Source organism: Phocaeicola faecium (assembly GCF_014837055.1).
Lineage (GTDB): Bacteria > Bacteroidota > Bacteroidia > Bacteroidales > Bacteroidaceae > Phocaeicola > Phocaeicola gallinarum.
Window position 1 is genome coordinate 925,970 of sequence record NZ_JACSPQ010000001.1, and the last position, 57,671, is coordinate 983,640.

Below are 57,671 nucleotides of genomic sequence, written 5' to 3' on the forward strand. Positions count from 1 at the left end.
CCAGCTTCCGCTTCTATTTTGCAATTTCCTTTTTATATTTGTCTTTACATATTCTTAAGCCCTTAACTTCTTATTGATTTTCGTGCATTTTAAAGAATATCCATTCAATGGAATAGATATTCAATAAAAAAATTAGCGTACCTTTGCGGGGCTAAAAATAATGATAAATGAAACATTACAACGCTTATTTATTCGATTTCGATTACACGCTGGCTGACTCCTCACGGGGAATTGTGATGTGTTTTCGTCGTGTGTTGGAACGCCACCACTATTCGCAAGTAACCGACAATGAGATAAAACGGACTATCGGAAAGACACTTGAAAATTCTTTTTCTATCCTGACGGGGGTTACGGATACCGATACGCTTGCGGCATATAAAAAGGAGTATGTGAAAGAAGCGGATGTGTATATGACGGCAAATACGTTCCTTTTTCCGGAAACTGCAGAGGTGCTGAACGGCTTGAAGAAACGCGGAGCTAAGATAGGTATTATTTCTACCAAATTCCGTTACCGCATCATGGAGTTGTTAAGCAAACATTTTCCGACTGACTTTTTCGACATTATCGTAGGTGGCGAGGATGTGAAAGCTGCCAAGCCTTCGCCCGAAGGGTTGATCTTTGCCATGCAGCGGTTGGGATGTTCGAAAGAAGAGACATTATACATTGGTGACAGTACCGTGGATGCGGAAACGGCACAGGCGGGAGGTACTGATTTTGCCGGTATTCTTCACGGAGCTACCACACGCGAAGAGTTGGAAGCGTATCCGCACACTGTCGTGGCCGACAGCCTGCGTATTTTAATCTGATACTCCCCTATCGCTGGGGTTTCAGTTTTACGATTTCCCCCAATTCGGGCAACAGCACAGACATATCGCGGCGTTTGGCTTCGGCGGCAAACACATGAGGTGGGTCGAACAAAGGCTCGTCCGACAAGTCAAACGTCCCGTAATGCATCGGTATCGTGATGTACGCATTCATCTCGGAGGAAGCCGTCAATGCATCGTAAGGCGAAATATGATTGGGTTTCATAAACCACCGGGGTTTATAGGCACCGATACCTATCATGCAATAATCAATATGGGGAAATAACTCCGGAAGTTCCTGAAAATGGCGGGCATAGCCTGTGTCTCCGCTATTGTAGATGGTTATGCCGTCTGCCTGAATCATAAAGGCTCCCCATAAACGTTCGCCGCCATCGCTTACGCCGCGCTTACTCCAATGTTGCGCCGGCAAAAATGTCAACGTTACTCCGTCGTTCTGATATTGCTGATACCATGCCGCTTCGATTGTTTTCAGTTGAGGGAACCAGCTTTGTATCAGTTCGCCCGTACCTAATCCGCAAAACAGTTTCATCTGCGGATTATCGGCAACCAAACGCGCTACGCTCGGTTTGTCAAGATGGTCGAAATGGTCATGACTGATAAGCAAGTAATCGATATGCTGAAAAATCGAAGGATTGGCCGGCAGCATACTTCTGCGCTTGACAAAAGGAATGTTTCCGTACACCGGGTCAATCATAAACCGCTTGCCACCCAACTGGAGGAAAAAAGAGTTATGCCCCAACCAGATTAGCGAATTGCCTACCACTCCGTCAAGCGAACGCAAGAAGTTTACTTTCGGATTCCATTTTATCGTGCGTTTTTCTTTGCGCTGCGGATTAGGAGAGAGACGCCACTTAAGCACACTTCCCATCCCCGGCCGCCAACGGTGCTGCCGGTTAAAAAATTTACCATTAGCCACCGGGTTTCCTCGCCAACGGGGATTCACCGTAGCCAGATGATTATTTCGCCGGAATGTGATTCGCTCTCCCATATACTCTCCTTCTTCGGTGTTTACAATCGCTTACATCATGCCATATAAGCGGTATTATTTTTCCAATAAATCTTTCAGAAAGGCATCGAGTTCTTCGTCTAAGCCTTTCAGCAACTCTCCGCTTAATAACAAGGTATCCTCATCGTCGATAAGCAGCAAGTCGGCAACCGTCTCTTTTTCGTCGTCGACCAATACAAAAGAGTATGGCTTTAACAGATTGAGATTATCAAAAATCCCCTCTTCTTTTAATGCCGTAAGTTCAGAATGTAACAATCCTTCTACTTCGGTGTAAAAATCATTACTGTCATCGTCCACCCATTCGTCAATAATTGTACGTGCCAGTTCTTCATCATCGTCATTAAAAATAACTAACTCGCCCGTTTCTTGTTTGGGTTGCAAGTGGATGTCGGTAATCGTTGAATTTTCCTCTTTCGCACCATATCTTGCCACGGCTTCTTTTACACAAGAAGCTATCGCCGCGTGCGACTGTTCGCTAATTTTCATAGGCATTCATTATTTATACCTCAAATGTACAAAAAAATTCAGTCATGCAAACGATATTGTTCTTTTTTGTGCAGCGCAGGCAGAAAAAAGACGAATAGCCTTTCTCTTACCGGAGAAGTCTTAAAAACGCCCCATCTGCAAGTTTAATTTGGGCAAATCGAGTTTTTTCTTTTGTAATGCTTCTTCATAATAAGCTATAACCTGCCTATCTTCCGAGCCAGAACCTACCAGTTGTTTTGCTTTGCCTAACCACTCGATGGCTTGGTCTATATCGCCTTCCATTTCGAACGACAGGGCGATATTGAACGCGGCTTTCATCTTCGCGCTTCCTTTCTTCCGATTATCATAAAGCTGTTGCCACAGTCTGCGCGCTTCTTTCCAGTCGTTCTCACGCAAACAGATTACGGCATCACGCATTTCAACGCTGCCTCCCGTGTAATACAGGCGTGTAACCTGTCCCCAGTGAGGAATCAGATAAGGCACTAACGTTGTCATGGCGTCCATCGTCCCGTCGGTTACAATCCGCTTGTCCGACAAATCGGGCGTGATGTCCCAGTACAGACTGTCGGTTTTACTTACCACAGCCATCGGTTTACTACGCGAAGGAATGTAAATTTTTATCAACGGAGTGGTTTTCAGTTCCACAGCCTCGAAAGGCATCGGCAATTCGGGATAAAAGACTTCACGTCTGTTGGTCTGCAACAACACACGTTCCACCGAAAAAATCATATCTGCTCCTAACGACGAAGCAAGTGATTCTACCTCGGCTTGCGTGAGTGCGGAATAATCGGACGGAAGCTCGTCTTTTGCCCGCAGAGCCGAATCGCAAATTATCACCTGATTAAAATAACGGCTATCCGCCAGCGCTTCTGCCAAAGTTTCGGCTGCCACTTTTCCGTCGCCCTCCAGCAAGCCAATGGTCAGCAAATCGTCTTTAGGGGTAGGGATTTCTGCCATATTGTTGACTACAGCTACGTTTTTCACCTGATCCGGATAAGTGATGTCTGCCGGATAAAGCTGATCAAAAGTAAAACTCTGCATAGAGCCACAAGCTGTAAAAACACTGGTCGCTGCTAACAGTAACAGCGGGAAAATATGCTTCTTCATAATTATGCTTCTTTATTATAAGATAGAGAGACAAAAATACGATTTTCCACGAAAAGAATACGTTAAAAATTGAGAACTGCCTCTGAAAAAACAAATTTAAATATAAATCGGTTACACAGATGCCTGTTTTCGTAACATTTAACTCGGTCATGCAAGCCTAAAAAACGCTACCCATAGGACTGCTGTGTCTTACGAATAGAACAGGGAGGTTTATCCGCATGAACCGGTCAACACTACCCGTAGCGTTTTTTTTCGGAACAAACCGCCATAAAAAAAGAGGATGGACACCGAGCGGTTCGTTGTCCATCCTCCTATATCAGCTAAAATCAATAATGATTTCAGGAAAGTGTTCTGAAACAGTTTTTAAGTTTAAGAGCCTGTTTATGCGTTCTTACCGTGACAGTTTTTATACTTCAGTCCGCTGCCGCAAGGACAAGGGTCGTTACGTCCAACGGTTTTTTCAGAACGAATCGGTTCCTGTTTCTGTTTTTCGCGCGTATCTTGCTGTGCGGCCGCCTGCTGATTCGGGTCGTTCAAATCTTGCTTTTCTTCCTTGTACTGCTGGCGGGGAGCGGGCTGTTCGGGAGCAGCCTCACGCACCTGACGAGGTTCTTGCACCGGTATTTGTCCGCGCATCAATACAGAAACGGTATTGTTGTTAATCTTGTCTACCATGTTACGGAACAGGTTGACAGACTCTAACTTGAATATCAACAGCGGGTCTTTCTGTTCGTAGCTAGCGTTCTGAACAGAATGTTTCAGTTCATCCAACTCGCGCAGGTTTTCTTTCCAAGCGTCGTCGATAGTATGAAGCAAGATTGCTTTTTCGAACGCCTTAACGATTTCTTTCGATTCGGTTTCGTATGCAGCCTTCAGGTTGACAGAGATGTTATACATACGCTTGCCATCGGTAATCGGTATCATGATGTTTTCGTACAAGTTTCCTTGCGTTTCGTACACCTGTTTGATAACCGGATTAGCTATCTGCGCCATGCGTTCGGTTTTACGCTTAAACAGCGCCATTGCTTCTTGGAATGTTTTTTCTGCCAAATCGTCTTTCTTAGCCGAATGGAATTCTTCTTCGGTGAACGGAGTTTCCATTGCGAGCGTATGGAAGATTTCGCGCTGGGCATCCTCATAGGTAGGTTGCTCAAGAGCGTTGGCACAACGGTTCCATATCATTTCCACGATATCCATGCCGATACGTTCACCCATCAGTGCGTGACGGCGTTTGGTATAAATAACCGTACGCTGTTTGTTCATCACGTCATCGTATTCCAACAAACGTTTACGGATACCGAAGTTGTTTTCTTCCACCTTCTTCTGTGCACGTTCGATGGAGTTGGATATCATCTTATGTTCAATCATCTCTCCTTCTTTGAATCCGAGCTTATCCATCACGCTGGCAATGCGGTCGGAAGAGAACAGACGCATCAAATCGTCTTCCAGTGATACGAAGAACACAGATGAACCGGGGTCACCCTGACGTCCGGCACGACCACGCAACTGGCGGTCGACACGGCGCGACTCGTGACGTTCCGTACCGATAATAGCCAAACCTCCGGCAGCTTTTACTTCAGGGCTCAGCTTGATATCCGTACCACGACCCGCCATGTTGGTAGCGATAGTCACCGTACTGCTCTGACCTGCTTTTGCCACGATTTCGGCTTCTTTCTGGTGGAGTTTCGCATTCAATACGTTATGCGGAATCTTACGCAGGGTAAGCATCTTGCTCAACATTTCGGAGATTTCGACCGAAGTAGTACCAACCAGTACCGGACGGCCTGCCTGTACCATCTTTTCGATTTCCTCGATTACAGCTTTATATTTTTCGCGTTTGGTTTTGTAGACACGGTCGTTCATGTCGATACGGGCTATCGGACGGTTAGTCGGGATAACCACCACATCGAGTTTATAAATGTCCCAGAACTCTCCGGCTTCCGTTTCTGCCGTACCGGTCATACCAGACAACTTATGATACATACGGAAGTAGTTCTGAAGGGTAATCGTAGCAAACGTTTGTGTAGCAGCTTCTACCTTCACGCCTTCTTTTGCTTCCACTGCCTGATGCAATCCATCGCTCCAGCGGCGTCCGTCCATGATACGGCCCGTCTGCTCGTCGACAATCTTAACCTGTCCGTCCATCACCACATAATCGGTATCTTTTTCGAACATGGTATATGCCTTCAGCAGCTGGTTAATCGTATGCACACGTTCCGACTTGATGGCGTAGTTAGTCAGCAATTCGTCTTTCTTAGCCAAACGTTCTTCTTCGCTCAAATCCTTACGGTTTTCCAGTTCAGAGAGTTGGGCAGTAATATCGGGCAGCACAAACAGCGTCGGGTCTTGCGAATTACCGGTAATCAAGTCGATACCCTTATCGGTAAGTTCCACGCTCTTCAGTTTTTCATCGATAACGAAGAAAAGCGGTTCTACGGCTTCGGGCATACGCTTGTTGTTCTGCTCCATGTAGATTTCTTCAGTCTTGAGCATACCCGCCTTAATACCCGGTTCGCTAAGGAACTTGATAAGGGGTTTGTTTTTAGGCAATGCCTTGTGGCTGCGGAACAATGCCAAGAAACCGGCTTCCACGTCTTCTTTCTTATCAGAAGCAATCAGGCGTTTTGCATCGGCAAGATACTGTGTTGCCAAACGGTGCTGAGCCTCAACCAAGCGTTCTACCAGCGGACGCAACACTTCAAACAGTTGCTGGTCGCCTTTAGGTACGGGACCTGAAATAATCAGCGGAGTACGGGCATCGTCAATCAACACCGAGTCCACCTCATCGACTATGGCGTAGTTATGCTTGCGCTGTACCAAATCGCGCGGGCTGACTGCCATATTGTCACGCAGGTAATCGAAGCCGAATTCGTTATTAGTTCCAAAGGTAATATCAGCCATGTATGCCTGACGGCGTGCTTCCGAGTTAGGCTGATGCTTGTCAATACAATCCACACGCAAACCGTGGAACATATAAAGCGGTCCCATCCATTCCGAGTCACGTTTCGCCAAGTAATCGTTGACGGTTACCACATGCACACCGTTTCCGGTCAGGGCATTCAGGAATACGGGAAGCGTAGCCACCAATGTCTTACCTTCACCGGTTGCCATTTCTGCGATTTTCCCCTGATGCAGAACCACACCACCGAACAACTGCACATCGTAATGCACCATGTTCCATACCGTATCGTTTCCGCCTGCTTTCCAGTGGTTTTTCCAGATGGCTTTATCGCCTTCTATGCTTACGAAGTCTTTTCCCTGAGCCGCCAGTTCACGGTCGAAATCGGTTGCTGTTACTTCGATGGTTTCATTTTGCGAGAAACGGCGTGCCGTATCTTTCACAATCGAGAAGGCTACCGGCAATACGTCGTTCAGCGCTTTCTCATATTTGTCGAGCACGTCTTTCTCCAACTTGTCTATCTGAGAGAAGATACCTTCGCGCTGTTCCAAGTCGGTAGACTCAATGGTAGCTTTCAGTTCTTCTATTTTTTTTGTTTCCTCGGCAGCAGAATCTTTAATATACTTCTTTAATTCTTCTGTCTTTGCACGCAGTTCGTCATTGCTAAGTTTCTCTATTTCCGGATAAGCCTGCTTTATTTTTTCTACCCACGGCTGAATTTCTTTCATATCACGGGTGGCTTTATTTCCGAACAGCTTGCTTATAAATTCATTAAATCCCATTTGTATTTATTGTTTTTGTTTTACTTAATTAATTTATTTCCTCTTATTTCCGAATGTCGAGCAGCGGTGCTGCTTCGCTGGCGTTGGGCGCCCGGATGCGCATGTAGTGGGCTACCGTGGGAGCGATGGTTGCCATTTTTACCGGAGCATACAATATCTCCGGCTTTACGTTATAGCCCATGAAAATAAGCGGAACAGAAGCGTAAGCCTCGCGAACCACCTGCGATATCTGCGGATAATCGTTGATAACCGTCCATCCGGGCATTACTTCGATGTAGAGGTCGCCCGAACAATCGCGGCTGAACGAATTGCGTATCTTGTCAATCTTCGGAGTCCATGCCCCCAACAGCAGGCGCTGCGAGGTATAAGCATCGCGAACACCGCTCATCTGGACGACAAACTCCGCCGAACGGTTCATTATCTCCGTCAGATTCAGCTTTTTGTCTTCTATCAGTTTATGGTTAAGGTAAATTTGCCTGTCGTAATAAGTTTCCACGTACTGCCCGTTGCCGTAAATTGCCATCAGATACATGTTCAGCAGGGCGGCACAACGCTTGATGTGGAATTCTCCTCCCGGAATCCGGTACTGCGAAGGGTCGGCAGACTCGGTATCGGTATAGCCCGTAGAGGTGACAAAAAACAGCGTGTTTGCCAAACCTACCTTGCGGTCTATCATATCGAGAAGGTCGCCCAGACTGTTGTCAAGCCGCACGTAAGCGTCTTGAATCTCCATTGCATATTCCGAATTGGGCTTATGGTCGTAATTCCCGGCGTAGTAAGAAAGTGTCAATAAGTCGGGCACGTTGTCTTTTCCCATCGGAGTAGCCGTCAGACAAGCATTTACCAGCCGATTGACTTCATCGTTTACATACGGGCTGGTTTTAAACTTCCGGTACTTTTCCGCCCGCTCGTCGAAGAAGTTATGTTTAAACGTTACCTGCTTGCTGTTCGAGGTAACATAGCGGTAGGCGGTAACTACGTGATAAGGCTGCCACTCCAGCGTACCGATACGGAAATCCAACCCCTCGCGGTCGTTATAATCCGTCACCCATTGGGGAAACGTACCGTAATAGGTGGTTCCGCTCCATTTGCCGGTATCGTCGTTAATCCAAAATACTCCTTTTGCAGCGTGTCCTGCGGCAAGAATCGCCATTTCGCGTGTGGGAGCTATTGAGTAAACTTCCGCTTCTCCCCCACTTGCCACCATCAGCTCGTCGGACAGCGTAGATACTTGCAGGCGTTTCGGCGAAGAATATTCCTGAGTATAAACGCCCATGAAATCGCGGTCTTCCACGCACTCCACAAGGCGCAGCGAGTTGCGATCCATCCATCGGGTTCCCACCACCCCATTATAATAAGGTGTAGTACCTGTATACACGGATGCCGTCGCCGATGAACGGTCAATGTTTATAAAGTCGTATTCTGCATTACAGTAAACGCGCCCTTCTTTCATCAGCCGCTTAAAGCCGCGCTCGCCGTAAAGCGCGGAAAACGCTTCGATGTAATCGGCACGCAACTGGTCGATGGTCAGCCCCACCACCAGCCTCGGTGCGCCCGGAGCGGTTTGCGCCTGAAGCCCCGTAATAACAAATACCGTAATTAAAGATGTCAGTATGCGTTCTTTCATTCTTTTTTATTCCAAACTAAAACATGGCTCGCTGTATTTACCAGCAAACTGAGTGCCAAAGGTAATACTGTTAAATTAAATTCTTGCGGCGAAAAGGGGAATATAGCTATAAAAAGTGTTAAATAGACGATATTCACCACGTGGTACCTGTCTTTTTTGCGTTTTATGTCGCAATAAACCATCCGGGGGAGGTATAAAAGCGGGAGGGGATTGAATAGTATCAAAAGCCAGTTTGAGCCGACCGTAGGGTGTGACGACACGAAGAAAAGGTAAGCCACGATACATCCTGCCAATCCTTGTGCGCCGTACAGCAGAATATCCCATCCCCAAAGAATCCGTTTCCGCCGCCACTGCCACCAAGCCACCAAAGCGTTTAACGCCAAAAACAGCGAAGCACCCATCAGAGGGGTCAGGGGGAAACCCGGCACGGATTCCGGCTCTACGTCGACTATCTTTGTCTCTTTAGCCACTAACGGACGCTTGGTTCCGTCTTCATTTACGATGTATGCCTCCGATGCGAAATAGCGCATGTAGAAGGGGGCGAACATCTGCAAGCGATTGTCAATCGGGCGGTCGGCTTCCGCTCCCAAACAAAGGTCGATGCCGAACTCATCCCACGGGGATTGCGCCGTAAACTCATGGACGATGCTGCGGAAAGACTTTTCCGGCAAGCCTTCGGGATAAACCACTTTGCCGCGTATGCTTTTTTCTATTTGATCGCGTGCGCGCGTGGTACAATTATCATAAAAATAATTATAACGGTAGATGCGGTTTTCGGGGCGGTAGTTTTCTTCTAAAAGCCCCAACAGGGTCTCTTTTTCGGCGGCGGTCAGGTTCAGCTCCTGCTGGTACACCGCCGAACCTCGCAGGGCATATTCCGTTTCAAAGTATGTATAAGGCGTAATGCCCAACTGGTAGTCGGTCTCTCCCTTCACGAAGCGGTAAACAAAATTGGGGGTATTGAAGCTGAACATGCCGTAATTGAACACCACGTCTGTTCCGCGCGTAAGGTTCTGATAGCGCAGCGCCGTATGCCCGAAAAGTTCATAAATCTCGCTTCCGGGCGCACACGTAAGCAGGCTGAAGCGGATGCTGTCGCGCTGTTGGGCACGGAGCGGCGCCAGCGTTACGAATACCGCCAGTAAACCGATGATGAGTTTTATCGTGTTCCGAACAATCATATTATTCATTTCATTGCTTTGAGCGCACAAAAGTACGAATAAAAAGTGATAAACAGAAAAATGTAGCAAAGTTATTGGCAGATAGGCGTTTTAGGAAGATGGCTTGAAAAAATGAAAGACAGAAAAAGCAATGAAAAAGCCAAGTTAGGACATCGCACCGTTACCAATTCGTGACCATGCCCAAAACAGGTTATGACGAGGTTGGAAGAATATAGAAAACACTAACTTCCAGTGAGTTACTAACAACTCACGCAAGAAAATGCGGCGTGAACGAGAATTGCAGTATTCCTCAATGATTTGCGTAGCGACGAAGGATTCTTCACGAACTAAATTTGAAACCAAAAAAATTTTAGAACGATGAAGAGTACATTTTCAGTTATCTTCTACCTGAAAAGACAGGCAGTGAAGAAAGACGGTACAGTACCGGTTATGGGACGTATCACAGTGGACGGAACGCAGACGCAATTCAGCAGCAAACTTTCGGTCGATCCCAAATTGTGGGACACGAAAGGCGGACGTGTCACGGGAAGAAGTTCAGCCGCACTTGAAACAAACCGCCTGCTTGACAAGATGCGTGTGAGCATCAACAGGCATTATCAGGAAATCATGGAGCGTGACAATTTTGTGACGGCTGAAAAAGTGAAGAATGCCTTTCTCGGACTGGAACACCGCTGCCATACACTGATGCAGGTGTTCCGCCAGCACAACGAGGATTATGCAAAACAGGTGGAAGCCGGCATGAAAGCCAAAGCCACGCTTTCAAAATATCTGGTCGTTTACAAGCACCTGCAAGAGTTCCTGAATATTCGCTACCATGTGAAGGATATTGCCCTGAAGGAACTTACTCCGGCATTTCATTGTCCGTACTGGCTTACAAGGAATGTCCTCAGTATGTCGGAGAAGTCAAACCGCCATCCTTGCAATGGTATCGCACTTTTGAAATAGGTATTGCCGTTTACCTTTTCGGTTATCCAATTCTTTTCCTCTCTGTTCAGTACCTCGCCATTGTTCACTTTCATACGAAGTCTGTAAACCTTGCACTCATGTAGGCTTTCCAATGTCGGAACTTCCCACTTCACGAATTTTGTTGCTACTGCTGCTTCCATATCCATTTGTTTTTATTTTTAATGCGGATTCGAGAGCTGAGGGAGTTGAGTTTCCAACCTTATATGCCTCCCGTTTATCCGACATTTTTTTTAATGCGTCTTTCTGTCGCTTTGGTCGTTTTCGTTTCGGGTGCTTCAAAAAAGGTAGGGAGTGGGTAGAGCAAGGGTTTTCAAAGAAAAAATACTACCCGTAGGGCTGGAGATTTTTTCTAAAAACCATTGAGCATCCCAATCCCGGATTTACCTTTGCACCCAGAACGGGAACGATCCACCTGATGCGACTGCCTGAAAGACCATCAAAATGGAGGTAAACGGATGTGGAGGCATATTGGATATGAAATGTTCCGGGAAAAGAAAGGAAATGTCAAAAAAAAGGATACGGCGAAAACGTGAAACTGGCAAACATTCCAAGAAAGTATGTTGCAACCGTGTGGCTAAACCTGTTTAGTTATGCGGTTGCAATTTTCTTTCCGGTTTGCCGTCATGGGTAATGGCACTTTTCATTTATGGAAGGTGTGGTTACCCATGACTTCCGTTTTCGATTAGAGGAACCGACAAAAAAAAAGAAAATCAACAGGTGACAGCCGTAAAAGCACCGCTTGTGGCATAAGCAAAAAAAGAAAGGGGCCTTGCATCATCAGTCTGAACATGGTTCAGGCGTGACGCAAAGCCCTTTTCTATGCTTATGCAATAGTAGGAACATGGTCGTCAATTTATTGATGATGATGTTCCTACGAATAAATTCGCTTTTACGGAAAAACTTGCCTGTGGAGCTTAAAAAGCTGGATTTTTATTTCAATATATGCCATTAAAGTGCTACTTTTGCATACGAAGAGTTCTTTGAAGGTTACGCAACGCGCAGAAGAATAAAACAGCAGATAACTAACTAATTCGTAACCTATTACTACTATGAGTTGGTAACTGCAACTCATTTTCAATCACTTAGACCTTTTTCGTAATTTCGTTTGGCGACATTAATATAGTGATAATCATTGAATCATCAAACTCTTTAGCCTTTTTTTATTACATTATTTGAGTACTTGCGAAACTTGAGTTATTTAATATATGAAAATAAATTTAAAATATATCTTATTAGTCATATCTTTTGTGTTGTCTATTTCTGCTTTATATGCCGAATCGTTTGACGGTATGTTTAGTGTTCGTCACATCGGGCGCACTGATGGATTGAGTAGCGAAAGAGTATTCTCGATAGTTGAGGATAATGACAATGTGATGTGGATTTCAACCAGAACTGGAGTGGACAGATATAATGGTCGTACAGTAAAGAATTATTCATTGTCTGCCAATTATTATTATGGTGATTTGGCAGGGAGAATAATCAGGCTTTATTTTGATAATAAACTGGGACTTTTGGCATACGATCATACCGGGAGAATATATAAATATCAACCGAATACGGACAGCTTTGAGTTGTATTTGTTTTTGGGCGAGTATATTGAGGGGGAAATTATTCTTAATAAAATATTTTCAGATGAAAATGGAACGCTTTGGTTTGGATTGAGTAGAGGATTATATTCAAAAAAGTCAGACGGTGCTTTATGTTGCGTTTTAGAAGACAATTATATAAATGATATAGCATGTTTGTGTGATTCTTTATTTGTTGGTACATCGAATGGAGTTTTTCGTTTATCATGTAGGGAAGATTCTGTTTCAAATCAACTTGTTGAAGATAAAAATGTACAAACTCTTTATTTCGATAAGTCTGAAAATAAGTTGTGGATTGGTACTTTCAACAGCGGATTGTGGACTCTGGATCTCGGAAATTATTCATTACATCGTATAAAAGGTCAACATCTGTCTTTTTTTAATCCTATTCGCGCCATTACTCCTTATGACAATAACAGAATACTTGTTGGAATAGACGGTGGTGGAGTATATTTTGTGGACAAACATACCTCAGAAACAAAGTTGTTTGTAAATACAGAGGATAGTGGGGAGTTCTTTTTACGTGGCAATGGAATCTATGCCGTAACCAAAGACTTTCAGGATAATATATGGATAGGCAGTTACACTGGTGGAGTGTCTGTGGCTATTTCTTTGAAGTATCCTATCAATATAATGACACATGAACGGGGAAATCCGCAGTCGTTGGTAAATAATAATGTGAATGATATAGAGGAGAATATAAATTATGATTTGTGGTTTGCCACGGATGATGGTATAAGTATTAGGAATAAGTCAGATCATCGTTGGAAACATATATTAAAATCTATTGTAATAGTAGATTTATGTAGTTCAGGCGATGGAAATATCTGGGCTGGAACTTATGGAGACGGTTTGTATCTGATAGATAAAGACGGGCGTGTGTTAAAACATCTTGTTCAAAAGCCGGGAGGTCTTACTACGAATTATATTTTTTCGGTGAAGGAGGACAAGGACGGAGATCTTTGGATTGGGGGACTTGACGGAAATTTAATTATAGCCGACAAACAAGGAAAACGTAAAAATGAGTTTGATATAAACTGGGTTCATTCCATAGAAGAAGTTGATTCTTTGAGAATGGCCGTTGCTACAGTAAATGGTTTTTGTATTGTAGAAAAATATACATCTCAGTTCAGACGTTATGCCACAACCTCTGAGTTCAATGATAAGAATGTCAGTGCTTATATCATTTCAATGTTGTTTAATGGTGACGGTACTGTATGGCTTGGCACTGAAGGAGGTGGTCTGAATCTGTATGATATGAATTCAGGTGATGTAAAGATCATTACCACTAAAGAAGGCTTGCTGTCCGATGACATATATAGCTTGCAACGTGATAATAAAGGTCGTATTTGGGCAAGCACAGGTAAAGGTCTTGCCGTTGTAAATGGCCTGAAGGTTTCAAATCTGAATTATATTCATGATACAGATAAGACATATAATAAATCGGCATGTATCAAACTTTCTGATGGTAGGTTTGCTTATGGAAGTACTTATGGGGCTATTTTTATAACTCCTGGCGCGATGGCTGTTGAGGAATACGATGCACCTGTAAGGATAACAGATTTAAAATTGGAGTATATCTCTCCTGAGAAGGAAATACAGATGCGTCCGTCCATTTATGCTATGCTCATGGATAAGAAAGTTGATCTTGATTACAGTTATAATTCATTTTCTGTTACTTTTGAGTCAATAAATTATCGTTTTCAGCATGATATAGCTTATCAGTATATTCTTGAAGGATATGAAAAATCATGGAGTGCGGTGTATTCGAATGGAACTGTCAGATATACTAATGTATCGCCGGGAATGTACACATTAAAAGTCAGAAGTTTGAGAAAAAGTAATGGAGAAATCATTTCAGAAGCTTCGCTTTCAATAAACATTGATCAGCCGTGGTGGAATTCATGGTATGCATGGATAATATATTTGTCATTAGTTTTCGGTATATTTTATTTCATACTTAGATATAAGAGTAATCAGCTTCAAAAAAGACATAATGAGGACAAAATAAAGTTCTTTGTAGAGACAGCACACGATATACGGACTCCTGTAACACTTATCATGGCTCCTTTGGAAGACCTTAGTAAGAAAAAAGACCTTTCGGATGATGTAAGTTACTTGTTGGAAACTGCGCGTAATAATACACGTAAACTACATGCGCTTGTAAGTCAATTGCTTGAGTTTGAGAGAATAGATACAAATAAGAAAAATGTAACTCTTAAACCTGTAAATATCAACGATTTGTTAGTGAAGGAATGTGTAAGCTTCCAGTCATATTGTGATAAGAAACAATTGCATATAAAGATATCTTTGCCTGAACATGATGTGTTTGCAATGGCAGATGAGCAGATGATGGAAATGTTGCTTGACAATCTTATTTCGAATGCTTGCAAATATACCTTGGCAAATGGGACAATCAGCCTGTCACTTTTATCTGATAAAAAGAATGTAGTTATAGAGGTTCAAGACACAGGTATTGGCATTCCGGCTGATGCCGGCAGACAGCTGTTCAAGAATGTTTATCGTGCTGTTAATGCAAGACAGACAAACGAACCCGGCACAGGATTCGGGCTGTTGCAGGTACAGCGTTTGGTGAATATGATGCATGGCAAAATTTCATACAAATCTGAAGTAAACAAGGGCAGTACGTTCTATGTTACGTTACGCAATGCTGATATTGATTCTTCTTTTGATAATAATGTTATACATAAACAGATATCTCCGGTTATAGAAAATAGAACTGAGTATATTGGTGATGATTCTGAAAATATTAAAGAATCTTTGGATACATTGCTTATAGTCGAGGATAATGATGAACTACGCTGTTATTTAAAGAAGATTTTTGAACGTGATTATCGGGTTATAGATGTATCTGATGGAAGTAAGGCTTTGGAATGTTTGGCAGAAGAATATCCGGATCTTATTCTGTCGGATGTTATGATGCCTGGTATCCAGGGTGACGAGCTTTGTCGTATAGTAAAGGATAATCCTCAGACATCCGGTATCCCGTTTATATTACTTACGGCAAAAGTAACCCATGATGCCATGGTTACCGGTCTGAAAAGTGGAGCGGACGACTATATTCCTAAACCTTTCAGTGCAGAAATTTTAAGATTGAAGGTTCATAGTATTCTCGAAACCAGAAATCATCTTCGTGAATATGTTCTGAAAAATGTGGTGGCGCAAATAGAGAAAAATGAAACTGTTGGCACTGATACTTTGAACAATGATGATGAAATACGGCAAACAGACGAGGGCAATGTTCAGAATGATACAGTACCGGTATCAGAGGATGATTTGAATTTTATTAAGCATGCAACACAACTCGTCATGGATAATATGGATGATGAAGAATTTAATATTAACCAATTGTGCCAGGAAATGGCTATGAGCCGTACCTTGTTCTACAACCGTTTGAAATCACTTACAGGAAAGGCACCGCAGGACTTCATACGTCTGATTCGCCTTCAGAGGGCGGCAGAACTGTTGAAACAAGGAAAGCCTGTGGCAGATGTAGCCGCTGAAACCGGATTTGTGAATTCTAAATATTTCAGTATATTGTTCAAGAAACAATTTGGTATATCACCAAGCAAGTTTCTGGAGCAAAACTAATAGATAGTTCTATATTTATATTACGGGCTGACAAATCAATAATGTCTTATTTATGAACATTTATTGATTTGTCAGCCCGGTTTTTATATGTTTTCTTGGTTAAAAAGCAAAAATGATAGATCTCAACCCTTTTCTGTCAGCATTCAAACCCTGAAAAACAGGATTATACCCAATTTTGCCAACAGCTTGGAAGCTGAATGTAATCTTTAGTTAACAGTAAAAGAGAAAGTGAAAATACATAATGTTTAACCAAAAAACTATCGCTAATGAAAACAGTAATTTTATTTCTATTATTCTTTTTGGGAGTAAATCTGCAATCGTGTTCGACAAATAATGAACCGGTAAAGCCTGATAATCCGGAAGAGGAAATCAAAGATGATAATGAAGGACAGGAGGAGGAACCTGAGCTGCCTGATGAGCAACCAGGAGAAGAAGATGAACCCTCGAAACAGTGGAAACTTGTGTTTACAGAAGATTTCAACACATTTGATAATTCTGTTTGGACAAAAGAGACTCATGAGCCTGGGTGGGTGAACAATGAACTTCAGGAATATATTGAAGAGTGTGTAAGTGTCGGGAAAGACGGTGACAAGACAGTGCTTGTTTTGACTGCCAAGAGAGAAGGAGATAAATTTTATTCTGGTCGTGTAAACAGCAAAGGCAAGAAAAGTTTTCAGTATGGGAAAGTGGAATCAAGTATAAAACTTCCCAAAACGGCTAATGGATTATGGCCGGCATTCTGGATGATGGGAGACAACGACAAGGAATGGCCTGCTTGTGGTGAAATCGATATTATGGAGATGGGAGAAAAAGCCGGTATAGCCAATAATACAACAGAAGCATACATAAATTCGGCAATTCATTATGGTCCTGATGTTGAAGGACATGAGCAGATTTTCCAGACTAAGACTATGGAAAAAAGTCTTCAGGATGGCAACTATCATGTATATTCTCTGGAGTGGAATGAAAATGAACTTATTGTAAAGGTTGATGATATACTGATCAAAACTTTTAATATCGGACCGGACAGTGGTCGTTTTGAATACTTTAACGATAAATTTTATTTCTTGTTCAATTTGGCTGTAGGTGGTGACTTTCCCGGTATAACAGATCCGGCACAAATTACAGCATTGAAAGATGGAGAAAAAGCCCAGATGTTCATCGATTGGGTGAAAATATATAATTAATCTTAATACTATTACTTATTAAAAACTTATGAGAAGATTAAACTACAAGTACACATTGTATTGCGGTACATTGTTTCTATCCCTTTTTGGAGGAATGCCGCAGTTGAATGCTGGGGTTACGGAAAATAATCTTTCAGTAATGCAACAAAGCCGACAAGTGTCAGGTAATGTCAAAGATGCTATGGGAGCTATAATCGGTGCTTCTATTGTTGAAAAAGGTACTACCAACGGAACCATTACCGATATGGATGGTAATTTTGTCTTGAATGTGCAACAGGGTGCTACACTGGTTATAAGTTTTGTAGGCTACAAAACAAAAGAAGTAAAAGTTGGTACTGCACCACTGGATATCACCCTAGAGGAAGACAGCAAGGTTTTGAGTGAGGTCGTTGTTACCGCATTGGGTATCAAACGTGAACGTAAGGCACTTGGTTATGGTGTTGATGAAGTTAAGGGAGAGGCTTTGACAAAAGCTAAGGAGACTAATGTGATTAACTCTATGGCTGGTCGTGTTCCAGGTCTGGTTGTCAGTCAGACTGCAGGTGGTCCTTCAGGCTCTACACGTGTGCTTTTGCGTGGTAATACAGAAATGACAGGAAACAACCAACCTCTGTATGTCATTGATGGAGTACCTTTGGATAATACAAACTATGGCAGTGCCGGTACGGAAGGAGGTTATGACTTGGGTGACGGTATTTCAAGCATTAACCCTGATGATATAGAGAATATGTCTGTTCTTAAAGGTCCTGCTGCTTCAGCGTTGTATGGGAGCCGTGCCAGTCACGGTGTAATTCTTATCACAACAAAGAAGGCTAGCGGTAAGGATGGTGAACGTATGAGTGTTGAGTATAATGGTACAATGACATTTGAAACTCAACTTGCTAAATGGAACGAAGTTCAGCAAATATATGGTATGGGTAGTGATGGCACTTACAGTATAAATGCTGTTGCAAACACAAATAAGAGTTGGGGACCAAAAGCCGACGGTTCAAATATGCTGGATTATTTTGATGGTGTTTCGCGTCCGTATTTGATAATTCCTGATAATGTATCAGGTTTTTTCCGTACAGGTTTGACTGCAACAAATACATTGACTTTAAGCTCAAGTCATGGAAAGTCGGGAGTACGTTTCACTTACACCGATATGCGTAATAAAGATATAGTTCCTAATACCAATATGAGCCGTAACATATTCAATTTGCGTGCCAATACGAGTATGGGAAAAGTAGATCTGGATTTCAGTACAAACTATACACGCGAATCGGTAAAGAACCGTCCGGCTCTTGGCGACAGCAAAGGTAATGTCGGTAAAAACCTTATGACTCTTGCCACTACATACGATCAGGAATGGCTGAAAACATATCAGGATGCAAATGGTGAATACTCTAATTGGAATGGTTTGGATCCATATAATGTAAACCCTTACTGGGATGTTTACAAAAACTCGAACCAATCTGATAAAGACCAGTTCCGTTTCAATGGTAAGGCAATATGGAACGTTGCTGACCATTTTAAGCTTCAAGGTACTGTCGGAGCTGAATTCAACTGGTTTAAGTTTGAGGATTTCAAGGCTCCTACTACTCCTGGCTATGAAGCAGGCAGATTGCAGATAAGCAATTTCAGAAACCGTATGTACAACTTCGAAATGTTGGCTCTATATAACAACTCCTGGGGGGATTTCGATTTCAATGCGACATTGGGTGCCAACTTGTATAAAGTGAATAATGAGACTACAATCACTACAGCTCAGGATATGAAGATACGTGAAACTGTGGCGCTCATGAGCTTTAATGAAACAAGTGTGGAACAGAATTATTACAGAAAGCAGATAAATTCTATTTATGGTGCAGTAAATGTAGGATGGAGACACCTGATATATCTTGATGCTACATTGCGCGGAGACCGTTCTTCCACATTGCCTTTGAATAACAATACATATATCTATCCTTCATTCTCAGGTAGCTTTGTATTCTCTGAACTTATCAAGAATCACAATCTTCTGCCTTACGGTAAACTACGTGTTTCTTGGGCGCAGGTTGGTAGCGATACAGATCCTTATCAGTTGGGACTGGTATATACGAAATCTAAATTTACTTATCCAGGATATACTTTAGGTTCTATCAGTAACAGTACTATCCCTAATCGTGACCTAAAGCCTACAAGAACCAATTCATACGAAATGGGATTGGAATTGAAATTCCTGAATAACCGTATTGGTTTGGATTTTACTTATTATAATCAGACTAGTAAAAACCAGATTATGGCGATGGCGAGTTCATGGGCTTCCGGTTATACATATCGTATGATTAACGCTGGAGAAATCCAGAATAACGGTATTGAAATAGCTTTGAACACTCGTCCTATCCAGACAAAGGACTTTTCATGGGACTTGAACATCAACTTCTCCAAGAACAATAACAAGGTTAAGGAGTTGGTTGACGGTATTGATTTGTTCGAGCTGGAAAAGGCTACATGGCAGGATGTTCAGGTAGCAGCTGTAGTAGGAGAAAATTTTGGTTCTATCATTGGTCCTGATTTCAAACGCAATGAAAATGGTGATATCTTGATTGATCCAAGCACCGGTTTGCCACAATACGACAATAGCAATCATATTTTGGGTAACGCTTCATGGGATTGGACAGGTGGTGTAGTAACGAACTTCACATACAAGAATGTTTCACTTGCTGCTGTATTCGATATTAAGGTTGGCGCCGATTTGTATTCAATGTCTGCCCGTGCCGCATACGAATCCGGTAAAGCATTGGAAACATTGGAAGGACGCGAAGAATGGTATAAATCAGAAGAACAGCGTAAGGCTCTTGGTATCAGCGAAGCAAACTGGACACCTACAGGCGGTTTCATTGCCCCAGGTGTAATAGACAATGGTGACGGAACATATCGTCCTAACGATATTTACGTAAATCCTGAGGATTATTGGATGAATATCAGCCGTTATGCACCGTCAATGTTCGTTTATGATAACTCGTATATCAAATGTCGTGAAATCACATTGAGCTATTCGTTACCAAAGACATGGTTGAAGAATAAGGTTCAAGGATTGACAGTGTCTTTCGTTGCACGTAATCCGTTTATCGTTTGGAAAAATATTCCTAATATCGATCCTGATTCGAACTATAACAATACTACAGGTATGGGTATGGAATATGGCTCATTGCCTTCACGTAAAAGCTATGGTTTCAATGTCAACGTTAAGTTCTAATTAATCCTAAATCATTTCAAAAAGAAATACACAATGAAACGTTACAAATCATATATAAAAACAGCAATGTGCATGGCATTAGCACTTGCTTTTACAGCTTGCAGTGATGAATACATGAATGACATGAATACAGACCCGTCGAAAGCTGAAAATATTGACCCAAATTCACAGTTGACTTTTGCCGAACTACAGACATACGGCGACCTTGGAATGATAGAAATATACCGAAGCTATATAGGTGCCTTTACGCAGCAGCTTATGGGATGTTGGAATACAACAAACTACGGAGGTCAGCACAAAATTGACAATAACGAAATGAATCGTTTTTGGACAAATCTTTATACTACAGGAATCAAGAATCTTGTAGATGCTGAGGTAAAGACAGAAGGTGACGAGAACAAAGTGAACATACATGCCGCTGCTGTGATTTACAAAGTATATCTTATGTCTATCATAACAGATACATACGGTGATGCTCCATACTCAGAGGCAGCCAGAGGTTTTATCAGTGGTATAACAAGTCCACGTTATGATACACAAGAGGAAATCTACAACAGTTTCTTTACAGAACTGACTGAAGCCGCTGCCGCTTTAGACGATAAGAAAGATGAAATCACAGGTGATGTGATATTTAATGGAGATATAAGAAAATGGAAAAAGCTAGCAAATTCTCTTCGTATGCGTTATGCTATGCGTATATCTGATGTTTCTCCACAGAAGGCGCAGGAAGAGTTTGAAAAGGCATTTACAGATCCTGCCGGCTATATGACAAGTGCTGATGATGACGCATTGATTGAATATATGGAGCTTACATTCAATTTTGGTCAGGAAGCATATACAGATTACAGACGTAACGCTTTGTCACAGTTGTATTTTGGTAATGACCCTGCAAATAATCAGACTTATATCTGTTCTACTTTCTTCAATACTTTGAAGGACAATGACGACCCTCGTACTTTTGCACTTACCCGTTGTTATTTCGACAAGGGTCTGACTCAGTCAAATCCTAATAACCGTATTGATCTGACAGACGAAATGCTGGAACTGGGTGCACAGTTCAACCCTTCTAAACCGGGTGAATTCTGGTATGAACCATGGCCGGATAATGGATATTGGAGTGAAATTATAGCGGACCTTAAAGAAAGGTATCCTGACAATACGAATTACTCAAATCCATGGTTACAGGATGCTACCCGTCCTAAATTGGCCCAGAATTTCCTTAAATCTGACAACCCGGGTGTTGTGATGACATACGCTGAGGTTGAGTTCCTATTGGCCGAGGCTAAGCTTAAAGGATGGAACGTAGGTGCTACATCTGTTGAGCAGCATTACGAAAATGGAGTTAAGGCTTCGATGGCATTTCTAGTTGATAACTATGATTGCGAAATTGACGATCAGGATATAAACGATTATATAGCAAATCACCCTATTTCTGCTCTTAGTGACGAAGGCAAGAAAGAAGCAATAAATACTCAGGCTTGGATTCTTCACTTCCATAATCTGTCAGAATGTTGGGCTAACATACGTCGTTCAGGATATCCAAAGCTGAAATCTCCTGCAGAATATGGTTATGCGGCAGACAAGCTTACTGGTGGATACGACATTCCTGTACGTTTGTGCTATCCTATACTTGAGTCTTCTTACAACAAGGAAGGTTATCAGGAAGCTTTGGACCGTATGGGTGGAACTAACAGTTGGAATATTCCTGTATGGTGGGATAAAGAATAAAAATTTAGTACACTAAACAATTTAAATTTCGTATTAAAATGAAAAATATATATTGGATATTATTTATATTGCTCGGTGCAGGTTTCTCTTTTACATCTTGTAGTGAAGAAGAGCCATTTTCTACTGCAACAGCAGATGACGAGCCTCGTATTATAGCCCCTACGTTTCCGGAGCGTGACGCTAATGGTGGACTGGGAACTATTTCTGAAATAGACAGGGATGTATTGTTCTCAATAACGGTAACAACTACGCCTGCTGATTTCACTTCTGTGGTTTGGACTCTTGACGGTGAAGAAGTCGGAACAGAAAAGACGCTCGAGATGAATCTTAATGCCGGTGTTTATCATCTTAGGGTTGATGTCTCAACTCCTGTAGGAAAAACAACTTTCCGTGAAGGACTTGTAAAAATAAAAGCTTTGGCTGAAGATCCTCAGAGTGAAGAAGTAATATCTGAACGTATTGTCGCAACTGGAGGATGGGCACGTCTTAGTGGAACAAATCTTGAAAAGGTTGCAAAAGTAGCATTAAAGCAGATAAACATTGCCGAGTCTAAAACTAATCAGGAAGTGGAAATCTCTGATATAACATACGTGGAATCAGATGGTTATATTGAATTTAAAATTCCTTCAGAATTGTCTGACGGTGAGTATCGTGTGGTATTTATTGATGTGGAAGGCAATAGATACGGTGCTAATACAATGGATGTTACTTCCCGGCCGTTGATAACTGCAGGACCTGAAAACAAGCGTCCTGATGCTGAGTGGACTATTACCGGTTTGAATCTTGACAAGGTTGTTTCGTTGTCATTGGGTGGAAATACAATCACTACATTCGTTGAACAGTATTCAACTCGTCTTACATTCATTTCACCTGCAATTGCAGACGGAGATTATGTATTGACAGGTATATCCAAATTCGGAGAAAATGTTAGTTTCTTTATTGATGGTGAGATAAAGACAGAACTTGCAGTTACGGTAAAAGACTCTCCATTGGAAGTTGAATTATGGAAGGGTCATCACTATGTATCATGGGATTTACCTGAAGGTAATCCAAACAGATTGTTTGATGCGGTGCAGAATGATGTGAAGAATTTGCCTGTAGGAACAAAATTAAAGGTATATTACTCAATTAAATCTGATGATAGCTATCATAAAATCAGATTCTCTTCCGGATGGTGGACAGAACTTCCCGGGTACCCTGAGTTTGATGTTTATGCGGACGGTGTTAGTGACATAATTATGTCACAAGAGATACTTGACTTGTTGAATTCGCAAGATGGATTCCTTTGTGTAGGTTTCGGATATTACGTTGATAGAATTACTTACGAAGAATAATTTATTTACCAAGAAAAAAATTAATAAATATGAATTTAAGAAAAGTATTATTTGTATCGTCAATAATAGGAAATGCTGCCTGCTTCGTACAGGCGGCAACTCCTGTCAGTTTGACGAAAGATACAGAAATAGAGAAGAAGGTTGAAGCTACATTAGCGGGAATGACCTTGGAAGAAAAGGTCGGACAGATGACAGAACTGTCAATAGATGTTCTTGGCAATGTGGTGGGCGGAGAGTTCAAACTGGATAAGGAAAAAGTAAAAAATGCAATTGGAAAGTACAAGGTCGGATCTGTACTGAATGCTCCCGGACCGGTTGCTCAAAGCCGTGAGAAATGGAAAGAAATCATCGGTTATATTCAGGAAGTATCTATGAAGGAAATAGGTATTCCTTGTATTTACGGCTTGGATCAGACTCATGGTACTACTTATACCCTTGGTGGAACGCTTTTCCCGCAGAATATCAATCTTGGTGCATCCTTTAATCCTGAACTGACATACGAGTCGGCCGTTATAACTGCATACGAGACACGAGCAAGCAACTGTCCTTGGACTTATTCACCAACGGTGGATATGGCAAGAGATCCTCGCTGGTCGCGTGTTTGGGAAAATTATGGGGAGGACTGTCTGGTTAATGCCATAATGGGCAGTGAGGCTGTTCGTGGTTTTCAGGGAGATGACCCTAATCATGTTTCAGAAGACCGTGTAGCTGCTTCTGTCAAGCATTACCTTGGTTACAGCATGTCCCGTACTGGTAAAGACCGTACTCCTGCATATATATCAGAATCTGATTTAAGAGAGAAGTGTTTTGCTCCGTTTAAGGCTTGCGTAGAAACTGGTGCGCTGACAATAATGGTAAACAGTGCTTCCATTAATGGTGTGCCTGTGCATGCCAACAGGCAGTTACTCACAGAATGGCTTAAAGAAGATCTGGAATGGGACGGAATGTTGATTACCGATTGGGCGGATATTAATAACCTATATACTCGTGAAAGAATAGCAGCCAACAAAAAGGAAGCTATTGAAATTGCCATCAATGCGGGTATCGATATGGCTATGGAACCTTACAATCTTGATTTCTGTACACTGTTGAAGGAATTGGTAGAAGAGGGAAGAGTGCCGATGAGTCGTATTGATGATGCCGTACGTCGTATTCTCCGTCTGAAATACCGTTTGGGACTTTTTGAAAAACCTAATACTGACTATAAGGATTATCCTAAATTCGGCAGTAAGGAACATGCCGCAATCGCACTTAGAGCAGCCGAAGAATCGGAAGTATTGCTGAAAAACAATAATAACATATTACCATTGGCAAAAGGTAAGAAAATCCTCGTGACAGGTCCTAATGCAAATTCAATGAGATGCCTTAACGGCGGATGGAGTTATACATGGCAAGGACATCTTGCCGACCGTTTTGCAGGTGAGTATAATACCATCTACGAAGCTGTAAGCAACAAGTTTGGCACTGATTTGGTAACCCTAGAACAAGGAGTTACATACGTTGCCGAAGGAGCGTATTACGAAGAAAGCACTCCTGAAATAGAAAAAGCTGTGGCTGCAGCAAAGAATGTAGATGTAATCATCGCATGTATAGGCGAAAATTCATATTGCGAGACTCCTGGAAATCTGGCAGACCTTGCAATCTCTGAAAACCAGCGTAACCTTGTTAAAGCTCTTGCTACGACAGGCAAGCCTATTGTTCTTGTAATAAATGGCGGTCGTCCACGTGTTATAAGTGACATTGAACCTTTGGCAGACGGTGTAATTAATATCTTGTTGCCTGGTAATTATGGTGGAGATGCATTGGCAAATATCCTTGCTGGTGATGCAAATCCAAGTGCTAAGATGCCATATACATATCCAAGAAACCAAGCTGAACTTACTACATACGATTATCGTGTAAGCGAGGAAATGGATAAGATGGAAGGTGCATACGATTATGATGCTGTAATTTCTGTTCAATGGCCTTTCGGTTACGGTTTGAGTTATACTACTTTTGATTACAGGAATCTGCGTGTGAATAAAGATACTTTTACTGAAAACGAAAAACTGGAATTTACAATAGACGTTACAAATACTGGAAAGATTGCAGGTAAAGAAGTTGTAATGTTGTTCAGCAGCGATTTGGTAGCATCGCTCACACCAGAGAATCGCAGGCTGCGCGCATTCAAGAAAGTGGAATTACAGCCAGGTGAGACCAAAACTGTAACATTGACTATCAAAGGAAGTGATCTTGCTTTTGTAGGTGCTGACGGAAAATGGATACTTGAGAAAGGTGATTTCCGTATGCAGGTAGGAAATCAAGTCTTGAATATTAAATGTTCTGATACACATAAATGGGAAACTGCTAATATCTGTGTTAATAAATAGCATTGTCTGATTGCTTTTAACGAGCCTGGTCATTTTGAAATTGTAGATTCCAAAACGAAGTGCAACGTTTTGGTCTTTAAAAGTAGTAGATTCAAGGAGGAAAGTGTTAACTTTGTCTCGTGAATCAAAGAGGAGGCGAGCTCTACTGAGGAGCAACTCGACCAAGCAATAGATTCATGTACCACACTGAAATAGTGTAAAGGAGCGAGGCTGTCTGATTTCAGCCCCGCTTTCATTATTTTAGGAGGTATGTATGGCTAAGAAAACCTTTCCCTGTGGCAATGCAAAAAAACAAAAAGGGAGACCGAAGTCTCCCCAAGATTAATTAACTTTGTATTGCTTATGTACAATCAATTAACCCTTGCGCAAAGGTACACAATTTCTACCATGCGCCAAAATGGTTTTTCATTAAAAGCCATAGCAGACGAATTAAACCGTATTGAAGAGGAAGCAGCCATATCCTCCGGTAATCCTCTTCCCGAAAAGAAACGTTCAGCATCCACCATTTCACGTGAGTTGAAGCGTAATAGGACAAAGACCGGTAGATATAATCCCAAACAGGCTGATGAAATGGCCCGTGAAAAGAGGGAGCGAATAGTACGCAACACAGCAATAAAACCTGGGGTGCTGGAGCTTGCCATAAAGTTACTCAAAGGGAAAGGATGGTCTCCGGAACAAATTTCAGGACATCTGAAAAAAGAGGGGAAACGCATATCTAAGGAACGTATCTATCAGGAAATCAGAAGAAAGCCTGAGCAAGGGTTTTCAAAGAAAAAATACTACCCGCAGGGCTGGAGATTTTTTCTAAAAACCATTGAGCATCCCAATCCCGGATTTACCTTTGCACCCAGAACGGGAACGATCCACCTGATGCGACTGCCTGAAAGACCATCAAAATGGAGGTAAACGGATGTGGAGGCATATTGGATATGAAATGTTCCGGGAAAAGAAAGGAAATGTCAAAAAAAAGGATACGGCGAAAACGTGAAACTGGCAAACATTCCAAGAAAGTATGTTGCAACCGTGTGGCTAAACCTGTTTAGTTATGCGGTTGCAATTTTCTTTCCGGTTTGCCGTCATGGGTAATGGCACTTTTCATTTATGGAAGGTGTGGTTACCCATGACTTCCGTTTTCGATTAGAGGAACCGACAAAAAAAAAGAAAATCAACAGGTGACAGCCGTAAAAGCACCGCTTGTGGCATAAGCAAAAAAAGAAAGGGGCCTTGCATCATCAGTCTGAACATGGTTCAGGCGTGACGCAAAGCCCTTTTCTATGCTTATGCAATAGTAGGAACATGGTCGTCGATTTATTGACGATGGTGTTCCTACGCCTTAAATCGCTTTTACGGAAAAACTTGTCTGTGGAGCTTAAAAAGCTGGATTTTTATTTCAATATATGCCATTAATATGCTACTTTTGCATACGAAGAGTTCTTTGAAGGTTACGCAACGCATAGAAGAATAAAACAGTAGATAACTAACTAATTCGTAACCTATTACTACTATGAGTTGGTAACTGCAACTCATTTTCATTCACTTAGACCTTTTTCGTATTTTCGAGAGACAAAAATACAGCTATTTATCCTATCGCCGAAACAAATGGAGATTTATTTTCCGCACACCCGTTTTTTGACATGCTGAGGACAGATTCGGTATGCCGGAATTTGGGGTAAAAATGCTACCGCATGTGTTCACTTACTCATCCGCATAAGTTACCTTACGCTACCGCATAAACCGGTCAACGTATGCGGTTGCGTTTCGGGCGCATATTTCTGCCGTTTTTTTCTTGATTTTTTTGTAAGAAAAGCCGACATTCCTAATTCTTTTCAGAATCACTGCCGACTTTTGTGATAGAAAAACAAACAAAGTATTTAATAACCCTTTAAATTATAGCCTTATGAAAAAGTTAGCATTATTAGTAGTAGGTGTTTTGGTTTCCATGCAAGTGATGTTTGCCGACAGCGAAAAGCCGATTGCGTTTGAACAGCTTCCGCAGGCAGCGCAAACTTTCGTAAAAAAGAACTTCCCGGATGCAAAGGTGGCATTTGTGAAACAGGAGACCGATTTCCTGAAAAAATCGTATGACCTTGTATTTATCAACGGCGACAAATTAGAATTTGACAGCGACGGAAACTGGAAAGAAATGAAATGCCGCACGCTTACCGTACCTGCTTCTGCCATCCCCGCCGGAATCAACAAGTTTGTTACAGAAAATTATCCCGATGCAAAAGTGGTACACATCGAAAAAGACCGTTACGAATACGAAGTGAAACTGTCTAACTTCTGGGAAATCAAGTTCGACCTCAAATGCAATGTTATCGACTTAGACCGAGACAACGATTAGTTTCTTAACCACTGTTTGATTAAACCGACGTAAGCCATCGGCTGTTCCGCCTACCGGAGCAGCCGATTTTTGCATATTCCGCAAAGCCACGCACTGCCGCAAACATTCCCTGCTTTTGCTTTGAAATGTTTACAAATTTTCTTAACTTGCGACTGGAATCCTAAAATACATACGTTATGAAGAAAATCTATTTTTTAATCCTATCGGCGTTTGTCGGTTTCCTCTTTATGCAAAGCTGCAAAGAAGACGAAACTATAGACGGTTGTGAATTTATAAACTACACTTTTTATGTTGAATTTGTAAACAGCGAAGGAAATCCTGTTGTTACTAAAGCAATGGAACCAACAGACTTCTCAATAAAATGTATCAAACCGCTACAAGAATATAAAAATTTCTGGTATACAACTGTTTTTCAAGGGGAAGACAGGCGTTACTATACTCGATTTAACCATTCAATAGAAGAACATTTAGACGATAACCGCAACTTCAAATTCGAGGTAAGCTGTGAGCTGTGGAAAGAACCCGTTGTTTTCGATACCGCATGGATTCTGGAAGAGGGAGAAGACTACAAAGAAACCCAACTGAAAACCATCACCGTTAATGATGTAGAACTTGAAGCCACTCCTGCCGAAGAATACGCGAAAGAAGACAGAAATCCGCTATTCAGCCACCAGCCTACCATAAGATTGGTAAGAGTGGTGGTAGACAAGCAACCGTAAGCCCCCACTTTGTAGGCGTCCGTCATTCAGTCGGCGAACGCCTACAAACGCAAATACAACCCGCCTCCCTCACCCCCTCTGCAAGAAAAATTCATCTGTTTCTCCCTATATTCAATATACTTTTACTATTTTTGGACGCACAAACGAATTATTAATTATCAAAAATAGTAAACCTGCAAAATGAAAGAAGAACTTGAAAAACCGACGGGACTGCCCGATAATGCGTTCCGTCCGCTTAAACCGGGAGAGAAATACGAACCGCTGATGTCGCCCGGTAAAACTTATCCCGAAGTAACGTTGTGGTCGGTTACGTGGGGCATCATCATGGCGGTTATCTTTTCTGCCGCCGCTGCTTATTTAGGATTGAAGGTAGGACAGGTGTTCGAAGCCGCCATCCCTATCGCCATCATCGCGGTAGGCGTATCGAGCGCAACTAAACGCAAAGGCGCATTGGGCGAAAACGTAATGATTCAGTCCATCGGAGCTTGTTCGGGAGTTATCGTAGCGGGAGCCATCTTTACCTTGCCCGCCCTTTATATTCTTCAAGAGAAATATCCCGAAATGACGGTTAACTTCATGCAGATGTTCATCAGTTCGCTGCTGGGTGGCGTATTGGGCATCTTGTTCCTCATACCGTTCCGCAAATATTTCGTTAAAGAGAAACACGGCGAATATCCTTTCCCCGAAGCTACGGCAAGCACACAGGTATTGGTATCGGGCGAGAAAGGTGGCGACCAAGCGAAGCCATTGCTGCTGGCGGGACTCATCGGAGGACTGTACGACTTCATAGCCGGAACGTTCGGATGGTGGAACGAGAACTTTACGAGCCGTGTGTGCGGCTGGGGCGAGACCATAGCCGACAAAGCGAAATTAGTATTCAAAATCAATACCGGAGCTGCCGTTTTGGGATTGGGCTACATCGTGGGACTGAAGTATGCCGCCATCATCTGTGCCGGTTCGCTCGCCGTATGGTGGATTATTGTTCCGGGGATGTCGCTGTTCTGGGGCGACCAAGTATTGAACGCATGGAACCCTGAAATCACCACTGCCGTAGGAGCCATGTCGCCCGAAGCCATTTTCAGCGAATATGCCAAGAGCATCGGTATAGGTGGTATCGCAATGGCAGGCATCATCGGTATCGTACGTTCGTGGGGAATCATTAAAAGCGCGATAAGCCTCGCAGCGAAAGAAATGGGCGGAAAGAAAGCAGAAGAAAACGTAGAGCGCACGCAGAAAGACATTCCGATGAAGATTATCGCTTTCGGGTCAATCTTTACCCTGCTATTGGTGTTGCTGTTCTTCTACTTCGATGTGATGCAAGGCAATATCCTCCACACCGTGGTAGCCATCCTGCTGGTAGCGGGAATCGCTTTCCTGTTTACCACCGTGGCTGCCAATGCAATCGCCATCGTAGGAACAAATCCCGTATCGGGCATGACGCTGATGACGCTTATCTTAGCTTCGGTAATCATGGTGGCAGTAGGACTGAACGGTGCGACGGGTATGGTGGCGGCACTTGTAATGGGTGGTGTGGTTTGTACGGCGCTCTCAATGGCGGGAGGATTCATTACCGACCTGAAAATCGGATACTGGTTAGGAAGCACTCCCAAGAAACAAGAGAGCTGGAAATTCCTCGGCACATTGGTGTCGGCAGCTACCGTAGGCGGCGTTATCATGGTGTTGAACGACTCTTACGGATTTACGAGCGGACAATTAGCGGCTCCGCAAGCCAATGCAATGGCGGCGGTTATCGACCCGCTGATGAACGGTGTAGGCGCTCCGTGGCTGCTGTACGGCATCGGCGCACTGCTGGCTCTCGTACTGACATTCTGTAAAGTACCCGCACTGGCATTTGCGCTGGGAATGTTTATCCCGCTGGAACTGAACTTACCGTTACTGGTAGGAGGAGCTGTAAACTGGTATGTGACGACACGCAGCAAAGACGAAGCCGTAAACAACGCCCGCGGGGAAAAAGGAACGCTGCTGGCATCGGGATTCATAGCCGGCGGTGCACTGATGGGTGTGGTGAGTGCCATCATGCGTTATTGCGACATCAACTTCGTCAACGAAACATGGCTTGACAACCCGATGAGCGAAGCCGTTTCACTCGTTGTCTACATCCTGCTTATTACCTTCTTCGTAAAAGCAAGCATGAAACTGAAGAAATAAAAAAAGACTAATCCTTTGTCATTCAAAAGAAAAGTCTTACCTTTGCACCCGCCATTACGAGCTAATGGCATAATTCAAATCATTAACATTAAAATTTAACGTTTAAGAAATGGCAACTAAAATCAGATTGCAAAGACGCGGACGCAAAGGTTATGCGTTCTATTCTATTGTTATTGCGGATTCAAGAGCACCACGTGATGGTCGGTTTACTGAAAAAATTGGTACTTACAACCCGAATACCAATCCTGCCACAGTAGATTTGAATTTTGAACGCGCATATTACTGGGTAATGGTAGGTGCGCAACCTACTGACACAGTACGCAACATCCTTTCTCGCGAAGGTGTTTACATGAAGAAACACTTGATGGGCGGTGTTGCTAAAGGTGCATTCGACGAAGCTACGGCTGAAGCACGTTTCAACGCTTGGAAAGAAAACAAACAAGCCGGTTTGGAAGCATTGAGAGCTAAAGAAATGGAAGCTAAGAAAGCTGAAGAAAAAGCTCGCTTGGAAGCTGAAAAGAAAGTAAACGAAGAAATCGCTAAGAAAGTAGCTGAAAAGAAAGCTGCCGAAGCTGCTGCTAAGGCTGAAGCTGAAGCTGCTGCAAACGCAGAAGCTCCCGCTGAAGAAGCTACTGAAGCTCCGGCTGAAGCATAATTCTTCTTACAAGAAAACAGGAATGGCTGTCTCTATCAAGAGGCGGCCATTTTTGCGTTAAAGAGGTTGCCGAAAAGGTCGATTATCGATGAAGTGAGCTAATTTACAACGAGTTCATTTTAAACCTTTTACACCTTATCCGGGAGCTTAAAAAACGCAAGCGGTAGAACTGCCTCGTCTTACGAATAGAAATGGGCAACGCATCCGTTAGAACCGGGCAACGCTAACGGTTGCGTTTTGCGGGATATTCCGACAAGGAAATTCCCCCTCCGTACTTTCGCCAAACAGTTTCTTCTAAATTCAACACAAAAAGCCCGTCAAAACTTACACATCTTTCCCAAGCAACGGGAATCCATCGAAAAAAACAGGCTGATAAAGCGTATAAAAACCGTACACAGAAACGTTTTCTTCATCTGTATTACGAGATGATTACATTTTGTAATTATTGTTACCCGCCTATTTTCCAAAGAAATACGAACATCAATAAAAGAATTTTGCTCACTCTGCATTACAAAAAGGTTAATATTCTACCGATTTATTTGTTAAAATAAAACCTAATATACGCTGTATTGAAAAAAATACTTAATTTTGCATCAAAAGAAACAAAAATCAATGAAAACCCGCAAGGGAAATAACGAAAACTACTATTGACTAAAGCGAACTATAACAACTTTAAGAAAACAGAGAGACTAAGTATCATTTAATCAAACCTTTATGATGAATCAATCTAAATTCTTGATGGCGGCAGTGGCATCTGCAATGACAATATGTGCCAGCGCCCAAGTGACAACTTCCGCAGTCAGCGGACAAGTTATCGACGAGAACCAAGAACCGGTAATCGGCGCTACAGTGGTAGCTGTTCACGAACCATCCGGTACTATGTATGGAGCGGTAACTAACATCGACGGACGATATACCATTCAAGGTATGCGTACCGGAGGTCCATACAAAATCGAGATTACTTACGTCGGTTATAAGAAATCAGCTTATACCGGACTTTACCTCGAACTGGGTAACACATTGAGCCTGAACGCTACAATGGAACCAAGCAGCGAACTGCTGGACGAAGTGGTAGTAGTTGCTGACGCAAGACCTAACGCCGGAGCTTCTCAAAACTTCTCAACTCAACGCATCGAAAACACCCCGACGGTAGACCGTAACGTGTATGACATCGTAAAGAACATGCCGATGGCTATGACTTATAAAAACGGCGGTATCACGTTTGCAGGCTCAAACAACCGTTATAACAGCTTCCAAATCGACGGTACGGTAAGTAACGACGTATTCGGTCTGGCAGCTTCGGGTACGAACGGAGGACAGACAGGAGCCAACCCGATTTCAATGGACGCCATTCAGGAAATTCAAGTTGTAGTAGCTCCGTTCGACGTTCGCCAGAGCGGATTTACAGGAGGAGGTATCAACGCCATCACCAAGCAGGGTACGAACACCACACACGGTTCGGCTTATACTTACTTCAACAACCAAAACATGTATGGCAAGTACAGCGCCATCCGCGATTACGCCAAGTCGCCCATGGCTCAGCAATACACCCGTACGTTTGGTGGAACATTGGGTGGTGCCATCATCAAAGACAAATTGTTCTACTTCATAAGTGCAGAAGGCAAGAAAGAATCTTATCCGTCAAGCATTTATCCGGGATATACCAGCAACTATATCACAGCTGATGTAGCTCAACAAATAGCTGACAAATATTATGAATATACAGGTATCCAAGAAGGATATGCACAACGTAATGTTGACCAAAAATCATTCGGATTATTAGCCCGTATCGACTGGAACATTAACCAAGATCATAAATTGGCCATCCGTTACCAGCATAATAATTCGTATGATGACAACTACAGCCCCGGAACTGACAGTTACAGATTTAACAACAGCGGTTACCGCATGAATAACAAAACAAACTCTGTCGTAGCTGAGTTGAACTCACATTTGGGACAGAATCTGTATAACGAATTGCGTGCATCGGCAAGTTTCGTACGCGACCACCGCGACATAGCATACAGTGCTCCGACCGTACAAATCGACAATGTTCCGGGAGGTGACGGCGTATCTTTCATCGAAGCCAACATCGGTACAGAATACTCTTCAGGAGCTAACTACCTGAATCAAGATATCTATACATTCGAAGATAACTTGTCATGGTACTTAGGAAAGCATACATTGACCTTTGGTACACACAATGAGATTTACCGTATGCAGAATTTGTTCATTCAGGGTTCAAACGGCTCATGGTACTTTGATACGTTGGATGACTTCTTAAATGACCAACCCGACCGATTCTTCTACAAATATACTGATCCTGAATTAACAGGTGGAGATACCCGTTATGCTCCTGTAATGAAAGCCGGACAATTCGGATTCTATGCTCAGGACAAATGGGATATCACTAACAATTTCAACCTGACTTATGGTTTGCGTATTGATATTCCTGTTACGTTCAACTCTCCTTCTACCAACAATGACTTCAATACGTATGCAGAAGCTCAAGGCTTCGGTGTAAGAGTAGGCGAAATGCCGAGTGCTAAAGTGATGTTCTCACCGCGTGTTGGTTTCCGCTGGTATACCGACGACAGCCACAACACCCTGTTGCGTGGAGGTGTGGGATTGTTCACCGGACGTGTGCCTTTCGTATGGTTGTGTAATGCCTTCAACAACACTGGCGTTGAAATGAAGTCTGGCAATGTATATTCACAGCAGGACGACAAAGGTAACACTACGGGATATGCACCGTCTTTAGGTCAATATGCTGACAACCCGTTAGGAGCTTTGAACTCTCAAGCAAGTCAAGCACAACGACAAGACATCGTTACTATCAACAAAGACTTCAAGTTCCCGCAAACTTTACGCGCCAATTTAGCTTTGGAACAACGTTTGCCGGGTGACATAAAAATGACATTAGAAGGTATCTATTCAAAGACCCTTCATAACGTATTCTTTGAGAACCTTGCCATTACAAGAAGCGGCACAGTATATTCTATCCCCGGTGTAGAAGCATCGTCAGCTCCTTATTATTCATTCGCGTCAGGCGATTATAACAGTATCATCAACCTGAAGAATACGAATAAGGGATATACTTACGCGCTGTCTGCCATGTTGGAAAAAAGTTTCAACTTCGGCTTAGACCTATCAGCTTCATATACATTCGGACATGCTAAGTCAGTCAACGACGGAACAAGTTCTGTAGCAACTTCCAACTGGCAGTACAACTATTCACGTGATACTAACTCAAACGGTGAACTTGGTTTCTCTAAGTTCGATATTCCTCACCGCGTAATGGTGCAAGTATCATATAATTCTCCGAAATATTGGAACGGCTGGATGTCTACCAGTTTCTCAGTTATCTACAACGGATTTAATGGCGGACGTTACAGCTTGACGATGAACGAATCTACCGACTTCAACGGTGACAGATGGAAAGGAAACAACTTGCTTTACATCCCGACTGATGCAGAATTAGCTCAAATGAACTTTGTAGACCAAGAAAGCAACGGCCAAGTTGTAATGACAGCAGAAGAAGGTAGAGAGGCATTTAAGCAATGGATTGAAAACGACAGTTATGCAAAGAACCACCGCGGACAGTATGCTGAACGTAACTCAAACCTCAGCCCGTGGGAAAACGAAGTAAATCTCCATTTATCTCAAACCATCCATAACATACAGGGTGTTGGTAAACTGGAATTTACATTCGATATCATCAACTTTGCTAACATGCTGAATAAGAAATGGGGTGCAACGTATGGCAATATCTATAACGTTTCACCGGTCAGAGTTACAGGAATTACCTCCGACAGCAACGGCAACCGTACTCCGACGTTCCAGTATAACAGCAATAACAACATCACTAAGAGCGATGTATCTTCTCGCTGGCACGCTCAAGTTGGTGTAAGACTGACATTCTAATCTTTATTTGATATCTCATTTTTACAATCAGGCACGGATTGCACCGGGTACACCTCAACAGACAAATGTGTTACCGATGCAGTTCGTGCCTGAAACATTTAAATACCTCATCAGTTATGAAAAGACCCCTTTTATTGTTTACTCTGCTTCTGCTGCTTTCACCCCTCGCAGCCGGGAACAAGCATTATACAGTTATCGTGTCGCTCGACGGATTCCGATGGGATTACGTCAAGATGTATCACACACCGTTCTTCGACCGCATGGCGGCAGAGGGCGTACAGGCTGTTATGACTCCCTCGTTTCCTTCGAAGACATTTCCTAACCACTACACGCTTGCCACCGGGCTTTATCCCGACCACCACGGCATCGTGGCCAACTCGTTTTGGCATCCCGAAAAAAAGAAGTTATATTCGATGAGTGATTCCGAGACCCGAAACGATGCTTCTTTTTACGGGGGAGAACCTATCTGGATTACAGCACAACGGCAAGGGGTGAAAACCGGAAATGTGTATTGGGTAGGTTCGGACATTGCTGTCAAAGGACAATATCCTACATACTATGAAGTGTATGCTCATACACCGCGCCTGAACTACGCGGAACGTGTGGCAAAGGTTTTGGAATTGCTAAAGAAACCGGAGACAGACCGTCCGCAACTCATTATGGCGTATTTCGAAGACCCTGACCACTACGGACATTCATTCAGTCCTCACAGTGCCGAAACGCGCCAATGTATCACCGAACTTGATGCGCTGATGAAGCAACTGTGGGAGGGTATTCAAACGCTTCCATTCGGCAAAGATGTCAATCTGATTGTTACTTCCGACCACGGCATGGCTACTGTAAGTCCCGACCGCTGTGTATCCGTCACCCAACGTTTAAAGCCCGAATGGTATAAGCGCATAGAAGGCAATCTGCCTGCCCAGATTTATGCTGAGGAGGAATATCATGACTCCATCTATCAGGCATTACAAGGGTTAGACCACGTACGGGTATGGAAAAAAGGCAAGATTCCTGCTTACTTGCATTACGGAACGAATCCTTCGGTGGGAGACATCGTGGTAGTCCCCGACTTGGGATGGTTAGTGACCGACAAAACAGATTTCCGGGTTGGCGGTGCTCACGGATTCGACCCTACGTATGACGACATGCAGGTCATGTTCCGTGCCTGCGGTCCTGATTTCAAAAAAGGCTACGAAGCACCTAAATTTCCGAACGTTTGCATCTACTCGCTCTTGGCTCACTTACTCCACATCACTCCCGCTCCCACCGACGGCAGTCTGGATGCTGTAAGAAACATGTTGGCAGAGTAAAATACATTCACTGAGGACAAAAAAATCAGCGGACGAATGTGGCATATATACATCCACTTCGTCCGCTAACTTATAAATGGCTTCTATGTTTCTTACTGCTTTTTCATCTCAAAGCCCAACAGCAAGCCATCGTATTCTTTCAGCAACGAATTGGCAGTGCTGACAGCCGAGTTAGATGAACTGTTTGAAACCTTTCCCAATATCGACTGGGCGAGCGACATCACCTTGTCAGCCTTAAAGAAAAGGCTCAGTTTATCACCTGTCAATCCTTTCGAAGCCACCATATTCATCTTTATGCCCAAACGTGTTTTCAGCGTCAGTTCGCCCGACTCGGCATTGTAGCTGTACGTTCCGTTAGTTGTACGTCCGCCCACTACCGATGTATACGTGCTGTCTGCGTTAAACGTATATGTAGTTCCCTCCTTAAAACCGAGCGTATTTAAAATACCGCTCATTTTATCTTCCACTTTTTGGGCAGCAACCTCTCCGCCGGCTTTCGCCAACAGATTATCACTCTCAAATTTGCAGTCGGGGCCCACAAACGTCCATGTACCTTCTATCGAACTGCTTGTTCCGCTTACTTTGTTGCCTACCACCTTTGCCACTCCGGAAAGAATTGACTTTAAATCCTGAGCAGGCAGTTGGTTTACTCCGAAACAGAGCAAACAAGCCAACAAAACACCTCCAAACAATCTTTTCATAGTTTTTACCTCCTATTTTTTATTCATAACGGCTAAGAGCCTGTTTAAATTTTGCGCTGCCTCAGTTTGAGAATTGTTTTCGAGGATGTTTTTCGGCTTTTACAAGGAGGATAGCGGGCTATCTGACGAGTAAAAACAGGGAAACAGACCGGAAACAAACTCAAAAAGGGGCGGATAAAAATACTTAATCGGAAAATTTAAACAGGCTCTAAGAGCCTGTTTTTAATCTATCAAATCAGCAAGCCTTAAAGCTCATGTCCAATCCTTTTACGGAATGAGTCAATGCGCCTACCGAAATGAAATCGACGCCACATTCGGCATAATCGCGTAACGTATCAAACGTAATGCCGCCCGATGACTCGATTTCATAGCGTCCGCCTACCATTTCTACCGCCTTGCGCGTGTTTTCAGGCGTAAAGTTGTCGAGCATGATACGGTCTACACCACCCAAGTCGAGCACCTGTTGGAGTTCATCGAAATTACGCACTTCGATTTCTATCTTCAAGTCTTTACCTTTTTCCTTACAGTATTCTTTCGCACGGGTAATCGCCTTGTCAATGCCTCCGGCAAAGTCGACATGGTTATCTTTCAGCAAAATCATATCAAACAGTCCGATACGGTGATTCACTCCCCCGCCTATTTTGACTGCCATCTTTTCCAACACACGCATACCCGGTGTGGTTTTGCGCGTATCAAGCACGCGGGTTTTGGTACCTTCCAAGCGTTTTACATATTTATTGGTCATCGTGGCAATGCCGCTCATGCGCTGCATGATATTCAGCATCAGGCGTTCGGTTTGCAACAACGATTGTACTTTGCCTTCCACCACCATAGCCACATCGCCCGGTTTCACATGTGCGCCGTCGTGAATAAATACTTCCACCTTCATGTCAGGGTCGAAACGATGAAACACTTCTTTCGCCACTTCAATGCCAGCCAGTATACCTTCTTCTTTAATCAAGAGTTTCGATTTTCCCATAGCATCTGCCGGGATGCAAGATAAAGTAGTATGGTCACCGTCTCCTATATCCTCTGCAAACGAAAGGTCGATGAGACGGTCAATCAAATCTTTTACAATTTTTTCGTCCATATCGTTTTTTATGTGTTTTAATTACAAAGGCAAAGGTAGAGAAATTCATTATCTTTGCAAACACAAACTAACGAAAAAGAATTATGAAATTTACGTTACTCGTAGTAGGACGCACCGTTGAGAAACATTTTATTACTGCCATTAACGATTATACGGAACGTACCAAACGGTATGCGTCGTTCGACATGGAGGTGATTCCGGAACTGAAGAACACCAAAAGTCTTACCCCCGAACTACAGAAGGAAAAAGAAGGAGAGCTTATACTGAAATCGCTTCAGCCGGGAGACGTGGTGGTGCTGTTAGACGAACACGGAAAGGAGTTCCGCTCCATCGAATTTGCAAACTGGATAGAGCGGAAAATGCACACGGTAAGCAAGCGGCTGGTATTCATCATCGGCGGACCATACGGGTTTTCGCCCGCCGTTTATGCGGCTGCCCACGAAAAGATATCGCTGTCGAAAATGACGTTCTCACACCAGATGATTCGCCTCATCTTCATCGAGCAGCTATATCGCGGGCTGAGCATCCTGCACAACAGCCCCTACCACCACGAGTAGAACCGTTTATCCCATTAGCGCAAACGCAGAATGTCGCCCACGTTCGGTGCCGGAGCATCTTCATCCATCTTGTTCAGCTTATACAGGTTTTTCAGCCGGATACCGAACTTCTGGGATATGGAATACATGGAGTCGCCGGCGCGTACCACGTAGACGATGTTGTCTTTCGTGGCGCGTTTCATTTTCTTTTCCAAGTAAATCACTTCGCCGCCCCTGAACTGGTAATCTTTCGGCAATTCGTTATACGTACGGAGTTTCTTCTTGCTGATACCCAATTCTTTTGACAGCGATTTGAAAGTATCGCCGCGACGGGCTATCACGTATAACATGCCGTTTGCCAAATAAGGCTGGTGCGGATTCGGGAACTCTTCCACCCACTTCAGTCCGCCTTTCCGGTCGTAATTATCAAGGTCGTACAGCTCGATGATGTTAATCAGCCGGTCGGCATAACGCGGGTCGGTGGCGTAACCCGCTTTTTTCAATCCCCTTGCCCACCCTTTGTAATCGGTTATTTTCAACCGGAACAAAAAGGCATAGCGTGCGCCGTTACTCAGAAAAAGCGAGTGGTCGCGGTACGAGTCTTTCGGACTGTCGTAAGCGCGGAAACACTCATTGGGGGCATCGTCATTGGCACGGACGGTTTTCCCGTCCCAGCTTCCGCCGCATTTTATACCGAAGTGATTGTTCGACCGACGCGCCAACGCGCTTTTTCCCGCCCCCGATTCTAACAAGCCCTGTGCCAACGTGATGCTTGCGGGTATGCGGAAGCGGTGCATTTCGTCGACCGCTACTTTACGATATTTATGGATATAACTTTCGTACGCTTTGTTACGACGCTGGGCCGCACTGCCCACACAGGCCATGCTTACCAAGCAACATATCAAGATATAACGTAATAACTTCATTTCTTTCCGGTGTTAATACTATGCCCCGCAAAGATAGCGGATTGCTTTCTGATAAAAACTTAAAAATACAGAAATTTACAAGGAGAGATTGTTTTTTTCTTACATTTGTAAGAACAGAAAATGTAACATTACTGCCATGAAAGAAATTAAATTAGACATCCGAATCCGTGCTTTAAGCTACAACGAACTGAGTGAAGAAGACCGTCGGCTGACAGATCTTGCCAAAGAAGCCACACGGCGAAGTTACTCGCCTTACTCCGGCTTTTCAGTGGGCGCAGCCGCACTGCTTGCCAACGGAGCAACCGTAACGGGCAGTAATCAGGAAAACGCCGCCTACCCCTCAGGAATATGCGCCGAACGAACTACCCTGTTCTACGCCAATTCGCAATATCCCGACCAAGCCGTAAAGACACTTGCCATTGCCGCCCGCACGGTATCAGGGTTTATCGACACTCCCATCCCTCCCTGCGGAGCCTGCCGGCAGGTATTGCTTGAAACGGAGCAACGCTACCACCAGCCTATCCGTATCTTGTTATACGGCGAAAAAGAAATTTATCAGATAGACGGAGTAAAAGACTTGTTGCCGCTCTCGTTTGGCGGAGATTTCTTGTCAAAGTAACTGCCTTGAGTTTTCAAACAGTCAATAAAAAAGGCAAGTCCCGACTGTTTCCAGCCGTGGCTTGCCTAACCTTTGCGCATTTCTGCGCATCCCAATAAAATACAAATATATGGTTAAGAATCTGTTTGAATTGTCCGATAAAGTAACCTCACCGCCCCCTTTTCAAGGCATGAAAAACGCTACCCGAAGAACGAATCAACACTATGGGTAGAAACGGGCAACGCTACCGCATGAAACGACCAACGCTAACGGTAGCGTTTTTCCCGATGTAAAATCATTAAAGCCGGACCACCCAAACAGGCTCCAAACGATTCATTTACTTGCAATTACTCTTGCGGCGGGAAGATGAACCCGTTTCCTCCGTTGTCATCGAAAGTGTAAGTAGAGTGTTTGGGCAAATCTTTCCCACTCTTACTCCAATCCCACAGTTTCGTATCATCCTCTACCACCTCGCCGGTTTCACGGTCTCTCTTTTTACCGTTCAGCGGATAGTAAAGCAACAGATTTTCATCGTCGGGGTTTACCATCTTCCATACGTTCGAAGCAATCTCCTGCGGTGTTCTTGCCGTTTTCCAGAAACGAACCTCGCGAATCAGCTCATTCGAGCCTCCAATCCAGAAACCGATCAATCCGTAAGGCCCTGTCCGTATTTCACGTTCAGCCACCAAAGCCCCGTTGACGTAAACAGAGTTTTTCTGTCCGTCGTAAACGAAAGCCAACATATACCATGTATCAGGCTGAGCCGAGAACTTATCGGCAGGAATATCTATCTGCGAACTTCCGGTTTTAATCTGCAACTGGTTCGGATTAATCGTCACGTCACCAAAACGTACATAGATTTCGTCCAGCGTGCTGGCATTTGCAACCAGCTTGGTTCCGCAGATAGACCGGTTGTTGCTTCTATAGCTTGAGCGGTTTACCATAACCTCCATCGTCCATTGGTCAACTTTGAAGTCGCTTGGGAACATGGTATTATCTTCACTACCCGAACCCCGACCGTCTGTACTGATGCGAAGCGCTTTCGTATTTACCCGCTGCTCAAGTACCAGCAAGGTTTCTTCCTGTCCCTTGATAACATTCACATCGCCACCTGTGATGCGGACGGGCAGCGCGTAATTACCTTCCATTGAAAATTTTACGTTTTTCAAAGTAATCGGCACATCTACCATAGCATAACGGGGCATGAAGGTTACGTTTTGAGATATTTCGTACATCTCTTTCGGAAGCACAATATAGTTCGTTCCGTTTTTCGCATTATATGCCTTCAGTTGCTCCTCACTCCCCGCTTCCAGCGTAACATTCACCTCGCGGGTATCCTGAACCGCCAAAGCCACTTGAAGTCCGTCAATCTTCGTATCTTTATCTTCTTCCACGAAGCTCTGCAAAATACCTTTGGTAGCTATATAAACACCTTGTTCGCTTTGAAATTCATCCAACGGATTTTTATATAATTCGTTTTGGCAACTGCTTGCCAGAAACAACAGAATCATCCAACAAATATTCTTTTTCATATAAGCCATTTTTTATGTTACTCAAAATTACTGGGATATACCTGATTACCGTAATACAACGCCATTCTCAACCATTTGTAAGGCGGGTCATTGGGAAAATCGTACTCCATGTGATAAGTACCTACACCTCCTATTCGTTTTCCGCTGGGCAAATCAAGCGTTGCATAATCAAGAATCTGAGTTCCTTCCATGTTATTCAGCTCCTCGCGTTCACTCGTATATCCCCGTATGCCTCCGGTTTTCCAACCTTGTTCAAACTCTACGGTGATAATCGTTTTGCGCTCCCAGTCATCCAAATTGGGTTTATTGATTTTCCGGATAACCGAGGATGTTCTTGACTCCCAGTATGCCTGATAGATATAGAAATCGACCAACTTGGAAGTTTCGGTAGACAACAAGTCGGGCTGACCGTCCATTACCAGCAACCGTCCGGCAGGGCGCAGGCGATTACTCAAGGTCTCAATGAACACCTGCATGTTATTATTGCCTTCGGGACTGATGTAATAACCATTTGCCAACGTTCCCGAATGTCCGTACCCGGGTTCGTAGTCGATGTCGAAACCATCGAGGTTATATTTCTCAATGCTGTCACAAATAGCGTTGGCATAGGCTTTCACCCCTTCTAAAAAATCACCTTTACCTTTTTCTTCCACCCAATACTGTGTGGCGTTCATGCCTTTGGGCGTCAGTTGGTCTCCCAAATCCTGAATAATCCAGCACAAGAGAGCTTTTCCGCCTTTTACTTCCTGAAAGAACTTCAGGTCGGCTTTCTGTTCTTCCGACAAAGAACCTCTGGTTCCCCAAAGCGATACGAAATCCACACTGTCGGGCAACATCTTCAGATAATTCTGGGCATTATTTCCTTTCCCCGTCCAGTTACCGAACCACCCGAAGCCTCTTACGTGAGGTGTATTTCTGTATTCGCGTATCCGCTTGAAATGTTCACGCATGGTCGGTGTCAAGTCGTCTTCACTTTGAGCTTCAATCAACGGAATCCGCTTGTACAAGCCTTCCTGATTTTCAAATATCTCTCTTTCTTCCGATGTCCAATCAGAACAGCTTGTAACGCATAATGCTGCTATTCCGATGTATAAATATTTTAGTAGTTTCATATAACTTACGCTTCTTTAAAATGGATTAAACGATTACTGATTAGGCTGTTTAGGTCTGTCTGAACGTACCCACCACATTTTAGTGGCTCCTATATCATCACCTCCCAACAGTTTCGGGATTTCCGCCATGTTAGGATTAGAATTATAAGCCGTGGGAGCAAACCGGAAACGTTCGGGCGCTCTGGTATCTTCAACCGATGCACCGATACGTCCGGCAGCAGCCCCGTCCATCGGTTTCATGATGTAAGGGAATCCGGTACGGCGGTATTCAGTCCAAGCCTCTACCGCGTTCGGATAAAGCGCCAGATACTTCTGAGTGATAATCTTCTGCAACTGCTCGTCCTTCTGCGGCAGGCTTCCCGTATAATCGTCCCACTTGGGAGAAGTGTTGCCGATACTTAAATCGTGACCATAGTCGCCATACCAGTAAGCCATCGTTCTAATCCCTAACGGCTTATCGGTAGTCTCCAGATAATCTGCCGTAAAGCCATTCACTCCATTTTCTTGGAAAGACATGCTCACACCCTGTTCGTAAAACGTTTGCGGGTCTCCCTCCATCAGATTATAAAGGGCAGCCTCAGCCTTCAGGAAGTAAGTTTCAGACGCTCTGAACCAATACAGCGGTGAGTTTGCATCAATGTTAGGGCGTGAAGCGAACTTTTCCGACCAAGTAGTTTCCTGCTTCGAGTTCGTATTTTCCGGTGCTACCGCAAAATAATCTTTCTGCATATAACTGCCATAACCATACGTACCTTGCGTAAAATATACGCTTATCCGCGGGTCTCTGTATCCGCGCAGGTATCCCCAGATGGTGGCTCCCATTCGGGTTTCATTGTAATCGTTCACAGATGCCATCATCGAATTCAGCAACGGCATCTTGGCGGAAGTCTGGATTTTGGCTTCGCTTGCAATATCTTCAATCACTCCGCCGTTCTTGGGGTCTAATGCTTTGGCAATATATTCGCGTGCCAATGCCTCGTCTTTGAAGTGAACTCTTACTGCCATTCGCAGCATCAAAGAGTTTGCCAGCTTCACCCAGTTCTGTACGTTACCGTCGTATATCAAATCATATTGCGACATAACTCTGTAAGAAATGGTATTCAGCAGTTCGACCGACTTAGCCAAATCAGCCATCATGGTTTTATAAACCACCTCCTGACTGTCGAACTTCGGAGCAATGCTTCCATCGCCGGCAGAAGTATAGGCGATAGGACCAAATACATCCGTAGCACGCAGCCAAGCCACGTTTCTTACAATATTTGCCATCTCCAAGATAGCCTGTTCAGAAGGAGATTCGGCATCTTTTGCTATCTCATAGATTTCGTTCCACGGCAAAAAGATTGACGAATAGAAATTCTGATAGGCATAATTCATTCTGCTATCAGTAAAGTTCCAGTTCGATTCGTTGTTAAATCCCCAGTTATTATTATTTCCAAAATAACCGATATAGTTACCCGACGAAATCAAATCTGTATTTTGCAAATCGTTTCCCGGTCCTGTTGTCAAGCTGGGCGAACCGATAGGAATCACTCTTTGCTGCATATTCATAAAACGCGCACCGTATTTAAGAGGCCCTAATTCTTCATCAGAAACACCGTAAGGATCCGTGTTAACGGTCTCGTAATCGCAAGCTGACATCGAACAAAGTGTCAAAAGCAGAATTATATATTTTTTCATATTCAATTCCTTTATTTTATTTTAAAATCCAAACTTCAAACTCAAGCCATAAACAGACTGACTGGGCAACATGAAATAATCATATCCTTGACCAAAAGTTCCCGTAGAAGCTGTCAGCTCGGGGTCGTAAGGAGCTTTGTTATAAATCATCCACAGATTTGTACCGTATACAGACAGACTGACGTTATTCACTACGTTCTTAAACCACTTGTCTGGGAAATTATAAGTCAATCGGGCTTCCTGTAATCTAACGTTGGTAGCAGAATAGGTATAATAAGCATCCAAGTTAGACACCGCTTCATAATATGCTTTAGGATCTACCTGAAAATGTCCGAGCGATACACCTCCGGCATTGCGTACTTTAGCCGAAGCCTCTGATACGCCGTATTTATCCAACACCGCCTGCGTTTTCGATATTACGATACCGCCGATACGCGCCGTAAACAGCAGGTTCAGGTTAAAGCCTTTATATCCGAAGCCGTTTTGCCAGCCCAAATTCCATTTCGGGTTTACGCTGCCCAGCTTATACGGAGTGGTAGTTTCGGTGGTCAAGGCTTGTCCGGGCTGATAATCTACATAATTATCTTCATCGCGCTTCAGCCATTCATTGGCGTAAACCGTACCGATTTCTTCTCCTTCTCTCAAGCGGAATCGTCCTACCTGTATGTCGGTCAGGTCGATCTGCGTATTGGTTACAGGATTCAGCACATTGCGTGCCAGCCGGACAATTTTGTTTTTATTAGTAGTGGCGGTAAGCGTTGTATTATAATTGAATCCGCCCCAAGTCTTGTCGAATCCTACCGTCAGTTCAATACCTTTATTCTGAACGTTTCCTGCCTGTACGAACATGTATTCGTAACTGCTGCCCAGCGTGGCTTTCAGCAACTGGTTATACGTGTTCGAATGATAATATGTAAATCCGAGTGTAAGCGCATTGTTAAACCATCTGGAGTCGATACCCACTTCGTAAGAACGGGTTCTCTCTGCCTTCAGATTCGATACCGGATAATACTTAAAGGGTTTGAACGTACCTCCTTGAAGCTCGTGAGTCAGCGTTCCGGGAGTAAGTCCGGTATAAAGGATAGGCGAACCTACCTCGGTATACGATGTTCTTACTTTCAAAAAGCCCAGAGTAGGAGCCAATGTTTCTCTAACCTTGTCGGGCAACAATTCTGTTACGAGGACAGACAATCCTACCGACGGGTAGAATATCCACGGTTCGTCGCTGTTTACCAGTTGCGAAGGCTTGTCGGCTCTTCCCGTCAGCGTGAAGTATAATGCTGACTTCCATGACAGTTCGGCTGAAGCAAACAGAGCGAAGTTTCTTTTGCGGCTATCGCCTCCCGTTTGGCTGGCGTAGCTTTGGGTGGGGTCGATGTTGCTGTACGCAAACTTGTTCGGAACTAAAAGCAGTTGTCCGCCGTAGCCCCGTCCTTTGGTATCGTATTCCTCAAACGATGTTCCGACATTGACCGTTGCATGGTAGATTTCAGCAAACTGTTTGTCGAAGTTCACCATAATATCGGCATATTTCTGTTTGTACGTCTCGTTAGAGTAAGCATAAAATCCGTTTGCTCCGGCGTATGTGTTAATCGTCGAAGCATAACGCTTGTCTTCTTTCTCGGTATAGGTATTATCCAGACGAACACGTCCTACGATATTCAAGTAACGGGTAATATCATACTTCAGCGATGCATATAACATGTAGCGGTCTTTCACCTCGGGGCGGATATTGCGATATGCAATCCAATACGGGTTTTGGATATCGAAACCGAAATCGCCCGGAGTCCACTGCTGTTCCGAATAGCCCAGCTCACTGTTAAAGCGCTCAAAGTATTTTTCACGTCCGAACTCCTCACCGCGGGGATACAAGTATGCCCCAACGATAGGGTTGAAATATGTTCCGTAAGAAATCATGTTGTTATAATACTCACGGATATAGCTTACAGACGCATCCAGCGTCAGTTTATCGTTCAGAAATTTAGCCGTATTTCTCAGCGTGACATTGTAACGATGATACTTATTATTGGGTACAATACCGGCCGAATTAACAGCTGCGACAGAAAAATAAGTCTGATTTTTATCATTTCCGGTTGAAAGATTAAATGAATTGTTAAAGGTAGTTCCCAGCTCGAAGAAATCTTTCGGATTATAACACGGCTGGTTTTCCAACTTATCGCCCCATGAATAGTAATTGCCGGAAATGCCATACTCGTTCTGGAACTTAGGCAGCATCATCGGCGTCATAAATTCTACGGATGACGATACTCCGATGCGCATTTTTCCCGCCGCACCTTTCTTGGTATTGATAAGGATAACTCCGTTTGCGGCACTTGCACCATACAGGGCGGCTGCCGACGGACCGGTAAGTACCGACACGCTTTCGATGTCTTCCGGGTTCAGATTGGCGATACCTTCTCCCGACGTGCGTCCCTTGCCGAAGCCTGTTCCGTCTCCCTCACGATCGGCTTGGTTTCCTACGGGAACACCGTCGATTACATACAGCACGTTGTTATCGCCGTTGATAGACTTGTTTCCGCGCATTGTCACACGTGTACCTCCGCCCACGCCCGAAGCGCTGCGCTGGATGTTCACACCGGCTACTTTACCGTTCAGGCTGTTGACAAAGTTGGCGTCTTTCACCGATGTAAGCATTTCATTGTCCACCTTCTGAACATTATAGCTCAACGCCTTTTCAGAACGCTTAATACCCAAAGCCGTAACCACCACTTCGTCTATCTTCTGCGAGTCTTCGGTCATCACGATGTTCAGGGGCAACGTGGCGTTCAGCAACTGAATCGTTTGGGTGGCATAACCGATGTAAGAAACAGCCAACACATCGTTTCTGTCGGCTTCAATCTTGAAACGTCCGTCTACATCCGTAATCGTTCCGGCTGAAGTCCCTTTCACTACGATGCTTACTCCTATCAGGGGTTCACCGTCTTTATCGGTAATCTTTCCGGTGATTTCATTACCGGTTTGGGCGAAAACTTGGATTTGCAAAAATAATATACTTAAAAAAGTGAGAAGTATCCACTGATGAACTGTGCGCCCACTATTTTTTTCCATAAATTTGTACATCTTTTTAGTATTAAGTAAATAGGTTATTAGTGTAAGATCAATTTCAGAACAGCATGAAATATGCTGACAATAGATGGATTCGATTTCATATCCGGAAGGCACGGTCTTTCCTTACGGGTACTTTTTTGCATAGCTGTTTAAGGTTATTCAAGGTTAATTAAACTGTATATATATGTGATTTTTATCATGTAATTCTAATAACAATAAAACCCCGATATTGTTCACTGTTTTTTTCTACCGCATGAACGCCTCAACTCTACCCATAGAAACCAAGTGTTCTTCGGGTAGAAACAGCCAACGCTATGGGAAGAAATTTTACGCTTAAAAATCAACAAGTTACAAACAGCGTTTACAGCAGGGCGGGAAAATAAGGCAATACAGATTTCTGTATAAAAATAAAAACAAAAAAACAGCATCAAGAAAATCTCTATCTTCTCAATGTTGTTCTTCTTATGATACATCACCGGCGACTTTTCCGCTGCTCATATTCATCATAAAAGAAGCTGTTTCTTGAAATAAAGGCAAGAGGAATAGTCAATCATTTGACTAATTCAGAAAAAAGTCATACCTTTGCAGCCGTAAAACTAAACGGTCGCAAAATAGGATGGAAGAAGGAGAAGAGTTTAGAGAACTCATGTTAGAAGTATTCCGTACCCGCATGGCGTTCCGGCGTGCCATGCAACGAACTTTGAGAAAAAACCATGCAGGGATAACGTTTGAAATGCTTCAAGTATTATGTAGCCTGTGGTATGAACAAGGTATTACCCAACAAGTTTTATCAGAACGGATAGCCAAAGACAAAGCGTGTCTTACCAACTTAATGAACAATCTGGAGAAAAAAGGGTACGTATGCCGCAAAGAAGACCCTACCGACCGACGAAACAAGTTGGTTTTTCTTACGCCGAAAGGCGAAAAATTTAAAGAAGACATTCGTCCCATACTCGGACAAGTGTACGAAAAAGCAGAACATATTATAGGAAAGGAAAGCATCCAAACCATGTTGTCTGAATTAAGAACTGTATATAATGTGCTTGAAAATGTATAAGAAAACACTTACCGTCATTCTTTTTTTAGCATCGCTTTCCATCGGCTCTACAAGGGCGGCAGAACATGCCGACACGCTGTTTCTACCGGTAGAGCGGTTGTTTGAAAGGGGTGTGAAATATAATTTGCAACTTCAGGCCGACGCACTGGAGACGGCTATGGCGCACGAACGGACGAAAACGGCGCGCACATCTCGGCTGCCGGACTTGCAAATCGGGCTACGAGGCGGATATGTGGGACAGCCGGTTGTGTTTCAACACGGATTATCAGACCCTACGCATCCTGAAACGCCTGATTGGTCGCAAAATTATGCCATCGACTTTACGCAACCGCTTTACGAGGGTGGACGTATCCGTTACTCCATCCGCCAAGCGGACATGGAAAAACAGGTGGCGGAACTGCAACAGTTAAGCGATGAAGCCGAGGTCAAGCTCAGCCTGCTGAACCAATACATGAACCTGTTCAGCCTGTTTAAGCAACACGAGGTACTGTCACGAAACATCGAGGAATCGGAAATCCGCCTTCACGACATACGGCGCATGAAAAAAGAGGGGCTGATTACGAACAACGACGTATTACGCAGCGAAATGCAACTTACGAACGACCGCCTGTCGCTGCAAGAAACCGAAAACAGCATCGCATTGGTTTCGCAGCAGTTAAACATCCTGTTAGGGCAAGATGAAACGCTATTACTGAAGCCCGACACTACCCTGCTTTACCGCTCCGTGGCGTTAAGCGATTACGATGAGTACATCGAACAAGCCTATACCAACGACCCGGCAATGAAGCTACTGAAAAAGCAAACCGAACTGGCGGAAAACGGCGTACGCTTAAACAAAGCAGCCTACTTGCCTGTCGTTTCTTTATATGCTTCGAATACATTGGCACGTCCCCTGTCGCGCACAATGGCAGACATGTATAACAATACATGGAACGTGGGATTGTCGGTTTCTTATCCGCTGTCTTCGCTATTCAAGGAAAATCATCGGATAAAAGAAAGCAAACTGCAGGTTTCTCTGCGCAAAAACGAAGAAAGCCAAAAACAACAAAACATACGCATAGAGGTACGCACTGCTTACTTGCGACACAAAGAGGCGTTGCTGCAAGTCGAGGCGTTGAAGCTGTCGGTACGTCAGGCAGAAGAGAATTACCGAATCATGCAAAACCGCTATATGAACCAGCTGGCTATACTGACCGACCTGCTCGACGCCAACTCGGTAAGGCTTAACGTAGAACTGCAACTCACAACGGCACGCACACGAGTTATTTATACCTATTACCAATTATTAAAAGCCTGCGGAAGAATTTAGCCGGCACTTACAAACGCAAAAAACTCGTCTATGGAATTGATGGAAAAACAAAAAAAGCTAAGAAAATTAAGAACGCGCAACATTGTTCTCAACATCGTATGTATTCTTTTGGCAGGCTCAGGCTTGTGGTGGACTGTCAACTACTTCTGGCGATACATCAACTATGAAATAACCAACGATGCGTTTATCGACCAATATGTAGCTCCACTGAACATCCGGGTTTCGGGATATATCAAAGAAGTGCGTTTCAAAGAACACCAATACGTGCGTCAAGGCGACACCTTGCTGATACTTGACAACCGCGAATATCAGATAAGGGTGAAAGAGGCGGAAGCTGCCCTGCTCGATGCCCACGGGTCACAGTCGGTACTTCATTCGGGTATCGAGACATCGCACACCAACATAGCCGTTCAAGATGCCAACATTGCCGAAGCCAAAGCCCAACTATGGCAGTTGGAACAAGATTACCACCGCTTTGAGCGGTTGCTGAAAGAAGAATCGGTTCCTCAGCAACAGTTTGAACAGACTAAAGCTGCCTACGAAGCTGCACAGGCCCGTTATCAGGCTTTACTTGAGCAAAAACGGGCGGCACAATCGCAATACACCGAAACCAGCAAGCGTACCATCAGTGCCGAAGCCGCCATCATGCAGCGTGAAGCCGACCTTGACCTTGCCCGGCTGAATCTTTCTTACACCGTACTTACCGCACCTTACGATGGTTATATGGGACGCCGCACGCTGGAACCGGGGCAATACGTATCGGCAGGGCAAACCATTTCTTACCTCGTCCGCAATACCGACAAATGGGTTACGGCTAATTACAAGGAAACGCAAATCCGAAACATCTTCATCGGACAGGAAGTACGCATCAAGGTCGACGCGCTGCCGGGACGGATATTCAAGGGCAGGGTTACGGCAATATCCGAAGCCACCGGCTCGAAATACTCACTCGTCCCGACCGATAACTCGGCAGGCAACTTTGTGAAAGTACAACAACGCATTCCTGTACGGATAGACCTTGAGGATGTGAGCCTCAACGACATGGCGCATCTAAGAGCCGGAATGATGGTAGAAACTGAAGCCTTACGCCAATGATGACGATGAAATCACTGGACGTACCTGTCCGCCAATGGGTCCCCGACTGGCTGGGGATTGCCATTCTCTTTATCATCCTCCTGCCGGTAACGATGCTGAACGGCTCGTATACGGGCAGTTCGCTGGAAGTATCCAACACGTTGGGCACATATACCGAAGACATTACAATGGGATATTATGCTACTTCGGCAGGCATGGCGATAGCTTATCCCATTGTCCCGAAAGTGCTCGATACGTTTTCGTCTAAGTTTATTCTGCTAACCGACCTCATCCTGCAGTTTTTCCTCAGCTGGATATGTGCTTATTCCGAAAACATAGATATCGTTATCGTATGCAGTTTTGCCATCGGCTTTCTAAAAGGATTTCTTATGTTATGGCTTATCCGCCGCATCCAAAAGATATTCAGCCCGCGGAACATACGTAGCGAGTTTTATGCCTACTTCTATCCTATCGTATTCAGCGGCGGACAGTTGTCGATGCTTGTCACCGTCGAACTGGCGTATTACTATAACTGGAAGTATATGTATTATTTCATGATGCTTCTTATCGCGATAGCCATTTTATGTGTCATCATCTGCTTCCGCCATAACCGCAGCTTGGAGAAAATACCTGTTTCCGAACTCCATGTGCGCGAAATGTTTGTCATCTCCGCCGGAATACTGATGCTGATATATGTCATTAACTACGGAAAGGTGCTCGACTGGATGGCTTCTCCGAAGATATGTGCCTACATCGTCATCGCTCCGATGCTGATTACTTATTTCATCTGGATGCAGTCTCATTCCCAGAAACCGTTTGTGAGTCTGGCACCGCTGTATCAGCCTAAAGCCATCGTAGGATATTTTTACATGATGCTTGTGATGTTTTTCAGCACATCCACCACTTTAATAACCAATTACCTCAATTCCATATTGAAGGTAGATACCACCCACTTGTATTCACTTTATATTTATCTGATTCCCGGATATTTCCTCGGAGCCTTTATTTGTTTCTGGTGGTTCAGGTGGCAACGATGGCGTTTCCGCTTTCTGATAGCAGGCGGCATGGCATGTTTTGCGTTCTTCTTCGGCTCGCTGTATTTTACCATTTCGCCGGACAGCACCTACGAAATGTTGTATCTGCCTATCTTTTTCAGAGGGTTGGGGATGCTTGTGCTGATTATCGCATTCGCACTGTTTGCCGTAGAAGATTTAAACCCGAAATACTTGTTGGCAAATGCCTTTTTCCTGATACTTACGCGGTCGGCATTAGCACCCATCATGGCTACCGCGTTTTACAGCAACGTCTTATACCGGCTGGAACAGAAATACCTGCATTCGCTGTCCGAGACGGTAACCATGGCAGACCCCATTGCCGCCGCTCGTTACGACCAGTCGCTAAACACTTATCTGGCGCAAGGGCATGGATACGATGAGGCTGTACGCATGGCTACTAATTCTTTATACGGCACTCTTCAGGAGCAAAGTTTATTGCTGTCGCTGAAAGAGATATTGGGCTACCTGTTTGTGATAACGCTCGTCATAGCCATCGTTTCGCGCTTCATCCCTTTCCATAAGACCATTCGTGTGAAATATACGAAAGCGGGCGACGATATGGTTTAAGAGTTTTTGGTGTTTTGAGTTTGCTGTTTCTTGTTTTTTTCATTCCTTTGTAAGCAGTAAACTCAAAACTTATTGATATGACTCGCAAATGCCTCACTTTATTCTGCCTCGGATTGCTGTTGCTTACTGTTTCAGCAGCAAAGGCAGCACGCATCGACACGCTGTCGGTAGAAAGTCCGAAAATGAAAAAAAACATCGAAGTGTTGGTCATCGTCCCCGACCAATGCAAGGCGTCGGCACCCTGCCCCACTGTGTATTTGCTTCACGGGTATGGCGGAAATGCCCGCTCGTGGTTAAAACTGAAGCCCGAACTTCCCCAAATGGCAGATGCCGACGGCATCATCGTTGTTTGTCCGTACGGAGAAAACAGTTGGTACTGGGACAGCCCGCTGCAAACAGGCAGCCAGTTTGAAACGTTTGTTTCTTCAGAACTGGTAAATTACATCGACAGCCATTACCCTACTGTAGCCGACCGCCGCGCAAGGGCGATTACGGGGTTCAGCATGGGCGGACACGGAGGCATGTGGCTATCCATCCGTCATAAAGACATCTTCGGAGCAGGCGGAAGCATGAGCGGAGGAGTAGACATCCGCCCGTTTCCGGATAATTGGGACATGAAAAAGCAATTAGGAGAAGAAGCTGCCAATCAGGGACGCTGGGACGCACATACAGCCATCAACCAGCTGGACAGACTGAAAGACGGCGACCTTGCCATGATTATCGACTGCGGTACGGAGGATTTCTTTTACGATGTGAATCTGAAATTCCACCAAGCACTGGCGGAACGCGGAATCCACCACGACTTCATCAGCCGTCCGGGAGTACACAATGAGGCATACTGGAACAACTCGATGGATTACCAATGGCTGTTTTTCAAAAAGTTCTTTAACGGATACCGCGATACCCCGGTGAAATGACAATCTTCCTATACGACCATACGTTCGAGGGGCTTCTTACCGCCCTTTTCGACGCTTATTTCCGTAAGCGGTTCCCCGACATGCTACTTACCGACGGCGAACCGCTTCCGCTGTTTTACGATGAATCGTATACCGTAACCACCGACACTGAAAAGGCTGAACGTGTATGGAAGGGGCTGCAAAAGAAACTCTCCGCCGGCGGGCTGAGCTGTTTTTCACAATGCTGGCTGTCGGAACTGCCCGAAGCCCCGATGCTGATGTTCCGCTACATGAGAAAGGTATTCGAATCGCCCGGTTTTTCGGAAACAAATTTTGCAGATACCGACGTGCTGACTTTGTTTCAGCTCAGCAAAAAGGTAAGCGGCGAACGTTACCGTGTCCTTCAGTTCATGCGTTTCCAAAAGACTGCCGAAGGCATCTATTTCGGCATAATGGCACCCATCTACAACGTTATTCCGCTCACCATTGAGCATTTCCGCGACCGCTTTACCGACCAGCGTTGGCTGATTTACGACAGCAGGCGACAATACGGTTATTACTACGACGGAGAGATGGTAAACGAAATCACCTTTACCGAACCTCGGCAGGCGCATCTGATAACAGGCATACTTGACGACGACCTCTTGGCGCAAGACGAACGGTTAATACAATCAATGTGGAAAAACTATTTCAAATCCATCTGCATCAAAGAGCGTATCAATCCGCGCAAGCATAAAAAAGACCTGCCCGTCCGTTATTGGAAATACCTCACAGAAAAGCTCTAAAGAGCCTGTTCTTTCGCCCCAAAAACGCTACTCGAAAAACCACTTTACGCTATGGGAAGAACCGGTTAACGCTACCGCATAAGATAAGTAACGCTACCCATACCGTTTTACGCGCCTTTACCGTGACGGGAAAAGAATGTATATATCTTGCTGAAGGTTGTAACTAATTTACAGATTTTCAGGTCCACATGAATCAGAAAACAAATAAAATCATTATTTTTGCTTCATACTTAATCACTGGCTACTATGGACAATTTAATTCAACTGGACACGATAGAAAAATACAATAACCTATTCGGGCTTGAAACTTTTCATCCGCTGGTAAGCGTGGTCGATCTGAATAATGCTACCAAATTTCCAACCCACTTCACGGTTAATTACGGTATATATGCACTCTTTTTGAAGCAAACCAAGTGTGGAGACATACGCTACGGAAGACAGATATATGATTACAGTGAAGGTACAATCACCAGTTTCGCACCCGGGCAGGTGGTAGAAACCGACATGCCCGAAGGCGTAAAACCTTCGGCTTTGGGCGTTTTGTTTCATCCGGACTTGATAAAGGGGACATCGCTGGGACAGGAAATCAAATCGTACTCATTTTTCTCGTACAATTCGAACGAGGCGTTGCATTTGTCGGAAGAAGAGAAAGAAATCTTTTTAGACTGCCTGAAGAAGACGCAAATGGAACTGATACATCCCATAGACAGGCTCAGCAAACGGCTGATAGCCCGAAATATCCAATTACTGTTAGACTACTGTATGCGCTTTTACAACCGTCAGTTTATCACTCGCGCAGAAGCCAACAAAGATATACTTACCCGGTTTGAAACGTTGCTCGACTCTTATTTCCAAAGCGGGAAGCCTCAAACGGAAGGACTGCCTACGGTGAAATATTTTGCCGACCAAGTATATCTTTCTCCGAATTACTTTGGAGACCTGATAAAGAAGGAAACCGGCAAAACGGCACAAGAATACATACAGAATAAAATAATAGATGCCGCCAAAGAGCAACTCATCGCAACAAAGAAAACAGTCAGCGAAATAGCCTATGAACTGGGCTTCCAATATTCGCAGCATTTCAACCGGCTTTTCAAAAAGAACGTGGGATATACTCCTACCGAGTATAGGAAACTCCCCGTATGAAAGAATAAAGGCTTAAACCTCGAACAGTGTGTCGGGATAACCGATATCGACCAGAAAAAGGGCATGTCCCGGTACGGAAGTCCCCGCACTGCAACGGTTTTTCTCTTCGATAACCCTGCGAAAGCCATCGACAGTAAGTTTCCCTCGTCCCACTTCGACCAGCGTACCGACTACGGCACGCACCATGTTTCTTAAAAAACGGTCGGCACGAATCGTGAATACCCATTCGTCGGGCGCTTCCTGTTCCCAACGGGCATACATGATTCGGCAATTATTGGTTTTCACATCGGTATGCAGCTTGCTGAAGCTGGTGAAATCAGTATAATCGAAAAGGGTTTGCGCCGCTTCATTCATCTTATCGAAATCCAACGACTGGAATACCCTCCACGCATACATGCGGTTAAAGGGGTCTTTTCGCGTGGTAATGTAATATTTATAAGTACGATAAGTAGCATCGAAACGTGCGTGTGCGTCAGGTTTCACCTCACATACGCGGTAAACGGCAATATCCGCAGGCAGCAAACGGTTCAGTTTGTCGGTTACTTCCTCAACATCCAGACGGGTTTCAAAGTCGAAGTGTGCCACCATCAGCCGAGCATGTACCCCCGCGTCGGTACGCCCCGCTCCTACCACTTCCACCTGCCGGCGCAAGAATGTAGACAAGGCTTTCATCAATGTTTCTTGCACACTCGCCCCGTTAGGCTGAATCTGCCAGCCATGATAATTCGTACCGTCGTATCCCAAATAAATAAAATACCGAAACATACCCCTTGCCCTGTTTTATCTTGCCGTAATATGGAAACATCCCTGACGCAACTCATACTTCACGTAACAGCGGTCTGCCTTGCGCAAATCGCGCAACACTTCTGAAAGCACCAACTTCAGCGTATCGGCGCTAACATCCTGCATCGGACGTCCGTCCGGGTCTTCCACCTTTTTAAAACGTTTCCAGCTTACATCGAACGTAGTTCCGTAGAAGTGACAAGAGTTAAGCGATGCATTCCCGTTCGTACGTCGCAAGCGTTTCACATCTTCTTTTGTCCGCGTTACAGAAGTTACAATTATTTTATTCGGATTAAGCCCCTTGTTTTCCAAAGAATCCAGAAAGTTCACTCCAATGGTATCAAGCAACGCACTTGCCTGTGGAATCAGATAGGGAATAGAATGAGTAAGCGAATCCATATCGTAGCGTTCGCAGGGGGTTATCTTTACCAGACTGCCTACCATCTCATCGGCTTCCTCGCGCGAGCTGATAGGACGGATGCCTATTTTCTTAGCCGTAGCCAGTTGTACCGCATTTACGTCACCAAACGAACGCTTGTAACTAACCACTCCACGAATATTGCGGGGCTGATTCATTTTCATCGACATATCTTTTTCTGCACAGCCGGTTACCGACATACCGACAAACAAGATACAAGCAAAGCAACCATATAATAATCTCTTCATATTAGCATTGTCTTTATTTGATTTGCCGACAAAATTAATACTTTTTTCTTTATATCA

At 44.0% G+C, this 57,671-nt stretch carries 39 protein-coding genes and 2 pseudogenes (1 of these 41 cut by a window edge); 24 read left to right on the forward strand and 17 right to left on the reverse strand.

The genetic code is table 11. The features are described from left to right. Positions 1 to 167 precede the first annotated feature (167 nt). The gene (locus tag H9626_RS04050; protein ID WP_191709643.1) at positions 168 to 806 is read left to right on the forward strand and encodes an HAD family hydrolase; all 639 of its coding nucleotides are present in this window, start codon (positions 168 to 170) and stop codon (positions 804 to 806) included. Positions 807 to 813: 7 nt separating this feature from the next. Here H9626_RS04050 and H9626_RS04055 read toward each other — a convergent pair whose 3' ends face one another. From H9626_RS04055 to lnb, 6 genes are all read right to left on the reverse strand, one after another. Next, positions 814 to 1,812, reverse strand: a complete 999-nt coding sequence (locus H9626_RS04055) for an MBL fold metallo-hydrolase (protein WP_178256822.1) — start codon at positions 1,810 to 1,812, stop codon at positions 814 to 816. 54 nt (positions 1,813 to 1,866) lie between these two features. Further along, positions 1,867 to 2,316 (reverse strand): hypothetical protein, encoded by a 450-nt coding sequence (locus H9626_RS04060; RefSeq protein ID WP_178256821.1) that lies wholly within the window; start codon positions 2,314 to 2,316, stop codon positions 1,867 to 1,869. Positions 2,317 to 2,436: 120 nt separating this feature from the next. Further along, on the reverse strand, positions 2,437 to 3,423 hold the full coding sequence (locus H9626_RS04065) for a DUF6340 family protein (RefSeq protein WP_178256820.1): 987 nt from the start codon (positions 3,421 to 3,423) through the stop codon (positions 2,437 to 2,439). Positions 3,424 to 3,804: 381 nt separating this feature from the next. Next, entirely contained in the window at positions 3,805 to 7,104 is a 3,300-nt protein-coding gene (gene secA / locus H9626_RS04070; RefSeq protein ID WP_178256819.1) for a preprotein translocase subunit SecA, read from the reverse strand. A gap of 43 nt (positions 7,105 to 7,147) precedes the next feature. After that, positions 7,148 to 8,731, reverse strand: a complete 1,584-nt coding sequence (locus tag H9626_RS04075; protein ID WP_191709644.1) for an alkaline phosphatase family protein — start codon at positions 8,729 to 8,731, stop codon at positions 7,148 to 7,150. Continuing rightward, the gene (lnb, locus tag H9626_RS04080) at positions 8,728 to 9,912 is read right to left on the reverse strand and encodes a lipoprotein N-acyltransferase Lnb (protein WP_178256824.1); all 1,185 of its coding nucleotides are present in this window, start codon (positions 9,910 to 9,912) and stop codon (positions 8,728 to 8,730) included. The genes H9626_RS04075 and lnb overlap by 4 nt, the downstream gene beginning before the upstream one ends. A gap of 357 nt (positions 9,913 to 10,269) precedes the next feature. On the opposite strand from lnb, the pseudogene H9626_RS04085 reads away from it, so the two are divergent. Further along, a pseudogene (locus H9626_RS04085) lies at positions 10,270 to 10,767 on the forward strand (site-specific integrase); the annotation flags it as partial. A gap of 5 nt (positions 10,768 to 10,772) precedes the next feature. Here the strand turns inward: H9626_RS04085 and H9626_RS15055 are convergent. Next, positions 10,773 to 11,018: pseudogene (locus tag H9626_RS15055) on the reverse strand (molybdenum ABC transporter ATP-binding protein); the annotation flags it as partial. Positions 11,019 to 12,083: 1,065 nt separating this feature from the next. Here H9626_RS15055 and H9626_RS04090 point away from each other — a divergent pair. From H9626_RS04090 to H9626_RS04150, 13 genes are all read left to right on the forward strand, one after another. Beyond that, complete coding sequence (locus tag H9626_RS04090) at positions 12,084 to 16,076, forward strand: hybrid sensor histidine kinase/response regulator transcription factor (RefSeq protein WP_191709645.1); 3,993 nt, start codon at positions 12,084 to 12,086, stop codon at positions 16,074 to 16,076. Between the two features lie 266 nt (positions 16,077 to 16,342). Further along, positions 16,343 to 17,263: a glycoside hydrolase family 16 protein gene (locus tag H9626_RS04095; protein WP_191709646.1), complete on the forward strand. Its 921-nt coding sequence runs from the start codon at positions 16,343 to 16,345 to the stop codon at positions 17,261 to 17,263. 28 nt (positions 17,264 to 17,291) lie between these two features. Further along, a complete protein-coding gene (locus tag H9626_RS04100) occupies positions 17,292 to 20,483 on the forward strand; it encodes a SusC/RagA family TonB-linked outer membrane protein (RefSeq protein ID WP_191709647.1) in 3,192 nt (1,063 codons plus the stop codon). Positions 20,484 to 20,516: 33 nt separating this feature from the next. Beyond that, complete coding sequence (locus H9626_RS04105; protein ID WP_191709648.1) at positions 20,517 to 22,211, forward strand: SusD/RagB family nutrient-binding outer membrane lipoprotein; 1,695 nt, start codon at positions 20,517 to 20,519, stop codon at positions 22,209 to 22,211. A gap of 38 nt (positions 22,212 to 22,249) precedes the next feature. After that, positions 22,250 to 23,545 (forward strand): hypothetical protein, encoded by a 1,296-nt coding sequence (locus H9626_RS04110; RefSeq protein WP_191709649.1) that lies wholly within the window; start codon positions 22,250 to 22,252, stop codon positions 23,543 to 23,545. A gap of 29 nt (positions 23,546 to 23,574) precedes the next feature. Further along, the gene (locus tag H9626_RS04115; RefSeq protein WP_191709650.1) at positions 23,575 to 25,914 is read left to right on the forward strand and encodes a glycoside hydrolase family 3 N-terminal domain-containing protein; all 2,340 of its coding nucleotides are present in this window, start codon (positions 23,575 to 23,577) and stop codon (positions 25,912 to 25,914) included. A gap of 342 nt (positions 25,915 to 26,256) precedes the next feature. Next, positions 26,257 to 26,820, forward strand: coding sequence for a helix-turn-helix domain-containing protein (locus tag H9626_RS04120; protein WP_191709651.1), 564 nt, complete (start codon positions 26,257 to 26,259; stop codon positions 26,818 to 26,820). Positions 26,821 to 27,811: 991 nt separating this feature from the next. Then, positions 27,812 to 28,258: a PepSY-like domain-containing protein gene (locus tag H9626_RS04125; protein WP_191709652.1), complete on the forward strand. Its 447-nt coding sequence runs from the start codon at positions 27,812 to 27,814 to the stop codon at positions 28,256 to 28,258. Positions 28,259 to 28,434: 176 nt separating this feature from the next. Next, complete coding sequence (locus H9626_RS04130; protein ID WP_191709653.1) at positions 28,435 to 28,977, forward strand: hypothetical protein; 543 nt, start codon at positions 28,435 to 28,437, stop codon at positions 28,975 to 28,977. A 180-nt stretch (positions 28,978 to 29,157) separates the two neighbouring features. Continuing rightward, the gene (locus H9626_RS04135; protein ID WP_191709654.1) at positions 29,158 to 31,146 is read left to right on the forward strand and encodes an OPT family oligopeptide transporter; all 1,989 of its coding nucleotides are present in this window, start codon (positions 29,158 to 29,160) and stop codon (positions 31,144 to 31,146) included. Between the two features lie 109 nt (positions 31,147 to 31,255). Continuing rightward, positions 31,256 to 31,801: a 30S ribosomal protein S16 gene (locus H9626_RS04140; protein ID WP_178256814.1), complete on the forward strand. Its 546-nt coding sequence runs from the start codon at positions 31,256 to 31,258 to the stop codon at positions 31,799 to 31,801. A gap of 714 nt (positions 31,802 to 32,515) precedes the next feature. After that, positions 32,516 to 35,725, forward strand: a complete 3,210-nt coding sequence (locus H9626_RS04145) for an outer membrane beta-barrel protein (RefSeq protein WP_191709655.1) — start codon at positions 32,516 to 32,518, stop codon at positions 35,723 to 35,725. Between the two features lie 116 nt (positions 35,726 to 35,841). Continuing rightward, the gene (locus H9626_RS04150; RefSeq protein ID WP_191709656.1) at positions 35,842 to 37,035 is read left to right on the forward strand and encodes an alkaline phosphatase family protein; all 1,194 of its coding nucleotides are present in this window, start codon (positions 35,842 to 35,844) and stop codon (positions 37,033 to 37,035) included. A 92-nt stretch (positions 37,036 to 37,127) separates the two neighbouring features. On the opposite strand, the gene H9626_RS04155 is transcribed toward H9626_RS04150, so the two are convergent. Both H9626_RS04155 and nadC read right to left on the reverse strand, forming a co-directional pair. Further along, positions 37,128 to 37,736: a DUF4923 family protein gene (locus tag H9626_RS04155; RefSeq protein ID WP_191709657.1), complete on the reverse strand. Its 609-nt coding sequence runs from the start codon at positions 37,734 to 37,736 to the stop codon at positions 37,128 to 37,130. 235 nt (positions 37,737 to 37,971) lie between these two features. Beyond that, positions 37,972 to 38,826, reverse strand: coding sequence for a carboxylating nicotinate-nucleotide diphosphorylase (gene nadC / locus H9626_RS04160; RefSeq protein ID WP_191709658.1), 855 nt, complete (start codon positions 38,824 to 38,826; stop codon positions 37,972 to 37,974). Positions 38,827 to 38,909: 83 nt separating this feature from the next. On the opposite strand from nadC, the gene rlmH reads away from it, so the two are divergent. Further along, complete coding sequence (rlmH, locus tag H9626_RS04165; protein WP_178256809.1) at positions 38,910 to 39,383, forward strand: 23S rRNA (pseudouridine(1915)-N(3))-methyltransferase RlmH; 474 nt, start codon at positions 38,910 to 38,912, stop codon at positions 39,381 to 39,383. Positions 39,384 to 39,397: 14 nt separating this feature from the next. Here rlmH and H9626_RS04170 read toward each other — a convergent pair whose 3' ends face one another. Then, on the reverse strand, positions 39,398 to 40,288 hold the full coding sequence (locus H9626_RS04170) for a glucosaminidase domain-containing protein (protein ID WP_178256808.1): 891 nt from the start codon (positions 40,286 to 40,288) through the stop codon (positions 39,398 to 39,400). 136 nt (positions 40,289 to 40,424) lie between these two features. On the opposite strand from H9626_RS04170, the gene H9626_RS04175 reads away from it, so the two are divergent. Next, positions 40,425 to 40,907: a cytidine deaminase gene (locus H9626_RS04175; RefSeq protein ID WP_178256662.1), complete on the forward strand. Its 483-nt coding sequence runs from the start codon at positions 40,425 to 40,427 to the stop codon at positions 40,905 to 40,907. Between the two features lie 326 nt (positions 40,908 to 41,233). Here H9626_RS04175 and H9626_RS04180 read toward each other — a convergent pair whose 3' ends face one another. From H9626_RS04180 to H9626_RS04195, 4 genes are read right to left on the reverse strand one after another with little or no spacing between them, the layout of a single operon-like run. Then, positions 41,234 to 42,418 (reverse strand): DUF1735 and LamG domain-containing protein, encoded by a 1,185-nt coding sequence (locus H9626_RS04180; protein WP_191709659.1) that lies wholly within the window; start codon positions 42,416 to 42,418, stop codon positions 41,234 to 41,236. 17 nt (positions 42,419 to 42,435) lie between these two features. After that, positions 42,436 to 43,530, reverse strand: a complete 1,095-nt coding sequence (locus H9626_RS04185) for an endo-beta-N-acetylglucosaminidase (protein ID WP_191709660.1) — start codon at positions 43,528 to 43,530, stop codon at positions 42,436 to 42,438. Between the two features lie 33 nt (positions 43,531 to 43,563). Further along, on the reverse strand, positions 43,564 to 45,207 hold the full coding sequence (locus tag H9626_RS04190; protein ID WP_191709661.1) for a SusD/RagB family nutrient-binding outer membrane lipoprotein: 1,644 nt from the start codon (positions 45,205 to 45,207) through the stop codon (positions 43,564 to 43,566). Between the two features lie 21 nt (positions 45,208 to 45,228). Then, a complete protein-coding gene (locus tag H9626_RS04195) occupies positions 45,229 to 48,276 on the reverse strand; it encodes a SusC/RagA family TonB-linked outer membrane protein (RefSeq protein ID WP_191709662.1) in 3,048 nt (1,015 codons plus the stop codon). 616 nt (positions 48,277 to 48,892) lie between these two features. Between H9626_RS04195 and H9626_RS04200 the strand changes: the two genes are divergently transcribed. The 7 genes from H9626_RS04200 (at position 48,893) to H9626_RS04230 (ending at position 56,165) form a co-directional block, all read left to right on the forward strand. Further along, positions 48,893 to 49,333: a MarR family winged helix-turn-helix transcriptional regulator gene (locus H9626_RS04200; protein WP_178256667.1), complete on the forward strand. Its 441-nt coding sequence runs from the start codon at positions 48,893 to 48,895 to the stop codon at positions 49,331 to 49,333. Then, positions 49,314 to 50,642 carry a TolC family protein gene (locus tag H9626_RS04205; protein WP_191709663.1) on the forward strand — a complete coding sequence of 443 codons (1,329 nt, stop codon included), beginning with the start codon at positions 49,314 to 49,316 and terminating at the stop codon, positions 50,640 to 50,642. Before H9626_RS04200 ends, H9626_RS04205 begins: the two co-directional genes overlap by 20 nt. A 30-nt stretch (positions 50,643 to 50,672) precedes the next feature. Beyond that, positions 50,673 to 51,737 carry an HlyD family secretion protein gene (locus H9626_RS04210; protein ID WP_178256669.1) on the forward strand — a complete coding sequence of 355 codons (1,065 nt, stop codon included), beginning with the start codon at positions 50,673 to 50,675 and terminating at the stop codon, positions 51,735 to 51,737. Then, positions 51,734 to 53,338, forward strand: coding sequence for an MFS transporter (locus H9626_RS04215; protein WP_178256670.1), 1,605 nt, complete (start codon positions 51,734 to 51,736; stop codon positions 53,336 to 53,338). Before H9626_RS04210 ends, H9626_RS04215 begins: the two co-directional genes overlap by 4 nt. 77 nt (positions 53,339 to 53,415) lie before the next feature. Then, positions 53,416 to 54,255: an alpha/beta hydrolase gene (locus H9626_RS04220; RefSeq protein ID WP_178256671.1), complete on the forward strand. Its 840-nt coding sequence runs from the start codon at positions 53,416 to 53,418 to the stop codon at positions 54,253 to 54,255. Continuing rightward, positions 54,252 to 55,019 carry a TIGR03915 family putative DNA repair protein gene (locus H9626_RS04225; RefSeq protein ID WP_191709664.1) on the forward strand — a complete coding sequence of 256 codons (768 nt, stop codon included), beginning with the start codon at positions 54,252 to 54,254 and terminating at the stop codon, positions 55,017 to 55,019. Before H9626_RS04220 ends, H9626_RS04225 begins: the two co-directional genes overlap by 4 nt. Before the next feature lie 246 nt (positions 55,020 to 55,265). Further along, complete coding sequence (locus H9626_RS04230) at positions 55,266 to 56,165, forward strand: helix-turn-helix domain-containing protein (RefSeq protein ID WP_178256673.1); 900 nt, start codon at positions 55,266 to 55,268, stop codon at positions 56,163 to 56,165. A gap of 12 nt (positions 56,166 to 56,177) precedes the next feature. On the opposite strand, the gene truA is transcribed toward H9626_RS04230, so the two are convergent. The 3 genes in view from truA to H9626_RS04245 are tightly spaced (at most 49 nt apart) and all read right to left on the reverse strand, a layout consistent with a single transcriptional unit that may run on beyond the window. Continuing rightward, positions 56,178 to 56,930, reverse strand: coding sequence for a tRNA pseudouridine(38-40) synthase TruA (gene truA, locus H9626_RS04235; protein ID WP_191709665.1), 753 nt, complete (start codon positions 56,928 to 56,930; stop codon positions 56,178 to 56,180). Between the two features lie 15 nt (positions 56,931 to 56,945). Next, positions 56,946 to 57,614 carry a DUF5715 family protein gene (locus tag H9626_RS04240; protein ID WP_178256675.1) on the reverse strand — a complete coding sequence of 223 codons (669 nt, stop codon included), beginning with the start codon at positions 57,612 to 57,614 and terminating at the stop codon, positions 56,946 to 56,948. 49 nt (positions 57,615 to 57,663) lie between these two features. Beyond that, a protein-coding gene (locus H9626_RS04245) for an AraC family transcriptional regulator (protein WP_178256676.1) crosses the window boundary here: on the reverse strand, positions 57,664 to 57,671 show its end. The gene runs 889 nt beyond the window's last position; the window shows 8 of its 897 coding nt (coding positions 890-897); its start codon lies off the right edge, out of view; its stop codon occupies positions 57,664 to 57,666.

Bases quoted from the DNA above. Each gene is read 5' to 3' on its own strand.
- H9626_RS04120 (WP_191709651.1), top strand. From the start codon at position 26,257: ATGTACAATCAATTAACCCTTGCGCAAAGGTACACAATTTCTACCATG.
- H9626_RS04065 (WP_178256820.1), bottom strand. From the start codon at position 3,423: ATGAAGAAGCATATTTTCCCGCTGTTACTGTTAGCAGCGACCAGTGTT.
- secA (WP_178256819.1), bottom strand. From the start codon at position 7,104: ATGGGATTTAATGAATTTATAAGCAAGCTGTTCGGAAATAAAGCCACC.
- H9626_RS04135 (WP_191709654.1), top strand. From the start codon at position 29,158: ATGAAAGAAGAACTTGAAAAACCGACGGGACTGCCCGATAATGCGTTC.
- H9626_RS04055 (WP_178256822.1), bottom strand. From the start codon at position 1,812: ATGGGAGAGCGAATCACATTCCGGCGAAATAATCATCTGGCTACGGTG.
- H9626_RS04110 (WP_191709649.1), top strand. From the start codon at position 22,250: ATGAAAAATATATATTGGATATTATTTATATTGCTCGGTGCAGGTTTC.
- H9626_RS04150 (WP_191709656.1), top strand. From the start codon at position 35,842: ATGAAAAGACCCCTTTTATTGTTTACTCTGCTTCTGCTGCTTTCACCC.
- H9626_RS04210 (WP_178256669.1), top strand. From the start codon at position 50,673: ATGGAATTGATGGAAAAACAAAAAAAGCTAAGAAAATTAAGAACGCGC.
- H9626_RS04050 (WP_191709643.1), top strand. From the start codon at position 168: ATGAAACATTACAACGCTTATTTATTCGATTTCGATTACACGCTGGCT.
- lnb (WP_178256824.1), bottom strand. From the start codon at position 9,912: ATGATTGTTCGGAACACGATAAAACTCATCATCGGTTTACTGGCGGTA.
- H9626_RS04195 (WP_191709662.1), bottom strand. From the start codon at position 48,276: ATGGAAAAAAATAGTGGGCGCACAGTTCATCAGTGGATACTTCTCACT.
- H9626_RS04185 (WP_191709660.1), bottom strand. From the start codon at position 43,530: ATGAAACTACTAAAATATTTATACATCGGAATAGCAGCATTATGCGTT.
- H9626_RS04215 (WP_178256670.1), top strand. From the start codon at position 51,734: ATGATGACGATGAAATCACTGGACGTACCTGTCCGCCAATGGGTCCCC.
- H9626_RS04140 (WP_178256814.1), top strand. From the start codon at position 31,256: ATGGCAACTAAAATCAGATTGCAAAGACGCGGACGCAAAGGTTATGCG.
- H9626_RS04115 (WP_191709650.1), top strand. From the start codon at position 23,575: ATGAATTTAAGAAAAGTATTATTTGTATCGTCAATAATAGGAAATGCT.
- H9626_RS04060 (WP_178256821.1), bottom strand. From the start codon at position 2,316: ATGAAAATTAGCGAACAGTCGCACGCGGCGATAGCTTCTTGTGTAAAA.
- H9626_RS04095 (WP_191709646.1), top strand. From the start codon at position 16,343: ATGAAAACAGTAATTTTATTTCTATTATTCTTTTTGGGAGTAAATCTG.
- H9626_RS04225 (WP_191709664.1), top strand. From the start codon at position 54,252: ATGACAATCTTCCTATACGACCATACGTTCGAGGGGCTTCTTACCGCC.
- H9626_RS04145 (WP_191709655.1), top strand. From the start codon at position 32,516: ATGATGAATCAATCTAAATTCTTGATGGCGGCAGTGGCATCTGCAATG.
- H9626_RS04190 (WP_191709661.1), bottom strand. From the start codon at position 45,207: ATGAAAAAATATATAATTCTGCTTTTGACACTTTGTTCGATGTCAGCT.
- H9626_RS04100 (WP_191709647.1), top strand. From the start codon at position 17,292: ATGAGAAGATTAAACTACAAGTACACATTGTATTGCGGTACATTGTTT.
- H9626_RS04170 (WP_178256808.1), bottom strand. From the start codon at position 40,288: ATGAAGTTATTACGTTATATCTTGATATGTTGCTTGGTAAGCATGGCC.
- H9626_RS04090 (WP_191709645.1), top strand. From the start codon at position 12,084: ATGAAAATAAATTTAAAATATATCTTATTAGTCATATCTTTTGTGTTG.
- rlmH (WP_178256809.1), top strand. From the start codon at position 38,910: ATGAAATTTACGTTACTCGTAGTAGGACGCACCGTTGAGAAACATTTT.
- truA (WP_191709665.1), bottom strand. From the start codon at position 56,930: ATGTTTCGGTATTTTATTTATTTGGGATACGACGGTACGAATTATCAT.
- H9626_RS04130 (WP_191709653.1), top strand. From the start codon at position 28,435: ATGAAGAAAATCTATTTTTTAATCCTATCGGCGTTTGTCGGTTTCCTC.
- H9626_RS04205 (WP_191709663.1), top strand. From the start codon at position 49,314: ATGTGCTTGAAAATGTATAAGAAAACACTTACCGTCATTCTTTTTTTA.
- H9626_RS04230 (WP_178256673.1), top strand. From the start codon at position 55,266: ATGGACAATTTAATTCAACTGGACACGATAGAAAAATACAATAACCTA.
- H9626_RS04220 (WP_178256671.1), top strand. From the start codon at position 53,416: ATGACTCGCAAATGCCTCACTTTATTCTGCCTCGGATTGCTGTTGCTT.
- H9626_RS04155 (WP_191709657.1), bottom strand. From the start codon at position 37,736: ATGAAAAGATTGTTTGGAGGTGTTTTGTTGGCTTGTTTGCTCTGTTTC.
- nadC (WP_191709658.1), bottom strand. From the start codon at position 38,826: ATGGACGAAAAAATTGTAAAAGATTTGATTGACCGTCTCATCGACCTT.
- H9626_RS04200 (WP_178256667.1), top strand. From the start codon at position 48,893: ATGGAAGAAGGAGAAGAGTTTAGAGAACTCATGTTAGAAGTATTCCGT.
- H9626_RS04240 (WP_178256675.1), bottom strand. From the start codon at position 57,614: ATGAAGAGATTATTATATGGTTGCTTTGCTTGTATCTTGTTTGTCGGT.
- H9626_RS04180 (WP_191709659.1), bottom strand. From the start codon at position 42,418: ATGAAAAAGAATATTTGTTGGATGATTCTGTTGTTTCTGGCAAGCAGT.
- H9626_RS04175 (WP_178256662.1), top strand. From the start codon at position 40,425: ATGAAAGAAATTAAATTAGACATCCGAATCCGTGCTTTAAGCTACAAC.
- H9626_RS04125 (WP_191709652.1), top strand. From the start codon at position 27,812: ATGAAAAAGTTAGCATTATTAGTAGTAGGTGTTTTGGTTTCCATGCAA.
- H9626_RS04105 (WP_191709648.1), top strand. From the start codon at position 20,517: ATGAAACGTTACAAATCATATATAAAAACAGCAATGTGCATGGCATTA.
- H9626_RS04075 (WP_191709644.1), bottom strand. From the start codon at position 8,731: ATGAAAGAACGCATACTGACATCTTTAATTACGGTATTTGTTATTACG.